The sequence below is a fragment of the Paraburkholderia sp. C35 genome (genome assembly GCF_003121405.1).
In the GTDB taxonomy this organism is placed as follows: domain Bacteria; phylum Pseudomonadota; class Gammaproteobacteria; order Burkholderiales; family Burkholderiaceae; genus Paraburkholderia.
Window position 1 is genome coordinate 1 of the sequence record NZ_QBUY01000002.1, and the last position, 56,903, is coordinate 56,903.

Annotated in this window: 58 protein-coding genes (1 of these 58 running past the window's edge); 20 read left to right on the forward strand and 38 right to left on the reverse strand. The window is 58.5% G+C overall.

Annotated elements, in window-relative coordinates; all coding sequences use genetic code 11:
• Positions 1-11: 11 nt before the first annotated feature.
• Positions 12-569: a histidinol dehydrogenase gene (locus DK391_RS01210; RefSeq protein WP_239482658.1), complete on the reverse strand. Its 558-nt coding sequence runs from the start codon at positions 567-569 to the stop codon at positions 12-14.
• Positions 570-712: 143 nt separating this feature from the next.
• On the opposite strand from DK391_RS01210, the gene DK391_RS01215 reads away from it, so the two are divergent.
• Positions 713-1,816 (forward strand): LacI family DNA-binding transcriptional regulator, encoded by a 1,104-nt coding sequence (locus tag DK391_RS01215; protein WP_239482659.1) that lies wholly within the window; start codon positions 713-715, stop codon positions 1,814-1,816.
• A 28-nt stretch (positions 1,817-1,844) separates the two neighbouring features.
• Here the strand turns inward: DK391_RS01215 and DK391_RS01220 are convergent, their stop codons facing one another.
• Positions 1,845-2,324, reverse strand: coding sequence for a TlpA disulfide reductase family protein (locus DK391_RS01220; RefSeq protein ID WP_239482678.1), 480 nt, complete (start codon positions 2,322-2,324; stop codon positions 1,845-1,847).
• 293 nt (positions 2,325-2,617) lie between these two features.
• On the opposite strand from DK391_RS01220, the gene DK391_RS01225 reads away from it, so the two are divergent.
• Positions 2,618-3,574: an NAD(P)-dependent oxidoreductase gene (locus tag DK391_RS01225; RefSeq protein ID WP_239482660.1), complete on the forward strand. Its 957-nt coding sequence runs from the start codon at positions 2,618-2,620 to the stop codon at positions 3,572-3,574.
• Positions 3,575-3,698: 124 nt separating this feature from the next.
• Here DK391_RS01225 and proX read toward each other — a convergent pair whose 3' ends face one another.
• The 9 genes from proX to DK391_RS01270 form a co-directional block, all read right to left on the reverse strand.
• A complete protein-coding gene (proX, locus tag DK391_RS01230; protein ID WP_109476166.1) occupies positions 3,699-4,727 on the reverse strand; it encodes a glycine betaine/L-proline ABC transporter substrate-binding protein ProX in 1,029 nt (342 codons plus the stop codon).
• A gap of 87 nt (positions 4,728-4,814) precedes the next feature.
• On the reverse strand, positions 4,815-5,765 hold the full coding sequence (locus tag DK391_RS01235; protein WP_109476167.1) for a proline/glycine betaine ABC transporter permease: 951 nt from the start codon (positions 5,763-5,765) through the stop codon (positions 4,815-4,817).
• Positions 5,758-6,942: a glycine betaine/L-proline ABC transporter ATP-binding protein gene (locus tag DK391_RS01240; protein ID WP_109476168.1), complete on the reverse strand. Its 1,185-nt coding sequence runs from the start codon at positions 6,940-6,942 to the stop codon at positions 5,758-5,760. The genes DK391_RS01235 and DK391_RS01240 overlap by 8 nt, the downstream gene beginning before the upstream one ends.
• Positions 6,939-7,304: an NIPSNAP family protein gene (locus tag DK391_RS01245; RefSeq protein WP_109476169.1), complete on the reverse strand. Its 366-nt coding sequence runs from the start codon at positions 7,302-7,304 to the stop codon at positions 6,939-6,941. The genes DK391_RS01240 and DK391_RS01245 overlap by 4 nt, the downstream gene beginning before the upstream one ends.
• Positions 7,301-8,182, reverse strand: coding sequence for an alpha/beta hydrolase (locus DK391_RS01250; protein ID WP_109476170.1), 882 nt, complete (start codon positions 8,180-8,182; stop codon positions 7,301-7,303). The genes DK391_RS01245 and DK391_RS01250 overlap by 4 nt, the downstream gene beginning before the upstream one ends.
• A gap of 3 nt (positions 8,183-8,185) precedes the next feature.
• Positions 8,186-9,328 carry an LLM class flavin-dependent oxidoreductase gene (locus DK391_RS01255; RefSeq protein WP_239482661.1) on the reverse strand — a complete coding sequence of 381 codons (1,143 nt, stop codon included), beginning with the start codon at positions 9,326-9,328 and terminating at the stop codon, positions 8,186-8,188.
• A 38-nt stretch (positions 9,329-9,366) separates the two neighbouring features.
• Positions 9,367-10,878: an aldehyde dehydrogenase gene (locus DK391_RS01260; RefSeq protein WP_109476171.1), complete on the reverse strand. Its 1,512-nt coding sequence runs from the start codon at positions 10,876-10,878 to the stop codon at positions 9,367-9,369.
• Between the two features lie 15 nt (positions 10,879-10,893).
• A complete protein-coding gene (locus DK391_RS01265) occupies positions 10,894-11,874 on the reverse strand; it encodes a flavin reductase (protein ID WP_109476368.1) in 981 nt (326 codons plus the stop codon).
• A 115-nt stretch (positions 11,875-11,989) separates the two neighbouring features.
• Positions 11,990-13,822, reverse strand: coding sequence for a helix-turn-helix domain-containing protein (locus DK391_RS01270; RefSeq protein ID WP_109476172.1), 1,833 nt, complete (start codon positions 13,820-13,822; stop codon positions 11,990-11,992).
• Positions 13,823-13,966: 144 nt separating this feature from the next.
• Between DK391_RS01270 and DK391_RS01275 the strand changes: the two genes are divergently transcribed.
• From DK391_RS01275 to DK391_RS01310, 8 genes are all read left to right on the forward strand, one after another.
• Positions 13,967-14,557: an amino acid synthesis family protein gene (locus tag DK391_RS01275; RefSeq protein WP_109476173.1), complete on the forward strand. Its 591-nt coding sequence runs from the start codon at positions 13,967-13,969 to the stop codon at positions 14,555-14,557.
• A gap of 16 nt (positions 14,558-14,573) precedes the next feature.
• Complete coding sequence (locus DK391_RS01280; RefSeq protein ID WP_109476174.1) at positions 14,574-15,518, forward strand: glyoxylate/hydroxypyruvate reductase A; 945 nt, start codon at positions 14,574-14,576, stop codon at positions 15,516-15,518.
• Positions 15,519-15,726: 208 nt separating this feature from the next.
• Positions 15,727-16,704 (forward strand): GlxA family transcriptional regulator, encoded by a 978-nt coding sequence (locus DK391_RS01285; protein ID WP_343225223.1) that lies wholly within the window; start codon positions 15,727-15,729, stop codon positions 16,702-16,704.
• 455 nt (positions 16,705-17,159) lie between these two features.
• Positions 17,160-17,933, forward strand: coding sequence for an SDR family oxidoreductase (locus DK391_RS01290; RefSeq protein ID WP_109476175.1), 774 nt, complete (start codon positions 17,160-17,162; stop codon positions 17,931-17,933).
• A gap of 109 nt (positions 17,934-18,042) precedes the next feature.
• Positions 18,043-18,387, forward strand: coding sequence for a carboxymuconolactone decarboxylase family protein (locus DK391_RS01295; RefSeq protein ID WP_109476176.1), 345 nt, complete (start codon positions 18,043-18,045; stop codon positions 18,385-18,387).
• Between the two features lie 43 nt (positions 18,388-18,430).
• Positions 18,431-19,099 (forward strand): cupin domain-containing protein, encoded by a 669-nt coding sequence (locus tag DK391_RS01300; protein ID WP_109476177.1) that lies wholly within the window; start codon positions 18,431-18,433, stop codon positions 19,097-19,099.
• A 2-nt stretch (positions 19,100-19,101) separates the two neighbouring features.
• The gene (locus tag DK391_RS01305) at positions 19,102-20,241 is read left to right on the forward strand and encodes an FAD-dependent oxidoreductase (protein WP_204117266.1); all 1,140 of its coding nucleotides are present in this window, start codon (positions 19,102-19,104) and stop codon (positions 20,239-20,241) included.
• A 368-nt stretch (positions 20,242-20,609) separates the two neighbouring features.
• Positions 20,610-22,019, forward strand: a complete 1,410-nt coding sequence (locus DK391_RS01310; protein ID WP_239482662.1) for an NAD-dependent succinate-semialdehyde dehydrogenase — start codon at positions 20,610-20,612, stop codon at positions 22,017-22,019.
• A gap of 154 nt (positions 22,020-22,173) precedes the next feature.
• Here the strand turns inward: DK391_RS01310 and DK391_RS01315 are convergent, their stop codons facing one another.
• Positions 22,174-23,349, reverse strand: coding sequence for a porin (locus DK391_RS01315; RefSeq protein WP_109476179.1), 1,176 nt, complete (start codon positions 23,347-23,349; stop codon positions 22,174-22,176).
• Positions 23,350-23,897: 548 nt separating this feature from the next.
• On the opposite strand from DK391_RS01315, the gene DK391_RS01320 reads away from it, so the two are divergent.
• The gene (locus tag DK391_RS01320; protein WP_109476371.1) at positions 23,898-25,292 is read left to right on the forward strand and encodes an aspartate aminotransferase family protein; all 1,395 of its coding nucleotides are present in this window, start codon (positions 23,898-23,900) and stop codon (positions 25,290-25,292) included.
• Between the two features lie 163 nt (positions 25,293-25,455).
• Here the strand turns inward: DK391_RS01320 and DK391_RS45175 are convergent, their stop codons facing one another.
• On the reverse strand, positions 25,456-25,692 hold the full coding sequence (locus tag DK391_RS45175; RefSeq protein ID WP_239482663.1) for a hypothetical protein: 237 nt from the start codon (positions 25,690-25,692) through the stop codon (positions 25,456-25,458).
• A 253-nt stretch (positions 25,693-25,945) separates the two neighbouring features.
• On the opposite strand from DK391_RS45175, the gene DK391_RS01330 reads away from it, so the two are divergent.
• Together DK391_RS01330 and DK391_RS01335 are read left to right on the forward strand one after the other, a co-directional pair.
• Positions 25,946-26,743, forward strand: coding sequence for an SDR family oxidoreductase (locus tag DK391_RS01330; RefSeq protein WP_109476181.1), 798 nt, complete (start codon positions 25,946-25,948; stop codon positions 26,741-26,743).
• A 109-nt stretch (positions 26,744-26,852) separates the two neighbouring features.
• Positions 26,853-27,647, forward strand: a complete 795-nt coding sequence (locus DK391_RS01335; RefSeq protein WP_109476182.1) for a type 1 glutamine amidotransferase domain-containing protein — start codon at positions 26,853-26,855, stop codon at positions 27,645-27,647.
• A gap of 126 nt (positions 27,648-27,773) precedes the next feature.
• Here the strand turns inward: DK391_RS01335 and DK391_RS01340 are convergent, their stop codons facing one another.
• The 6 genes from DK391_RS01340 to DK391_RS01370 form a co-directional block, all read right to left on the reverse strand.
• A complete protein-coding gene (locus DK391_RS01340) occupies positions 27,774-28,640 on the reverse strand; it encodes a type 1 glutamine amidotransferase domain-containing protein (protein WP_109476183.1) in 867 nt (288 codons plus the stop codon).
• Positions 28,641-28,671: 31 nt separating this feature from the next.
• Entirely contained in the window at positions 28,672-29,478 is an 807-nt protein-coding gene (locus tag DK391_RS01345) for an SDR family oxidoreductase (protein WP_109476184.1), read from the reverse strand.
• A 629-nt stretch (positions 29,479-30,107) separates the two neighbouring features.
• The gene (locus DK391_RS01350) at positions 30,108-31,079 is read right to left on the reverse strand and encodes a GlxA family transcriptional regulator (protein ID WP_109476185.1); all 972 of its coding nucleotides are present in this window, start codon (positions 31,077-31,079) and stop codon (positions 30,108-30,110) included.
• Between the two features lie 175 nt (positions 31,080-31,254).
• On the reverse strand, positions 31,255-32,079 hold the full coding sequence (locus DK391_RS01355) for an oxidoreductase (protein ID WP_109476186.1): 825 nt from the start codon (positions 32,077-32,079) through the stop codon (positions 31,255-31,257).
• 147 nt (positions 32,080-32,226) lie between these two features.
• Entirely contained in the window at positions 32,227-32,793 is a 567-nt protein-coding gene (locus DK391_RS01360) for a TetR/AcrR family transcriptional regulator (RefSeq protein WP_109476187.1), read from the reverse strand.
• 532 nt (positions 32,794-33,325) lie between these two features.
• The gene (locus DK391_RS01370) at positions 33,326-34,861 is read right to left on the reverse strand and encodes an MFS transporter (RefSeq protein ID WP_109476189.1); all 1,536 of its coding nucleotides are present in this window, start codon (positions 34,859-34,861) and stop codon (positions 33,326-33,328) included.
• Between the two features lie 232 nt (positions 34,862-35,093).
• Here DK391_RS01370 and DK391_RS01375 point away from each other — a divergent pair, with 232 nt between their 5' ends.
• Positions 35,094-35,480 (forward strand): MarR family winged helix-turn-helix transcriptional regulator, encoded by a 387-nt coding sequence (locus DK391_RS01375; RefSeq protein WP_239482665.1) that lies wholly within the window; start codon positions 35,094-35,096, stop codon positions 35,478-35,480.
• A 344-nt stretch (positions 35,481-35,824) separates the two neighbouring features.
• On the opposite strand, the gene DK391_RS01380 is transcribed toward DK391_RS01375, so the two are convergent.
• From DK391_RS01380 to DK391_RS01390, 3 genes are all read right to left on the reverse strand, one after another.
• Positions 35,825-37,489, reverse strand: a complete 1,665-nt coding sequence (locus DK391_RS01380; protein WP_109476190.1) for an MFS transporter — start codon at positions 37,487-37,489, stop codon at positions 35,825-35,827.
• A 33-nt stretch (positions 37,490-37,522) separates the two neighbouring features.
• Positions 37,523-37,960, reverse strand: coding sequence for a tautomerase family protein (locus tag DK391_RS01385; protein ID WP_109476191.1), 438 nt, complete (start codon positions 37,958-37,960; stop codon positions 37,523-37,525).
• A gap of 194 nt (positions 37,961-38,154) precedes the next feature.
• Positions 38,155-38,610: a MarR family winged helix-turn-helix transcriptional regulator gene (locus DK391_RS01390; RefSeq protein WP_109476192.1), complete on the reverse strand. Its 456-nt coding sequence runs from the start codon at positions 38,608-38,610 to the stop codon at positions 38,155-38,157.
• A gap of 487 nt (positions 38,611-39,097) precedes the next feature.
• Here DK391_RS01390 and DK391_RS01395 point away from each other — a divergent pair, with 487 nt between their 5' ends.
• On the forward strand, positions 39,098-39,331 hold the full coding sequence (locus tag DK391_RS01395; RefSeq protein ID WP_109476193.1) for a hypothetical protein: 234 nt from the start codon (positions 39,098-39,100) through the stop codon (positions 39,329-39,331).
• A gap of 157 nt (positions 39,332-39,488) precedes the next feature.
• On the forward strand, positions 39,489-39,755 hold the full coding sequence (locus tag DK391_RS01400; RefSeq protein ID WP_109476194.1) for a type II toxin-antitoxin system prevent-host-death family antitoxin: 267 nt from the start codon (positions 39,489-39,491) through the stop codon (positions 39,753-39,755).
• Between the two features lie 34 nt (positions 39,756-39,789).
• Here DK391_RS01400 and DK391_RS01405 read toward each other — a convergent pair whose 3' ends face one another.
• The 3 genes from DK391_RS01405 to DK391_RS01415 are packed head-to-tail and all read right to left on the reverse strand — an operon-like array spanning position 39,790 to position 41,827.
• Positions 39,790-40,404 carry a hypothetical protein gene (locus tag DK391_RS01405; RefSeq protein WP_109476195.1) on the reverse strand — a complete coding sequence of 205 codons (615 nt, stop codon included), beginning with the start codon at positions 40,402-40,404 and terminating at the stop codon, positions 39,790-39,792.
• Between the two features lie 53 nt (positions 40,405-40,457).
• Positions 40,458-41,231 carry a molybdopterin-dependent oxidoreductase gene (locus DK391_RS01410; protein ID WP_109476196.1) on the reverse strand — a complete coding sequence of 258 codons (774 nt, stop codon included), beginning with the start codon at positions 41,229-41,231 and terminating at the stop codon, positions 40,458-40,460.
• A 2-nt stretch (positions 41,232-41,233) separates the two neighbouring features.
• Positions 41,234-41,827 carry a cytochrome b/b6 domain-containing protein gene (locus DK391_RS01415; protein WP_109476197.1) on the reverse strand — a complete coding sequence of 198 codons (594 nt, stop codon included), beginning with the start codon at positions 41,825-41,827 and terminating at the stop codon, positions 41,234-41,236.
• A gap of 286 nt (positions 41,828-42,113) precedes the next feature.
• Between DK391_RS01415 and DK391_RS01420 the strand changes: the two genes are divergently transcribed.
• Positions 42,114-42,806, forward strand: coding sequence for a cation transporter (locus DK391_RS01420; RefSeq protein WP_204117267.1), 693 nt, complete (start codon positions 42,114-42,116; stop codon positions 42,804-42,806).
• Between the two features lie 110 nt (positions 42,807-42,916).
• Here the strand turns inward: DK391_RS01420 and DK391_RS01425 are convergent, their stop codons facing one another.
• The 9 genes from DK391_RS01425 to DK391_RS01465 form a co-directional block, all read right to left on the reverse strand.
• On the reverse strand, positions 42,917-43,792 hold the full coding sequence (locus DK391_RS01425; RefSeq protein ID WP_109476199.1) for an isocitrate lyase/PEP mutase family protein: 876 nt from the start codon (positions 43,790-43,792) through the stop codon (positions 42,917-42,919).
• 48 nt (positions 43,793-43,840) lie between these two features.
• Positions 43,841-44,464, reverse strand: coding sequence for a 3-isopropylmalate dehydratase small subunit (gene leuD / locus DK391_RS01430; protein WP_109476200.1), 624 nt, complete (start codon positions 44,462-44,464; stop codon positions 43,841-43,843).
• The gene (gene leuC, locus DK391_RS01435) at positions 44,464-45,870 is read right to left on the reverse strand and encodes a 3-isopropylmalate dehydratase large subunit (protein ID WP_109476201.1); all 1,407 of its coding nucleotides are present in this window, start codon (positions 45,868-45,870) and stop codon (positions 44,464-44,466) included. The genes leuD and leuC overlap by 1 nt, the downstream gene beginning before the upstream one ends.
• Positions 45,870-46,652: an ABC transporter permease gene (locus DK391_RS01440; RefSeq protein WP_109476202.1), complete on the reverse strand. Its 783-nt coding sequence runs from the start codon at positions 46,650-46,652 to the stop codon at positions 45,870-45,872. Before DK391_RS01440 ends, leuC begins: the two co-directional genes overlap by 1 nt.
• Positions 46,649-47,407 (reverse strand): ABC transporter permease subunit, encoded by a 759-nt coding sequence (locus DK391_RS01445; RefSeq protein ID WP_109476203.1) that lies wholly within the window; start codon positions 47,405-47,407, stop codon positions 46,649-46,651. The genes DK391_RS01440 and DK391_RS01445 overlap by 4 nt, the downstream gene beginning before the upstream one ends.
• Entirely contained in the window at positions 47,404-48,264 is an 861-nt protein-coding gene (locus tag DK391_RS01450; RefSeq protein WP_109476204.1) for an ABC transporter ATP-binding protein, read from the reverse strand. The genes DK391_RS01445 and DK391_RS01450 overlap by 4 nt, the downstream gene beginning before the upstream one ends.
• Positions 48,265-48,271: 7 nt before the next feature.
• A complete protein-coding gene (locus DK391_RS01455) occupies positions 48,272-49,222 on the reverse strand; it encodes an ABC transporter substrate-binding protein (protein ID WP_109476205.1) in 951 nt (316 codons plus the stop codon).
• 246 nt (positions 49,223-49,468) lie between these two features.
• Positions 49,469-50,134: a GntR family transcriptional regulator gene (locus DK391_RS01460; RefSeq protein ID WP_239482666.1), complete on the reverse strand. Its 666-nt coding sequence runs from the start codon at positions 50,132-50,134 to the stop codon at positions 49,469-49,471.
• Between the two features lie 51 nt (positions 50,135-50,185).
• Positions 50,186-51,073 carry a LysR family transcriptional regulator gene (locus tag DK391_RS01465; protein ID WP_109476207.1) on the reverse strand — a complete coding sequence of 296 codons (888 nt, stop codon included), beginning with the start codon at positions 51,071-51,073 and terminating at the stop codon, positions 50,186-50,188.
• 168 nt (positions 51,074-51,241) lie between these two features.
• Here DK391_RS01465 and DK391_RS01470 point away from each other — a divergent pair, with 168 nt between their 5' ends.
• Positions 51,242-52,030: a glutaredoxin domain-containing protein gene (locus DK391_RS01470; RefSeq protein WP_109476208.1), complete on the forward strand. Its 789-nt coding sequence runs from the start codon at positions 51,242-51,244 to the stop codon at positions 52,028-52,030.
• 128 nt (positions 52,031-52,158) lie between these two features.
• The gene (locus DK391_RS01475; RefSeq protein WP_239482667.1) at positions 52,159-52,854 is read left to right on the forward strand and encodes a GntR family transcriptional regulator; all 696 of its coding nucleotides are present in this window, start codon (positions 52,159-52,161) and stop codon (positions 52,852-52,854) included.
• A gap of 16 nt (positions 52,855-52,870) precedes the next feature.
• On the opposite strand, the gene DK391_RS01480 is transcribed toward DK391_RS01475, so the two are convergent.
• From DK391_RS01480 to DK391_RS01490, 3 genes are all read right to left on the reverse strand, one after another.
• Positions 52,871-53,749: an isocitrate lyase/PEP mutase family protein gene (locus DK391_RS01480; RefSeq protein ID WP_109476209.1), complete on the reverse strand. Its 879-nt coding sequence runs from the start codon at positions 53,747-53,749 to the stop codon at positions 52,871-52,873.
• Between the two features lie 25 nt (positions 53,750-53,774).
• The gene (locus tag DK391_RS01485) at positions 53,775-55,163 is read right to left on the reverse strand and encodes an MFS transporter (protein WP_109476210.1); all 1,389 of its coding nucleotides are present in this window, start codon (positions 55,161-55,163) and stop codon (positions 53,775-53,777) included.
• 72 nt (positions 55,164-55,235) lie between these two features.
• Complete coding sequence (locus DK391_RS01490; RefSeq protein ID WP_109476211.1) at positions 55,236-55,940, reverse strand: GntR family transcriptional regulator; 705 nt, start codon at positions 55,938-55,940, stop codon at positions 55,236-55,238.
• A gap of 184 nt (positions 55,941-56,124) precedes the next feature.
• On the opposite strand from DK391_RS01490, the gene DK391_RS01495 reads away from it, so the two are divergent.
• A complete protein-coding gene (locus DK391_RS01495; protein ID WP_109476212.1) occupies positions 56,125-56,409 on the forward strand; it encodes a hypothetical protein in 285 nt (94 codons plus the stop codon).
• A gap of 153 nt (positions 56,410-56,562) precedes the next feature.
• Here the strand turns inward: DK391_RS01495 and garD are convergent, their stop codons facing one another.
• Positions 56,563-56,903, reverse strand: partial view of a galactarate dehydratase gene (gene garD, locus DK391_RS01500; RefSeq protein ID WP_109476213.1) — the final stretch only. The gene runs 1,246 nt beyond the window's last position; only the last 341 of its 1,587 coding nucleotides appear in the window; its start codon lies beyond the right edge, outside the window — the gene reads right to left on this strand; it ends in the stop codon at positions 56,563-56,565.

Genomic DNA, 56,903 nt, shown 5'->3' on the forward strand with positions numbered 1-56,903 from the left:
AGCTCCTTCGCTTAGAGCGCCTGAACACGTACTATATTGTAGATCTCGTGGACGTAACCGAGATGCATCGCTGCAACCACGGCGGGATTCGGCTTGCCGCCGACGGGCGGCGATGCCGTGATGATGCGGGGAACCCCTGCAACCTTCGCCGTCACGACGCCCATGTGCGCGGAAGCGACCAGCGGAAACTTCCCGCCCGGCACATAGCACGCGACGCTATCGACAGGCATGTTCTTGTGGCCCAGGACCACGCCCGGCATCGTCTCAACTTCAACGTCACGAATGGATTCGCGCTGCGCCTGAGCAAAGTTGCGCACCTGCGCCTGGGCGAATTTGATGTCTTCAAGCTGGCCCTGCGACAGCGAGCGCACGCAGCTTGCGATCTCGTCTTCCGACAGCCGGAAACGCTCGGGCGACCAGTTGTCGAATTTCGCAGAAAGTTCAGCCACCGCCATGTCGCCACGCGAGGCAACATCAGCGAGGATGCCCGTGACAACATCACGAACCTTGGCGGCGTCTTGCGTGGAGTCCTCGACGCTACGGCCGTTCTTCAGATACTGGATTGCCATTTGCATTTCCTTTGTGCGGGTGACGGGAGCGGACTGCCTGACGTGGAGTGCTTGCCGCTTGGATGCAAATGTAGCGCAATTTTTTGTGCAAAATTTGCGCAAATGGTCCAGACTTACCCTAGACGCCGAGTTGGATCACCGGTTTGGAGCAAATCGGCTATGTTTTCAGTCACCACTTTCAATGCAAAATTATGCAAACCAATGTACCAGCGCGGGGACGCGCAAAAGCGTCAAAAGTGAGGCTCGAAGATGTCGCCGAGCGACTTGGGGTATCTGTGTCTACGGTGTCGCGATCTCTGGCCGGTCACCCGGCAATCAGCAGCGAGACACGTAGTGCCGTCCAGGCGGTCGCTGCTGAACTGGGCTACAGGATGCCGGCGCAAGGCAGATCGACGCGAAAGTCCGCGACCAAGCTCATTGGCGTGGTGGTCGGCGCGCTGCATAACCGCTTCATGACGCTGTTGCTGACACATCTTCACGACGCGCTGCAAGAGTTCGATTATCAGATCACCCTGATGATCGATTCGATGAACGATCCGGAAAATCTGCTGGCGTTTCGGCCATTGATCGACGGATACCTCGACGGGATGATCTTCGCGACTGCGACACTCGACTCGCCGGTCGTGGCGGAAATGCAGCGGAGAGGCATTCCACTGGTGCTCGTCGTGCGCTCCGTCGACGATGTCAAGGTGGACACCGTGGAGGTCGACAACGTCCACGCAGGCTCCATTGCTGCCGAACATCTTTATCAACTGGGGCATCGGCGAATCGGGCTTGTGATGGGTGCGCAGAACACGTCCACGAGCAGAGATCGCGTCAAGGGAGCGCTTCGGTGGCTGGAGGAAGCGGGGATACCGCGCGCGTCAGTGCCATTGGTGTACTGCGACTACACCAGCGAAGCGGGATATTCCAGCGCCATGGCGATGTTGAGTAACGACGACCGGGTCACGGGCATCATCGCCGGCAACGACACGATCGCGCTAGGTGTGCTCGAGGCAGCAAAGAGACAGGGCATCGCGGTGCCACAACAGCTGTCGGTGATCGGATTTGACGATATGCCTTTGGCGGGATCGCCTCTGGTCGCACTGACTTCAATCCGGCAGCCCGTTGAAACGATGGCGCGAACGGCCGCCCGGCGGCTTGTCGAGCGCATTCGAGCGGGAGGAATGGGCGCACCAGTCCACGATGTCTTGCCGATTCAACTGGTGCGTCGCGAAACAACGGGACCAGCACGCGACCAGGCGTAACCAGCGGGCCTTCCCTTGTAAGGCCGGTTCAACTGCTGGCGGAATCGTGCAAAGCCTGTGCGATGACATTGTCGAGTTGCCGGAAATCCGGCGGACCAACGTATCGCTTGAGAACCTTTCCGTGCTTGTCGACCACCAGGGTCGTCGGCGTGAGTTGAACATCGCCGAACGCATGTGCCAGGCTTCCGTCGTCGAGGGTGAGCATGAACGGAAGCTGACGGGTCCGCGCGTAGTTCACCGCGTAATCTCGCGGTGTATAGCTCATCGCGACTGAAACGAACTCCAGTCCTGCACTGTGGAATTCCTTGTATGTGTTCTCAAGGCTTGGCATTTCCGCGATGCAACTCGAACAGTTTGTATCCCAGAAGTTAACAAGGTAGACGCGACCCTTCAGATCGGAAGTCGTAGAAATCTTTTGCCCGGACAGCAACGTGAAAGTCGCATCCGGCACATCCGGCTTCGCTAGCAAAAGATGTCCAATGAGAAACGCCACAGCCGCACCGATCAACGCCGCCGGCAACCACCATCTTCTACCAATCAATTTCACTCTCCTTTAGCCATCTCTACAGTAGGTGATCCCGATCTGGCCGTCCATGTCGAATAGGCATGCTTTTCGGGCCATCGAACCCTGCCACGCCTCGATACCGCGCTTCGTATGCGAAAAGCTTACATATTCCGCATGAGAGTTGTGTCCCAAATCGTGGCGTATACGGCATTGCCGTCACCTGTACACCACGCCTAACATTCCCGGCATGGTATCGAGGCGTATCTCAACATGAAGTATCTCAGTCTGGACGGCCTGTGGTCGAAAGCCTGCATGCAATCATTTCATGGCAGACGCCGGCCTCCGGACCAATGAAATCTCGCAGTTCGACACGTGATAAATGGAACAACATCATGGCAAACGTTTCAGTTCTCGGATTAGGCGCAATGGGTTCGCGTATGGCGGCCAACCTCTTGAAGGCTGGCCACGCAGTCACCGTATGGAACCGGAATCCTGACGCCAGTTCGGCGCTGGTCAGCGCAGGGGCGAAGGCAGCACGAACACCGAAGGAAGCGGCTGCTGACGCGGACTTCGTAGTCGCCATGTTGCGCGACAACGAAGCTTCAAGGGAAGTATGGCTTGATCCGGAAAACGGCGCACTGAATGGCATGTCGCCGGGCGCAGTCGCTATCGAGAGCTCAACACTGACCGCGGATTGGATCGGCGAGTTGGGAGCCAGAATGGCGGAGCACAAAGTATCGCTGCTTGAAGCGCCGGTTGCGGGCAGCACTCCGCAAGCCGAGGCGGCTCAATTGATCTATCTGACGGGAGGCGACGCAGAGACTTTCGCGCGCACGGAACCTGTCCTCAAGGCGATGGGATCATCCATTGTTCATGTTGGTCCACTCGGGTCCGGCGCATTGGCGAAGCTGGCGACCAACACTTTGCTAGGCATTCATGTAACCGTACTGGCAGAACTGATCGGCATGCTGAAGCGCTCCAATGCCGATGTCGACCGTGTACTTGACGCGATCGCGAAGACCCCGGTGTGGAGTCCAGCGGCAGGACGTCTTTCCGCGCTTATGCTGACAGGTAATTTCACGCCGCAGTTTCCCGTAGAGTTGATCGAGAAGGACTTCGGCTACACGCTGCAAACTGCGGGCTCGGATGCGTCCGCGCCAACCATCGCCGCAGTCCGTGATGTGTTTCGAGCTGCGATCGAGCAAGGATTTGGCAAGGAAAACATGACGAGCGTAGTCAAGCTGTTCACGTAGACAACGCTATATCAACCGAGGTGTTGAATGGCGACATCGATCTGCTCGCCCGAATAGATCAACGCGCTGCCGAAGCTACCGTTAAGGTCTGTTCGGCAGCGACGTTTCTCACACGTTCAGATGCTCACTTTGCATTGCTGGCAGTTTGCACCCATTGATCGAGCACTGACTTGTTGCCTGTCATCCAGTCATTTGCCAGCATGTTGACCAATGCCTGTGAGCCCCCACTCTTGCTGATTTCGTATTCCCACGCAGACCACTGCGACTGCGGGAACTTCACCTGCTCAATGAGCGAGCGTACAGACGGATTTGCCGCCACGAAATCACGGTTCCCCACTGCGCCCCAGTTCCACGACGCCATCGCCATACGGCAAGGATCAGCGCCACCGGCACAACCCTTCACGCCGGGTACGAGCGCCGTGCCTTTATTCGGTACGTTCGGAGGAAGCGCATCCTCAGGTGTGGGCAGCCACACAACATCCTTACCAGGCACGACCGAGTTGACGGTCCAGGAAGGACTCCACGCATAGAAAAACGCCGGCTTTCCTTCCTTCACCTTTGCTATCGCGTCGACCATCAATGCTTCGTACTTGCCTCGAACCGCATGAATGTTGTTCTTCAATCCAAACTTGTTCAACTGGTAGTCGACCACGTCACCGCAGCTCCAGCCAGGATCACAGCTGATCAGTTCCGCCTTGCCGTCAGTGCCAAACAGTCCCGCGAGCTTTGGATCCTTCAACTGCGCGAGGCTTGTAATCTTGTACTGGTCGGCGGTCTTCTTGTCGATAAGATAACCGGTGATCCCACCTCCCGAAATCAACCCCGAGCCGATCATTTGCGCCTGTTTCTCGACGGCCCGGAAGCCGGGCTCACGCTGAGGGAAGTTGACATCGGTCGCAAGATCTTCGTCGCCCTGTGCGACAGCCTGAAAGAACAGCGTGGTGTTCATTGTGGTCAGCTTGACGTCATAGCCAAGGTTTTTCATCGCTTGCATGATGATCTGCGTCGCAACGTAGTTACCGCCAAAACTGTCACCCTGAGCATACTTGATCGTCTTGCCTTTCCCCGGTGCATTTTGTGCGTGGGCCGACCCGCCCGCCATCATCGCAATAGCCAGCGCAAATGCGCTACACGCCACTGTAAACGTCTTCATCAAGCCTCCAGCATCTGTTGGAATCAGTCGTGACACGACGACAATTGAATAACCCTGCCGATACTCCCGGCTCCCGAATGACAAACTTCAAGCTTCTCTTGGATCGTGGCGCTCGGACATCGATCCACCGTCGTCGGAACGACCGCCACGAAAAAGACGTGCAACAGCCCCGCGCAAAGCGCCTCCGCCTGCACCGCCTGGCCGTGCACGTGCGAGTTTCTGCGTAATACGATCAAGGATCATTGCCAGCAAGACGATCGCGATGCCACCAATCGCGGCCTGCCCGACATCCAGTCTCCCCAACCCCTGAAGAACGATCAGACCGAGACCTTCTGCCCCAATCATCGACACCACAACCGACATGACCATCGCAGTCAGAACGGTCTGGTTCAGTCCTCCGAGAATAGTCGGGACGGCGAGCGGTAACTGAACCTCCCACAGCAGTTGCCTGCGGTCGGCACCAAACGCAAGCCCAGCCTCGACAAGCTCATGCTCGACCATACGGATGCCGAGATTCGTAAAGCGGATAAGCGGAGGCATTGCCGCCGTGACAACCGCGACCTCTCCGGGCACTGTACCGACGCCAAACAACATCACGACGGGCACCAGATACACAAATGTCGGCGTTGTCTGCATGATGTCGAGGATAGGCTGTACCACGCGCCAGACGCGATCACTCCGTGCACAAGCAACGCCGATTGGAATTCCGAATATCGCGCAAAAGAAAATAGCCGTGGAAATCAGGGAAAGCGTGGTCATCGCATCCGACCAGACGCCGAGCGTCGCAATCACGACGAGTCCAACGAAGGTAAAGACTGCCACCGCTTTACCCGCGAATCGCCAGGCAATCAGCGCACATAACACGACGAACACCGGAAACGGTATCGCCTGTAACGCGTCGATGTTAAGTTCGAGCAGCTTTTGTACAGGCCATTTGATGACCAGAAAGACCGGCCTCAAATGCATGGCTATCCACTGCACGGCAGTCTGGATCCATTGCGCGACTGGCAGCACCGCAAGATCGTCGGCTTTAAACATGGCTTGCTCCATTGACAACATGACTGCCAATGCGTGCGAGAACCTGCCCCGCTTCCAGCCGACCAACGAGTCGGCCCATTTCATCTGTGACGCCTACCGTTTCAGCACGGGTAAATTGGGCCGCGACATCGATAAGACGTGTTTGAGCCGGTACACATGCGAATGCCGAAGAAAGCGCAGGAAGCGGTCCTCCATCACGCAATGCACCGACTTTTGTGGCGGGAAGAACACCGAGAACACGTTGCTCATCGTCAACAACAAACGCCGACCCTGCGGTGTCGTCTTCACAACCCAGCACCACGAATTCATTTCGCCTGATCAATGGCACAAGCGATGTCATCGACGATCCTGCGTTGAACAGACGGGCACGGTCGACGTCACGCGTGAACGCGGCAACGTAGTCGCTCCCTGGCTGAAGCACAATTGATTGTGGCGTTCCCTCGCGAACGAGTTTCCCTTCAGACATGATTGCAATACGGGTCCCCAACTTGAGCGCTTCCTGAAAGTCGTGCGTGATGAAGAGAATGGTCTTGTTCAGGGTCCGCTGCAGGCGCAGAAGTTCGTCTTGCATTTCCGCTCGAATCAGCGGATCAAGTGCACTGAATGCTTCGTCCATGATGAGTACGTCCGCATCAGTCGCAAGCGCTCGCGCGAGACCAACCCGTTGCCTCATGCCGCCACTCAACTCGTGCGGCATCTTCTGAGCCCAACGCGTAAGTCCCACCACCTCCAGCACCTGTTCGGCACGCTTGCGGCGGTTGGCAGAAGACATGCCGCGCAACTTCAAACCAAACTCGACGTTCTCGATCACACGCCGGTTTGGCAAAAGCGCGAAGTGTTGAAAGACCATTGAGATGCGATTGCGTCGGACATCGCGCAAGCCCGCTTCATCCAGCGTGCAGATGTCGGTCTCGTCGAGCAGAATCCGCCCTGCACTGGGCTCATTGAGGCGATTCACGCAACGTGCGAGCGTCGATTTCCCAGATCCGGATAAGCCCATGATCATGTACATCGCACCCGCTGGAACGGACAGCGATACGTCATCCAGACCGACGACCTGCCCCGTGTCGCGCAAAACGTCTGCCTTTGTCGCACCACGCTTCAGCATGTTCAACGCGGAATCAGGACGATCGGCAAATACCTTGTACAGATGCTCAATCTTCAGTCGGTCCGTCATGGTCGTGACTCCTTCGATGGGACGACAGCGGAAGCTACAGATGCGAAGTCACGTAGCGGCGAAAAGTCAGTCGGCAAAAGAATGCGATTCTCCGCCTGTTCGATATTCTCCGACAGACGAGGAATGAATGCCTGCCACCTTGGATCCTCCGCGAGCGTCTGACGACGACGCCGGCGATCTTCAAGATCGGCATAGGCCCACATATGCGTAACCTGCGACAGCGGTCCAATCTCAGTGGTGAAGTACCCGATCAACGCACCGAGAATCGATTGCTGTATCGCGAGACCTTCCTCCCGTACAAGCTTCAGATACCGCTGCATGCAGCCGTTGCGGATTCTGTATATTCGCTCTTCGACGATCATTTTGCGTATCCCCGGTAAGCGAGGTCCGAACAGGTCATACGCTGCGGAGCCTCTTCCAATAGAAAACCGCCGATCAGATCTGCGACTTCTTCCGGTGCCTCGGTCAGGATGGAATGGCGAAGCTTCGGCAATATATGGACGCGCGAATTAGGGATGCACTCGTGCATGAACAGAGACATTCTTGGATTCGATCCCTGATCTTCTTCGCCCGTAGCGATAAGCGTCGGCACCGCAATCTGATCAATGAGGCCGCCGAAATCGGTCTGCGCAAGCACGCGATACGCTGACGCATAACAGTCCGGATCGTTGCTGGCATTGCGCGAGCGCAATTCCGAAATCAGATTGGGATGGCGCGCCTGAAACTCCTCCGTGAGCCATCGTGAGAGCGAGGCATCGTAGTGCGAACCTCGATCACCGGCTTGCAAGGCAGCCAGGCGGGCCAGCACACGCGAACGCTCCTCAGCAGTGCGGCCGGCCACCGTCGACAGCAAGACGAGCCTTCTGAGCCGCTGCGGATGAGTCAATGCGAGCCGTTGAGCAATCAGGCCGCCGAGTGAAAACCCGGCAAGGTTAAAGCTGCCAAAGCCGACGTGGTCCGCCAGTGCCAGGGCGTCATCGACGAAGTCATCGATTTCGTAGCGACCTTTGACCAGCGACGATTGACCATGTCCGCGCAAATCAAAGGTGAGCACACGAAAGCCTGGCCCGAGCCGATTGATTGTGCCCTGCCATGCTTCAAGATACGAGCCGACTCCATGGATACAGACCAGTTCGTGCGGACCATCGCCTTGCAGCCGATAGTGCAACCGAACACCATCGCGCTCCAGATAACCGTCAATTGCCGACGCGGGTGCGCCTGGCATAGCGTCGTCGCTCATCGCTCAAGTCCTCGCCGCAGCCACGCTCGTCGTACGGGTTTCAGTCACGTAAGCACTGTGAGCCGATCTCGAAGCGCTGACGTTGTTCGGAAATGCATTCTGTTCTCGCCTCGCAAAATGAGGCATCACTTCATCGATAAAGAGACGAAGCGTACGCATCTGCAATTCGAACGGGAGATTGAACGAAAGTCCCAATGTGAAAAGATCGACCCCTTGTTCTTCATAGACCTGAAGTTTCTCGATCACTTCATCGGGCGTACCGAACATGAGATTGTTGCGTATCGCTTGCGGATCGTAGTTCGCACGATTTGCGACGACGTCATAGGGCACCGCCTCCGGAAAGCCGTTCTGGACCGTGCCAATGTTCTGCATCAGATTCTCGAACAACCGACCATAGTCGACGCTATGGCGCACCGCCAGTTCCCAATCTTCTGGCCGGTCGTAGACACATGTCCGGCGTTGCATCATAAAACGCGGACGTGGATGCTCAGGGTGATCCGCGACAGCTTTGCGAAACTTTTCACCCAGGACGACTACCTCCGAGGCCGGTGCGGCGAGCGGCGTCGACAGGATGTTTGCGCCGATACCTACTGCCCAGTCGAAGCTCGCGGGATCGCGTGTGGCAACCCATATCGGCGGATGCGGCTGCTGCAATGGTTTCGGCACGGATGTCGCAAGCGGGAACTTCCAGTAGTGCCCGTCGTGCGCATAGTCCCCTTTCCAGAGTTCTTTTACTGCCGGCACGAGTTCTTTCATATAGGCCACGCCTTCCTGCTGCGGCATGCCACCAGCCATCCGGTCGAACTCATACTGATACGCACCGCGGGCAATACCGAACTCGAGACGACCATCGGTCAGGTGATCGCACATCGCGGCTTCGCCAGCCAGACGAATCGGTGACCAATAGGGAGCCACAATCGTTGCCGTACCGAGGCGGATACGCTCGGTGTGCTGCGCCAACCAGGTTAGAACCGTGAACGGGTTGGGCGAGATCGTGCATTCGATCGTGTGATGCTCTGCTGTCCACAGCGTTTCGAAACCGCCCTCGTCGGCGAGACGGGCCAGCGCAAGCATCTGGTTGCGCGCCTGGGTCATCGAGTCGCCGGGAGCGAAGCGTTCCATACTAAGCGAAACTGCGAATTTCATAGGTGCCTCGTTTCTGATTGGTTTAGCACGCGTGCGGCTCAACGCAGGCGGATGACAAAGGGGTCTTGCATGGCGCCTGAATAATCGAGCACGACGTTCTTGATTTTCGAGAACTCGCGCATGACCTCGAAGCCCCCACGTCGTCCATATCCACTGTGTTTCGTACCACCGTTTGACGACATATACGCTGCAGAGCGATAAGTGTTGATCCAGACCGTGCCCGCCTCGATATCACGCGCAAATCGCATGGCGCGGTCAATATCGCGAGTCCAGATTCCCGATGCGAGACCGTATTCGGTGTCATTCGCCAGACTCATCAGTTCTTCCTCTGTATCGAACGGCACCACCCCGACCACAGGGCCAAATATCTCCTCCCGCATGAAACGCATCTGGTTCGTGGCGTTGATCATCACTGTCGGTTCGAAGTACCAGCCCTTTGCAAGCTCGGGACTGTCGGGCCGCTTTCCGCCCGCTGCTACTTTCGCCCCCTCTTCGATGCCCGACCCGACGTAATCCGTGACCTTGGCCAGTTGGGCAGCAAGCGCCAATGGACCGATGTCCGTGTCGTCATGCATCGGGTGACCAACGCGAACCCGCTTTGTGCGCTCGACAAGCGCTTCGACAAACTGGTCATAAACAGGACGTTCGACGAAGCAACGCGAACCCGCGACACACGTCTGTCCAGCTGCCGCAAAAATTCCCGAAACGACACCGTTGACGGCGCGTTCGACCTCTACATCGGAAAACACGACGTGAGGCGACTTACCGCCGAGTTCCATCTGACACGGCGCCAGATTCTGCGCGGCATTTCCCGCGATCTTTCGACCAGTAAATGTGCTGCCGGTGAATACGAATTTGGCAATGCCTGGATGACGCGTGAGCGCATCACCCGTATTTGCGCCATCGCCCGTTACAACGTTGAACACACCCGGCGGTATGCCCGCTTCTATCGCCAGTTCCGCGAGAGCCAGCGTCGATGCCGTTGCGTGCTCGGATGGTTTGACAACGACCGTATTGCCAATCGCGAGACACGGCGCAAGTGTTCCCGTCAACATCATCAAAGGCGAGTTCCAGGGAATGATCATCCCTACCACTCCGATCGGCTCGCGCAGGTTGAAGTTCAGCATGTCAAGCTTGTTGACGGGAATCGTGTCGCCTTGCAGCTTGTCCGCCATGCCGCCGAAATACAGATACGAATCGCGAATCGCCCGCATCTGTGCCCGCATTTCCTTGAGCAGCTTTCCGTTGTCGCGGCATTCGATCATCGCCAGCTCATCGGCGTTCGCCAGCACCAGTTCTCCGAGCTTGCGCACGAGCTTTCCGCGTTCGGTCTGAGTCATGCGGCGCCATGCCGGATTCTTCAGTGCAGCGCGCGCCGAGCGCACAGCGGCATCGACGTCTGCAGCATTACCCTGCGCGAACTCGTACCAGGGCTGTGCCGTCGTCGGGTCATAGCTCAGCGCGTACTCCCGGCTATTGGGCGCAACAAATTCGCCATCGATGAAATGTCCTGTTCGCGCACCTTCGAGACTCGCTACCGTGGTCTTCATGTTGTCCTCTGATTGTCAGGTTTGTGCGTGCCGGACCCAAGGCTGCGCCGCGCCCACCGTTGCAAGGCGCCCGCCGTCATGCGAGTCCATGTAGATTGAATAGCCACCGTGTTCGCTTTCACGCACGAATCGACGCAACATCGCGCGAACCTCAGTGGAAGCGATCTCGTCGTACGGAAGCTCCGAGGGTGCGAAAAAGCGGTATCCCGTCGGCAGTGCCAGTGCACCGCGAGGCTCCGCGAGCCGTGCGCGGTAAATCAGATAGCCGGAGTCATGGCCTGAAACGTCGAAGACGGAATAAAGGAATGTGTCGTCGGACATGAGCGACAGTTCACCGCCACCCGTAACCGGCAGGCGTCCGTTGACGAGCTTGCGCGGAGCCGTGGGCAACACCCATCCGCCTTTCCCGTCCGAGACCAGCAGCACTTGCCCTTGCGCTTCGATCAGGTAACCAATAATCATGTCGTTGGACGACAGCCAACCCGGCGGAAGCGGATCTTTGACCTGAGCGTATCGACCTCGGCAGAATCCGAGCGGCGCTGATGGGCTGGTACCGAATGCCTGAATTCGACCGATGAGAATTGCATGGTCTCCCGCATCGACGTGCTCATGCATCGTGCAATCAAACCAGGTCAGGCAGTCAGTGAGTACCGGGGCGCCCGTATGAACGACGTCATAACCAACGGACGCAAATTTGTCGGATGCTTTCGAAGCAAAGAGATTCGACACATCGATCTGCGAGTCGCGCAGAAGGTTGACGGCGAAGCGGTCGCTGCCCGTGAATGCGGGGTAGCTGGAGGCGCTCTTTCCGACACACACCAGCAGCAGTGGTGGGTCAAGCGAAACGGACGCAAACGAATTCGCCGTCATACCGCGCGGCTTGCCGTCTGAATCGACCGTGGTGATCACCGTCACGCCCGTGAGGAAGGTACCGAATGCCCGCCTGAGTGCGAGCGGGTCGATAACGGTCCGGGTGTCCTCTGCTGCCATTCCCATGTTGTTCACCTCAAACGTCTTTACGTTGAGATGAATGTATGCGGCGAAATTCAGCTTGCCTTCCAATGGAACAGAGGACTTCGACTGCTAATTCCCCCTCGGCTTCGAGGAACGATCACACTTGCGAATGCGCAGCTTGCTCTTCAGGCAGTCTGTTTTCGACAAGTTTGTGCAACTGGAGAGCAAGCTCTACTGCAAAGCGTCGCTCGGGAGTCTCGACATCGATGCCAAAAAGCTCGGAAATCCGCGCCAGCCGGTAGCGAAGCGTCGTGACATGCAGCCCCATCGCGTCCGCGCATGCCTGGCTACGGCAGCCATGACGGATATACGCAGAGAGCGTCTCCATGTAGGGCGTCCGATGATCCCGGTCGTATGCGATGAGTGGCCCAATCGTTCCGCTCATGAACGCCCGCACATCGGGCGAATCGGCGGCACCGATCAGCATCGGCAGCGGACCGAGGTCCGGGACAGATAGTGCTCCGCTCTTGCCCATGCCGCGGGCGATCCGGATCATTCTCCAGCAGCGTTCCCACTCCTTCGCCAATGCTTCGAGTCCAGAGAATGTGTCTCCAACAACCAGAATCGGCTCGCGCCCAAATAGCGTTCCTAACGCTGAACACAACCGTCGCCCGAATGCAGTCACCGGTGCGTCGCCACCCATTTCATCCGGGATTGCGTCACCGGGTAGCAGGCACACAAGCCCGCCGCCCACCGTGATGGTATGGATAGGCAGTTTGTGCTGCGCAGCGAGCATGGCAGAAATACGATGGCATTCTGCTGAACGATCCCCGACCGCCCGGTTGCAGTTGGGATAGTCGATCACGAGGATATGGTTGCGTGCAGTGAGCGATAGCCCAAGTCGGCGCGCGCGTTCCAGTACGTCCTGCTCGCCACGCCAACGACGCTCGACTATTTCGAAGAAGAGTTCTGTCAGCGTTCTGGTTTCCGCCCGGAACCGGATCACACTGCGCATCAATTGCACACTGACCGCAAACCTGGCGTTCTCGATTGCAAGCATCTGCAGGTCATCGGGAGAGCTGTCACCAAAGCTTAACAACGCGCCGACTACCTCACCATCAACCAGCAGCGGCTCGACGTTTGCCGTCAGCTTATTCCCCGGCGCAATCTCGAGTGTCAGTCGACGTTGGCCACGTCGCGTCGCCAGTTCGCGGGCGGTTTCACGAATTCGCATGCCCATCGCGCCATCGAGCACCTTCTGCCATGTGTCTGCGTCGTAGAGAGAAGCATCAGGTGATCGGGATGAAAAGATAGCTCCGCCATCGAAGTCGATCACGAGAACCGGGACATCGAGCAAGTCCGCAAGCATCTCGATCAGCGTTTCCATCGCGCCGCCGGCCAGGACTTCCTCAAGCATGGCACTTTGAACGCCTAGCACTCGCCGCAATTGGGTAGAGGCCGAAAGTTGCGCTTGCTGCTGATGTGCACGATCAATTGCAATCGCACCAAGGTGCACGATCATGCCCATAAAGACCAGATCGTCAGGGGCAACATCAACGATCCTGCGGGCAGAGACCGACATGACCATCGGCCTGTTTTCCAGATCGCGACAGGCCATTGGGAGAACAACGACCGTCCGATACCCTCGCACTTGTGCTTCTCGACGATACCCGAGGAACTCAGTGGTCTCGCGGGCGTCGCGGATGTACACCGGCTCGTTTCGTTGCAACGCAACAAGCGCGGGACTGGTAGCGAGTTCCCAGCGATCCTCCAACCTCTGATTGCCGCTCAGCAATGAAGGATCACGACGGGCAATGACCAACGCATCGCCATGTGCGACGTCGACGCTCATGATCGCCCCGAGATCCCAGGGACCGTGCCGGCAAGCCTGTTCTAAAAGGCTATGCAGTAGAGATTCAACATCGGTGTCCGTGAGAATCTGGCTTGCGACATCCCGTAACGACGACATGCGCGAGAGCTGATCTGGCATGATTTTGTCCCCCCTTGACTGCCACTATACGACTTATCGCAGGGCCAAAAAAAACATGCTTCCGTCGGAACGTAGGAAGACGCATGCATTGCTGCTACCTAGCATGTAATCCATTCAGACAGCTTCGACAGATTGGGGGAATCGATGGAAACCGGCGTGAGAAAAATTTCGACGTTTATCGAGGAAATTCATATTGAAGGCGGCAAGCCAGCCGAGAAGCCGATCACGATGGTCGTGGTCGCGGCGGTGTTGAAAAACCCGTGGGCCGGTCAAGGCTTCGTCGAGGATCTGCGCCCCGAGATCCTGCGGCTTGCGCCCGTGCTCGGCGAGCAGATGGGCCAGCGGCTGACGGCGATCATGCCGTCCGAGCGCGTCGAAGCGTACGGCAAGGCAGCAATGGTCGGAGTAAATGGCGAGATCGAGCATGCATCCGCATTGATACACACATTGCGGTTCGGGAATATGTACCGCGAGGCTGTTGGGGGCACAACCTTTCTGAGTTTCACCAACTCACGCGTTGGACCGGGCGCTCTCGTCTCGCTGCCGATGATTCATAAGACGAAGACGGGACATCGCTCGCACTTCCTCACCGCTACGTTCCAGATCGCAGATGCCCCCGGCCCTGACGAACTGATGATCGCGATAGGCGCAGCGGACGGCGGGCGGGCGCATCCCCGTATCGGTGATCGCTTCATCGATATGGCCGAGATGGATAGCGAAAAGGCGACGGCCTAAGTGCATTGAGGCGAGCATGTCAGACATCATCACGCTCGTCAGCCAGCTTTCTGACGACCAGGAAGCCGCGTATCTCGGCGCGCTACGAAAATCGCTACCGGGCGAGGTGCTGTTGCCTCTGCGCGAGACCAGTGCGCAGCAACGGGCACAAAGCTCGATTGCCATTGTCGCCAATCCCAGGCCCGCCGACGTCGCGAGACTGCCGAATCTGGCCTGGGTTCACAGCCTTTGGGCGGGCGTCGAGCAACTCGTCGCTGCATGGCCCAAGGACGGACCACCGATCGTCAGACTGGTTGATCCCGAGATGTCGCGGACGATGGCCGAAGCGGTGCTCGCATGGACCTACTATCTGCAGCGCGACATGCCAACGTACCGGTTACAGCAAACCGATCGCCAATGGTGCCAGCGCGTGTATCGCAAACCATCTTCGATGGAGATCGGAATCGTTGGCCTTGGCACACTCGGTACGTGTGCAGCAGAGCGTCTGGTCCGCGCCGGCTTCAGGGTGAATGGTTGGAGCAGGACGGCGAAAAATGTCGATGGTGTGCATGTCTATCACGGCGACACCGGTTTGAACGACATGCTCACAACGGCCGATATCGTTATCTGTCTGATGCCGCTGACGTCCGATACGCGGGGCTTGATCGACGGAGCGCGCATCGCGCAGATGAAGCGGGGCGCCGCCCTGATCAACTTCGCGCGCGGACCCATCATTGTGGAAGCCGAATTGCTCGACGCGCTTGATCGCGGTCTGCTTTCGCATGCAGTGCTCGACGTGTTCGATATCGAGCCCCTGCCATTGCAGTCGCGGCTTTGGGAACATCCACGCGTGACGATCTTGCCGCACATCTCTGCGCCGACCGATGTTCACACTGCCGCATCGGTTATCGCGGCGAACGTATCTGAGTACCGGAAAACAGGAAAGCTGCCAGCGAGCGTCGATCTGACTCGCGGCTATTGAATGGCATTAAGCACTGTGCCCTCTACGAGGGTACAGACTGGATTTACCCGTCAGGTGTTGCGCTGATTTACAAACGGCAGCCCGTCTATCAACCAGCCGCGCTAAGGGACGCTTGATCAAATCTGGCGCGAGCGCGTTGGCTTGGCGTAAGGCTCCTGAAACAGGCGTCGAAACGCAACGTGCTATCGCGGTAGATCGACAAGGGAGCATGACCATGCGTGACGTCGCGTTTGTTATGTACCCGGACTATTCGACCACGACGCTGACTGTCGTCATGGCTTTCGAAGCCGCCAATTCCGTGACTGAGGCACCGCCCTACGAACTCCATTTCGTTTCGGAGACCGGCGGACAAATCAGAACCTGCTCTGGCATGATGGTGGAGAGCGAACCGTTTGCACAAACACCTTTTCACACGCTCTTTGTCGGTGGCGCGGCAAATCCTACGGCATCAACGCCGGGGCTGATTGACTACATCAGGAACGCGCCCCGACTGCATCGACGGATTGTCGCGATCTCGACCGGCGCCTTCGTGCTGGCCGAAGCGGGGCTTCTGGACGGACGTAATGCCACCACCCACTGGATGCACGCGCCGCGTCTTCAGGCGCAGTACCCGGCGGTCAAGCTTGCGCAGAACTGCATCTTCACCCGCGACGGTCCAATCTGGACGGCGGCGGGCGGGGCCGCGGGTCTCGATCTCAGTCTGGCGATAATCGAGAGTGACCTTGGTGCGGGCGTTGCGAAAGCAGTGGCTCGTGAACTCGTCATCTATCATCGCCGGACGGGTAGTCAGTCGCAGATCTCCACGCTGCTGGAGCTTGCGCCGAAAACCGATCGAATTCATGCGGCCCTGACCTATGCGCGGGACAACCTGCACAAGCCCCTGTCTGTCGCCGATCTTGCCGAGGCAGCCCACTTAAGCTCGCGCCAGTTCAGCCGGGCGTTCCTGGCGGAGACGGGACATTCGCCGGCCAAGGCGATTGAAATACTCCGGGTCGAAGGGGCGCGCAATCTCATGGAGCAGAGCCGTCATTCCATCGAAGTGGTCGCACGCCTGACAGGCTTCAGCGACCGTGACCAGATGCGACGCGCGTTCCTGAGAGCATTTGGACAACCGCCACAGGCTCTGCGGCGCATGGCACGGCTTGAAGCGACGGATTCTGTCGAGACATCTGTAGCCATCGACTGAGACACACGGCCCGGAAGCAATCTTGACGTCGCGGGACGTTTAGCCGATCGCCTCAAAAGTACAACAAGCATCCGACGGCGCCATCGACGCGAGATCCGTAGATCCCACGAATATCAGCATTGCCGCTCGATCCTCATGGCGCGCAGGCGCCTCTCATCAAGAAAAAGATTTTCTATTAATCAAGGACACTTTTTCTGGTTTGTCGGCGAATGGGAAGAGGAGAAGAATCGCACTTGAATCGGCGGTAACACATCTGACCAGCGATGGTATCTGTCCCTGATGCTTATGGATTCGATAGTTTTTCTGTCAGTAGATGTTGGTGCCGATGACGGTCATAGCCAACGCGAGAAGGTCGCAGCCCGTCGCAGGGGACTACCTGCGCGTGCCGCGTGACTCGTCCGGGCTTTTCTTCCATCAAGACCTGTCCTCCGGCAGGCGCACAACGAACTTTCGATATGAGCAATAAATTCCAAGGCAAAAAGATGCTGGTCGTCGGCGGCACCAGCGGGATGGGCATGCAATCGGCACGCATGGTGCTGGCCGAAGGCGGGAGCGTGGTGATCGTTGGCCACCGGCCAGACAAGACCGAGCAGGCGCGCAAGGAACTGGCTGCGCTGGGCGAGGTCTGGGCGTTGACGGCGGACGTATCCAGCGACGAGGGACTCGCCGCGCTGCTCAAGAGCATTGATGAGCAGCATGCCGACATCGACCTGCTGGTCAATGCGGCCGGCGTATTTTTCCCCAAGCCCTTCCTGGAGCACTCGGACGCGGACTACGAGCAGTACATGAAGCTGAATAAGGCGTTCTTCTTCATCACGCAGAAGGTCGCAACCAATCTGGTCGTCAAGGGACGTCCCGGCGCGATCGTCAATATCGGTTCGATGTGGGCCAAACAGGCCATTGCAGCCACGCCTTCGTCAGCCTACTCGATGGCCAAGGCCGGCCTTCACTCGCTGACCCAGCATCTGGCGATGGAGTTGGCACCCAAGCACATCCGTGTCAACGCGGTGTCACCGGCCGTAGTGCAGACCCCCATCTACGAGGGCTTCATTCCGAAGGCTGAAGTCCAAAGCGCGCTGCAAGGCTTCAACGGCTTCCATCCGATCGGCCGTGTCGGCACCCCGCAGGACGTCGCTGAGGTCGTTGTCTTCTTGCTCTCGGACCAGGCGGGTTGGGTTACCGGCGCGATCTGGGACGTCGATGGCGGCGTGATGGCCGGCCGCAACTGAAGCACAGCGTGCAGGCGCGCGACGCGCGTGACTATCACGTTGCGTAAGTCTCCATTGTTGTGCGTGATGTTGGCGCCCGACATCCCAACTCCGAACAGGAACAAAAACCATGATGCAAGATTGGAATGCCTACCGTGAATCCCTTCTGGAGCGCGTAGGCGATTACGCGAAGCAAACCCCCGACGTGATGCGCGGACTGATGACGATCGAGAACGCCGCTGTCAAGACGGGCCATCTCGACTCGAAGATACACGAATTGATTGCTCTGGCCGTGGCTGTGACCACACGCTGCGACGGTTGCATTTCCGTGCATACCAAGAAGGCCGTCGAGGCAGGCGCCACGCTGGAGGAAATCTCCGAGGCATTGGGCGTTGCCATTGCCTTGAACGCCGGCGCTGCTCTGACCTACTCGGCGCGCGTCATCGAGACCTACCAGCAGTTGCCCAACAAGTAAGTCGCACCAATAGGCGCTCGCCGCCACGTCTGGAAATACGTCCATGCTCATTAACGCCGATTTCACGCGCCGCGCCATCGTGGCGTCCCACGAATACCAATGGGTCGCCTCGCCTCAGAGCGGCGTCGAACGCGTGATGCTGGACCGTATAGGCGCCGAGAAGGCACGCTCAACCAGCATCGTGCGGTACGCACCCGGTTCCCACTTTCCTCGCCACCTTCACCCTGGCGGCGAAGAAATCCTTGTACTGGCCGGCATGCTCTCCGAAGGGGACGAGCACTACCCGGTGGGCTGGTATCTGCGCAATCCGCCTGACTCGAGCCACCAACCGTCCAGTGTCGAGGGCGCCGTCATCTTCGTCAAACTCCAGCAGATGCAGGCCCACGAGCAGCATCGCGTGCGCATCAACACCCGCGATCCTGCCGCGTGGCACCGCCAAAGTGGTCGCGAGGTCTGCCCGTTATTCTCAAACGAGGCGGAACAGGTCTGTCTGCAACGACTTGCCCCGAATGAACTTCTGCTTGCCGAACCTGTGGAAGGCGCCGAGCTGCTCGTGCTGGCTGGCGACGTGGTGGCAGGTGGGCAGTCCTATGGGCACGGCAGCTGGATGCGCGTGCCCGTTGGCGAGTCCCTCGATATCGCCGCTGGCGCGCATGGCGCCACCGTCTATCTCAAGACCGGTCACCTGGCTGGCATGGCGATGGAGGCATAGCCATGCAAACTGCACGCATTGCGATTGTTGGTGCTGGGTTAAGCGGTCTGTATGCCGCTTATCTCCTGGAGCGTCGAGGCATCAGGGAGTACGTGCTGCTGGAAGCAAGGAACACACTCGGCGGCCGGATCGCGTCCGTCAGTGCGTCGGAGCAGGCTATGGCTGACTCCACCAGCACCAGCGACCGGTTCGACCTGGGGCCGGCCTGGTTTTGGCCCGATTACCAGCGCGAATTGGACCGCCTGGTCCATGACCTGGGACTGGAACGTTTCAAGCAATTCGAAACGGGCGATATGGTGGTGGAACGCTCACGCGACGAGCCGCCCGTGCGCGTTCGTGGTTACGTCAACTCGCCGGCCTCGGTCCGTCTGACGGGCGGCATGGGCGCACTGATCGACGCTTTGCGCAGCAGGCTCGATCCGGCACGGATCGTTACCGGCCAGGCAGTGCGCCGCCTGCGCAACATGGAAGCACATCTCGAGCTGGAGAGCGAAAACGGTGATGGCCACCTCACGGTCTGGCGCGCTGAGCATGTGTTGCTGGCGCTGCCTCCGCGCCTGGTCGAGAACACCATCGCGTTCGAGCCTGCGTTGCCGCAAGCACTGGCTCAGCAGTGGCGCGCAACAGCAACGTGGATGGCGTCCCACGCTAAATACGTTGCTATCTACGACAGCCCGTTCTGGCGCGAGCATGGACTGTCCGGCGAGGCCCGCAGTGCACATGGGCCGCTGAGCGAAATCCACGATGCCTCCATGCCCGGCGGCAGCGCGGCGCTGTTTGGGTTCTTCGGCGTGCCGCCGCACGTGCGCAAGAACGTCTCCGAAGACGTTTTGCGCACACAGTGCCGTGCGCAACTCGCGCGTCTGTTTGGGCCGCAAGCATCGACGCCTCGCGCCGAGGTCATCAAGGACTGGGCGCGAGAGCCCTATACAGCCACTGCCGCCGATCTGGACGCGACGGGACATCACGCTGAAGCACCTCCCAGCACAGCCGCGTCCGGCCCCTGGCGCGGACGTTTAACCGGCATCGCCAGCGAATGGTCATTGCATTTTCCGGGCTATGTAGCTGGTGCCATTGAGGCTGCACGGGTAGCAGTCCAGGCGTTGCCCTCGTTTTCGCTTATCCCGACGCCATTCCGTTAAGAGCAGTGGCTGCGGGTCAGTACTGGAAGACGAACCGCCGGATTTACGTCGTCGTCTGGTGGCACAGTACCCGGCGGTCAACCTAGAGCGCGGCTTAAATCTCCGTTTATTTGGCATTCAAGACACCGCGAGAGTGGCTTACCGTTAACAGACGGACGGATCAGGAGGAGTTCGACTCTCGAGACCCGTTTCGTGCGGCCGGATCGCCGGTCTCAACGTAGAAGGTTCGGGTCTACAACGCAAATCGTTGCTGCTTTTCATCGCGTTCCTATCTCGCGAGGAACAGGCACGCCAGTGGACTGTCAACGAAGATCCGGATCGATCAAGCCAAACCAGCCATCGCCCTTCACCCGATGAGCGGCGCATGGATGCTGACTACCCTCTATCAGAAGGAAGCCGTCATGGCATATCAAACGATCAACCCGACGACCAACGAACTGATCAAGACCTACCCCAATCTCACCGACGCCGACATCGAGGCAGCACTGGCGGCTGCTCACAAGCTCTATAAATCGAGTTGGGCGCAGGGCCCAATCCAATCTCGCTTGCAGGTCCTCGAACGCCTCGCCGATCTCATCGATGCCCGCGCCGAGGAACTCGCCAGGATTTGCGTCCAGGAAATGGGGAAGCTGATCTCCGACGCTCGCGACGAGGTGTGGATCATCGCCGAGATCGCCCGCTTCTATGCTCGCAAGGCCGAAGGCTTCCTGGCACCAGTCAAGATTGATTCCGCGCTTGGCGAAGCCTGGATTCAACATCATCCGCTTGGCGTCATGATGGTCGTCGAGCCGTGGAACTTTCCCTATTATCAATTGATGCGGGTGCTCGCGCCGAACTTCGCCGCCGGCAATCCCGTTATCTCCAAGCACGCGAGCATCGTCCCCCACTGCGCGACTATATTCGAAGAGCTGGTAAACAAAGCTGGCGCGCCAAAGGGCGCGTGGGCAAACCTGTTTATCACGTCGAGCCAGGTCGCCAACATCATCGCCGATGACCGGATCGTCGGTGCCGCCATGACCGGGTCCGAAGGCGCCGGCGCTGCCATCGCCACGCAAGCCGCCAAGCACCTGAAGAAATCGACTCTCGAGATGGGCGGCAATGACGTCTTCGTTGTCCTTGAGGACGCGGATATGGACAAGGCCATCGACGCCGGCGTATTTTCCCGCTTGCACATCTCTGGCCAGGAGTGCATTTGCGCGAAGCGCTTCGTGCTCCATGAAAAGATCGCCGATGAATTCCTCGAACGCTTCACCCATGCCATGGCGAAGGTAAAGATCGGCGATCCGATGGAAGAAGACACCAGGCTGGGACCGCTTTCCTCGGCAGAGGCCAGCGTGGGTCTTGCCAAACAGGTCCAACGCGCCGTGGACGCCGGCGCGACACTGCATCTTGGCGGCAAGCCGGTGGACCGTCCGGGTAACTTCTTCGAGCCTACAATCCTGACCAACGTGACACGCGACAACCCGGCCTATTTCGAAGAGTTCTTCGGCCCGGTTGCACAAATCTACGTCGTCAAGAACGACGATGAGGCTGTGGACCTCGCCAACGATTCTCGCTTCGGCCTCGCGGGTGTGGTGTTCTCCAGGGACATCCAACGTGCGAAAGCCTTGGCCTCGCGCATCGAGACAGGCGCCATCTGGATCAACACCTTCGCGTCGACAGCGCCTGAGCTTCCCTTTGGCGGTGTCAAGCGTTCGGGCTACGGCCGCGAGTTGTCAGAGCTCGGGATCAAGGAATTCGTCAACCAGAAGCTCGTCCTTGTCAGCAACGCCGCGTGATATCAAGCCGTCGAGGGCCGCGCCGGATGCAGCCCTTGACCAGGCACATCGAGAACGGATGCATAACGCTCAAACACCCACATTACACTTCGGCAACCGGAGTGCCGAAGTGTAGATATCCGCATATTACGATTTCAGATCGATCTTCACGCATTCAGAACTTGTGTCTAATACCAACAAGACCGATGAGCTGACGATCCGAAGTCGAGGCAGACGCAAACGCGAGTTGGGCAACCGCACTATGTCCCGTCGAATCGTGACCGCTCGCCTTTTGGAAGAAAGCGAGTGCATACAGGTCAGTGCGCTTCGACAGGAAGTAATTGGCACCCAGATCGACCTGGTTGTACTTTGCACCGCTTTGCCCGGCGAGGCTGGAACCCTGAGTGTAGGCATACGCTGCGGCCACTTGCAGTGTCGGTGTCAAGTAGTACTTTGCGCTCGTTTCATAAATGTTAAACACTGCAGAGCCTCGAGTCAGCGGCGCGGCTCCGCCCGCAATCGCAGTCGACCCAAGCTTGCCGTACACCGTGTTGCTATATGCGGCGGATATCGAGCCAGCACCGATCTTGTAACTCGCCCCCACTGCCGCAATCTGTTGGGTCGCCGCCGAAGCAAATCCGCTGATCACCGGACCCGACATATTTGAACCAGTGGCGCTGTCATTGGTACGGGTGCCAAAGACCGAGAAATTTGGATTTTTCGCGTACGTGAAGGCGGCACCGATCGTCACTGGGCCTGCGTTATAGCCCGTTCCGAGAGAGTAGATCTCATTTCGCGTAAAGTTTCCTGCGACACCACCGACGCTGTACTGGGCGCCAAAAGAGAAACCCGCGTATGACGGAGATCTGTATTTGACGGAGTTATTAAACCGATAAGTGCCGTCCAGATTGTCGAGGTCCGCGGGATGCGCACCAAATCCAGCGCCAGACGCCGCCCAGTCGCCACCTGCCGTCAGCGGCCCGACGTAGTCGTACTCGGTTGGATACTGTCGTCCTAGTGTTGCCGTGCCCCATGTGGGAGAAGTGAAGCCAACATAAACCTGGCGTCCAAAGAACGTCCCATTCTGGCCAAGCGAACCAGTCGATCCATTGAAGCCACTCTCAAGAACGAATATCGCGCTGAGATTGCCGCCAAGATCTTCTGAACCCCGGACACCCCAGCGGCTTCCCGATACATTGCCGCTTGTCAAAGCATACTGGCGATGGCCGCCTGCATTTGTGTTGACAAGAAGTCCTTCGTCAATAATCCCATATAGCGTTACGCTGCTCTGCGCGTAAGCGTTAAACGCGATCCCTGTCAGCGCAGAAAACGCGATTATCATTTTCTTCATCTGCATTCCTTGGAAATTTTCGCTAGTCGGTCTCAAGCTGCGGTGTGGCACCACAAGGCACTTGCATCAGGCAGCACCTGGAAGAATTCTTGGTGGCCAATTTGACTGGCTCTATGTACGAAAGGTAGGAAATGCGCAGTTCGCTTTCATATGGAACGATGCGTAGGCCCTTGAGGCATTTCCTTCGGTACAAGACGTGCTCGGCGTGCTTCCCTCAATGCTGGTTCTTTGCAACGATTGCGTTGCAAAATCTACCTCGTGATGGCCAACGTGTTTGGTCAAGGCCTCGACGTGCTGCTCGACGAGCATTGCTCTCGAATGCGGATATTTAAATCAAGTTTTGCTCGGCCCTGGAGGAAGACCGACGATTTAGGAATAGATAACGTTTGATCCAGACGTCTGTCTGTTCAAATCAAGCTTCCTCCCGATCTCGTGCCTCAGTTGCTTGATTGCCAGATTTGCTGCGGTAGCTCGCGGCAGAAGGCAAACGGATGGATGAGCAGTCGACGACTGCAGTGCCAATCCTTCTCTTGCAGCGAGGTAACTTAATGAATAAGGACGCCCTGATTCAGGCGGACCGCCAACATCTCATTCATCCTGTCATTGGATACCGGGCACATGAGACTCGTGGCGTGACGATTCTCGATTCCGGACAAGGAGTCTGGCTGACAGATGTAGACGGTCATCGTCTACTCGACGCGTTCGCGGGGTTATGGTGTGTCAACACGGGCTATGGTCAGCAGAGCATCGTTGAGGCTGCGGCCCGACAGATGACAAAGCTCCCGTATGCGACCGGATATTTCCACTTCGGATCGGAACCTGCGATTGAACTCGCAGACAGGTTGACTTCTCTCGCGCCGGACGCACTCACCCGCGTGTACTTTTCGCTCGGAGGGTCGGACGCGGTTGACTCAGCCGCAAGGTTCATCACGCACTACTACAACGCGCTCGGTAAGCCTCATAAAAAGCATTTTGTCGCCCTCGAGCGCGGCTATCACGGTTCGTCCTCCTTTGGCTCGGGATTGACTGCCCTGCCTGTTTTTCATCGCAACTTTGATCTTCCCCTGGCTACACAACACCATATCCCGTCGCCGTATCCGTATCGCAGCGCGACGCCCGACGACGCACAAGCCATTATCGAGGCCTCGGTCAGGGCACTGGAAGCGAAAGTCCATGAGCTCGGCGCGCACAATGTCGCTGCATTTTTTTGTGAACCCGTGCAGGGATCCGGTGGCGTGATCGTGCCGCCTCGCGGCTGGCTCAGGGCAATGCGCGACGCGTGTACGCGGCTCGACATTCTGTTCGTGGCAGACGAAGTCATTACGGGATTCGGCCGGACGGGACCACTGTTTGCCTGTCAGGCCGAAGACGTTCAACCCGATCTGATGACCGTCGCCAAAGGCCTCACGGCCGGCTACGCTCCAATGGGCGCGGTGCTGATGGCGGAGCACGTGTACCAGGCAATCGCGACAGGCGCAGCCCCAGACGTACCGATCGGCCATGGCCAGACTTATTCTGCACACCCGGTTAGCGCGGCCATTGGGCTTGAGGTGCTACGCCTGTATCACGAGGGTGGGCTGCTCGCCAATGGGCAAGCACGGGCATCACAGTTCGAGGCCGGGCTCGAGGCTCTTGTGGATCACCCACTTGTGGGTAACGCACGATATCGCGGATTGCTTGGCGCACTGGAACTCGTCAGTGACAAGTCGACACGAGCGCCGTTCGATGCATCCCTTAAGTTACCCGCACGCCTGTTCGAAGCGGCTTATCGCAACGGAATCATCTTCCGTGCGTTCGGCGATAACGTTCTCGGGTTCGCTCCTGCGCTGTGTCTGACCAGCGACGAGTGTGAAGAAATGTTCGCTCGCGTAAAGGCCACGCTTGATGACATGCTGGAATTCAAGGACGTTCGTTCGGCTTTGCGCGGCGGGGCACTCGTCTGAGATGACAGAATCTTGCAGGCATTGCCGGTTCATTGTTTTCGACGACGCAGACATCGACGCATCTGTTTCGGCGTTGATCGACGCAAGGTTCGGAAATGTCGGAGATAGATGCAGTTTCCCAGATCATATTTACGTGCAGTCAAATATCTACGATGAATTTTCCTTACGTCTTGTTGAGCGTGTAAGTACGCTTCGCGTAGGTCCCGCTACAGATCGACTCGCACACATTGGGCCGATGATTAATGCGGAAGCCGTCGCGAAGATCGCGCAGCACGTTGGCGATGCTATCGAGCGTGGCGCCAATTTGCTTACGGGAGGCAAACGCCTTGAAGCGCCAGGTTCGAACTTTTATGCTCCCACCGTACTTTCCGACGTTCAGCGGGACATGCGGCTCTTTCACGAGGCGACATCTGCGTTATTGATGCCGCTCATCCGCTTTGAAGATGAACAGGAGATAGTCGAACTCGCGAATTCCACATCCTAAGCGAAGGAAGCCAAATTCGAGTAGCCAACATACAGGAAAAAAACGACGCCAGGCAACACTTAAAGTCAACGTCCTAAATCTCCGCGTAAACGGCATTTGTGAGTTCGGGCTGCAAGCGTAGTTTATGTTCACTGGCTCAATGAAGAGTCAGTGGAGACGGAGAACCACGATGAGCAGTTCCTCCCCAAAAGGTGTCGCCGTGATCACAGGCGCATCCGCCGGAATTGGCGCGATTTACGCCGACCGGCTCGCCAAACGCGGTTATGACCTGTTCCTTGTCGCTCGCAATGAGCAGCGACTGAAAGCCTCTGCCGAGCACCTGCACGCTACAACGGGGGTTCAGGTGACACCGCTGGCGGCCGACCTGAATGACAAGGTTGGACTGGCCCGGATAGAAAAGATACTCCGCGAAGACTCGCGCATTACCATGCTGGTCAACAATGCAGGCATCGGCTCGGTCGCGTCGCTTCTGCAGGCCGATGTCGACAAGATGCAAGCGATGATCGAACTGAACATCACTGCGCTGACCCGCCTCACCTATGCTGTCGCCCCTGCTTTCGTGGCGCGCGGGAACGGCACTATCATCAATATCTCGTCGGTCGTGGGCATAGCTGTCGAGAACCTCAATGGCGTTTACAGCGCGTCGAAGTCCTATGTTTTGAGCTTTGGCCATTCGTTGCAGAAAGACCTGGCCAGCAAGGGCGTGCGCATCCAGACGGTGCTACCCGGCGCCACGGCCGCCGAGTTCTGGGACGTGGCAGGATACGCTCCCCAGAAGACTTCCGATATCACCATGCGGGCGGAGGATCTCGTCGACGCGGCGCTGAACGGTCTCGACGCAGGAGAGCTGGTGACTATTCCTGGTCTGCACGAAGCCGAGGCATGGACTCGCTGGGAGCAAGACCGTCGCGAGATGTCCGCAAAATTCCTGAACCCGAAACCCGCCCCGCGCTATCACATCGCGTGACGCGTTGCTTAAGGGCTGCGTGATCTGCAGCGACTTTCTCCCGAGTAATCCCATTTATTTTCAAGCGACCAACGATCCGTTGGCGTTCGCTCCATAAAAGGTGATCCTTATGTCCAAAGGTAAAGTTCTCGTGATCATGTCGAGCGCCAATACGCTCGATCTGAAGGATGGTAAAACCTATTCGACCGGGTACTATCTGAACGAGTTTGTTGTGCCGTACCGCAAGCTGCTCGAGGCCGGGTATGAGCCGGTGATTGCCAACCCGAAAGGCGACCGTCCGGTGATGGATGCCAACTCCAACAACGCCATGTTCTTCGGCGGTGACGACTCGGCTCGGGCAGATGCACTCAGGTTCGCGGAGGATCTGGCGCTACTCGATCGGCCGAAAACCTTGGCGGCGATGCTTGAAGAAGGTACTGACAGTTATGTTGGACTATTCATCCCGGGTGGCCACGCGCCGATGGCGGATCTGCTGAAGGACAAGAACCTCGGCAAGATATTGACCAGCTTCCACGATACAGCGCGTCCGACCGGTATTATCTGCCACGGCCCGATTGTGCTTCTTTCCGCCCTGCCGGATCCCGACGCGTTCATCGCCTCAATGATCGCGGGTGACGGCAAGGCCAGTTCTCTCAACGCGGGCTGGCCTTACGCGGGCTACCGCTTGACAGTCTTCGCGACAGGCGAGGAGCAGGCTCTCGAGGGCCCCAGCGGACTGGGCGGGAACGTTCAATACTACCCTGTCAACGCTTTGGCCGAAGCCGGAGCCCGTGTCGAGACCATCGCAAACTGGCACCCTAACGTGGTGGTTGATCGCGAACTGATTACTGGCCAACAGCCAATGTCTGCCGCGGCGTTTGGCGACGCTCTCGTAGCAAAACTCAGAGAGCAGGTCGGGCACTAAACCACGTCGATTCCTAACTGTGCAATTCCGTGATCTGTTCACTCAAGAACAAGCACGGTTGAAGGCTTAAGCAACAAAATCGACGACCCTGGAGAGTTTCCAGGGTCGTCGTTATGGGCTACAAAATCAGTGCGTGCGAGCGTTCAGCTTCGCGACCAGCACGTCGCCGAACTCCGGTGCCGACATAGGTTGCTGACCCGTAATCAGTTCACGGTCAACAACGACGTTGCTATGCCAATTCGCGACACTTTCGACGTGAGCACCCGCTTCTGCCAGCGCATTAACCGGGTAGAACTGCACATTGCCGCCCAAGCCATTCGGCCCTTCCAGTTGCTGCTCTTCGCCGGTCGAGAAGACTGTCAGGTGATAGCCGGCATAAGGCCAACCCTTCGAAAGCGAATTTGCCTTGCCGTCATTCGCGATGAGCGATGCAACGAACGCGTCCGGATCCTGAAGCGTGGACAACAGGACAATCGGACCATGGCAGATGATGCCCGTCGGACGTCCCGACTCATGGAAGCTCGTGAGAATCTTGCCAAGGTTCTTGTCTTTCTGCAGATCTACCATCGGAGCGTGACCACCAGGAATGAACAGGCCGACATAACCGTTCGTCCCTTCCGCTACGACGGAGGCGAGCGTCTTGGGATGCTTCAGTTGCTGGATGCCTTTCGAGTAAGTCAGTGCATCGGCGCGCGCCTTATCATCGCCACCGAAGAACAGCTTGTTATTCGAGTTTGCATCCATCACAGGCATATCGCCGTTCGGATTGGCAATGACGGGTTCATAGCCGGCTTCGACGAGCTTGCGATACGGTACGACGAACTCGTTCAGATAGTAGCCCGTTGCGTACTTCTTGCCATCGCGCAGATCGAGTTCGTGCGCGCTGGACATGACGACAAGTACTTTACCTTTCGATTGCGCGGATGCGCTGACTGGAAGAGCGAAGGTCGTGGCGAGTGCGAGGACGGCAGCGCCCAGTTTGAAGATGTTCACAGAAATACTCCAGGAATGACTTGTTGATGATTTATACGCCCGCCTTGGGCGAGGCATAACGGGGCGCCGGCTTGGCATTGGCGAATTGAGGAGTCATCGCTCTGCGATCGGCTTCCCAACGTTCCCAGACGGTTCCATCCTGAAGCGTCGGGATCGTGACCAGTTCACCCTGATCGAGACCGACCAGTGCGGAGTCGACGAGATCATCAGCCGTCATCGTCGTCGGTGCTTCCTTTTGCGGTGCATACCCGGCCACATCCCAGAACTCAGTGGCAGTCGCCGCCGGCAGCACGGTTTGAATCCGCACGCCCTTATCGGCCAGATCACGCTGGAGCGCATGGCCAAAACTGATGACATACGATTTCGATGCGCTGTAGACGCCGTTCAGCAGTTCAACCGCAATGCCGACCACCGAGCCGATATTGATGATGGTCCCAGCGCCCTTTTCAACGAATGACGGCGCTACTGCGTACGTCAAACGCGTGAGCGCGGTGATGTTCAGATTGATCATCGCTTCCATGTCAGCGACGTCGCCCTTGAGAACCGAAGCAACCGAACCGATCCCTGCGTTATTCACAAGCATCGTGATGCTCTTGTCCTGCTGGAGGATCGACTCGATTGATGCCAGAGCCGCCTTGTCGTTGAGGTCGGCTATCACCGCTTTCACCGAGCGGCCGGTCTCCGCTGTTAGACGTGTTGCCAGATCGTTCAGACGCGCCGCATTACGAGCAACCAGAATAAGGTCATAGCCTCGCTTTGCCAGACGGTCTGCATAGATGGCACCAATACCAGCCGATGCGCCGGTGATGACGGCAGTGCCCTTTGAAGGATTTGTCATTTCGCTCTCACTTTGAATGTTGATCCGACACACCGTCGGGTTCGGAAGCTATTGTCATTCGCTCGAGCGACATCCTCAATGTCGTATATCCAACCATTCCTGCCATTGATGTCCGGCGTTCCCGAGAGGAACTGATACGTGTCTTGAGAAGAAACACACAGTTAGCGAGAACTGCTGAGTGCCCTTTACCGGGAAACGGATCTTCGCCAAGTCATGGCTAACATTTCAGTCGATGCGAATATGTAGCGGTGATGTCGCTGTATTGACACTGTCGACTGCATCCTCGCCATGGAATGTTTAATTGAGGGCAACGGATGTATGTTCGGATCTCAAGTAGAAAGGGCATTGAGGAAATGCACCGCTTTCTGCAAAGCACGAGAGTAGTTCGCCTTCGACAACCGACATGGCACTACCACCTGTCTTCGCGAGTCCAAGCCCCTTTAGCAATGCATTCAGAAAGGTAGCTGGCGCGTTGCTCTGCAAAGCAGTCGCAAGAGAATTGCAGTGCGACAAGACTGGATTGTGCATACGCTGCAGCGAGCGAGATCGCTGGTTGCCAACAGAAGCTGACTAAGGCGTGCGGCGCACTGACAGTCTCAAGCTTGAGTTGAACTCTGAGCACGTGCGGCTCAGTCTATGACTACGGATGCCTCGGTAGAATCCGTCGCCTCAAGCCGAGCAGTACGCCGGAGTGTCTGCGGTGGCTGTCCAACGACTCTCAAGAACGCGCGTCGCATCTGGTCACGGTCGCTGAAACCAGTCTGGCGAGCGATCACTTCGATCGGTTGCCGGCTCTGCTCCATGAGATTGCGCGCCCCTTCTACCCGGAGTATTTCAATCGCCTTGGCCGGCGAATGTCCCGTCTCCGCCAGGAACGCGCGGCTGAACTGGCGAGAACTTAAATGCGCCGCCTCGGCGAGATCAGAGCCGGTAAGGGGCTTGTGCAGGTTGTCACGGGCATAGGTCAATGCCGCCTGGATTCGATCCGTTTTCGGCGCAAGCTCCAGCAGCGTGGAGATCTGCGACTGACTGCCCGTACGGCGATGATAGATGACAAGTTCACGCGCCACCGCCTTCGCGACGCCCGCGCCAAGATCATTCTCGATTATTGCCAGACTGAGATCGAGACCCGCAGCTCCGCCTGCTGCCGTCCAGATTGGACCGTCGTGGGTGAAGATGCAGTTCTGCGCGAGCTTGACCGCCGGGTACTGTGCCTGAAGACGGGGCGCGTGCATCCAGTGGGTGGTGGCATTACGTCCGTCCAGAAGCCCCGCTTCGGCCAGCACGAAAGCGCCGGTGGAAATCGCGACGATCCGGCGATGCAGTCTGGGCGCGTTCCTGATGTAGTCGATCAGCCCCGGCGATGATGTCGTTGGACTTGCCGCGCCACCGACGAAGAGTGTGTGAAAGGGTGTTTGTGCAAACGGCTTGCTCTCCACCAACATGCCAGAGGAAGTTCTGATCTTTCCGCCGGTCTCCGAAACGAAATGGAGTGCATAGGGCGGTGTTTCAGTCACAGAATTGGCGACTTCGAAAGCCATGACGACGGTCAGTGTCGTGGTCGAATAGTCCGGGTACATAACAAACGCGATGTCACGCATGGTTACGCTCCAATATCGGTCTACCGCGATACCAGGTTATGTCCGACGCTCGCTTCATTCGGAAAAGCGGCTGCCGGCTCGCGCCGCCGCCACCAAGCGACGATGTCTATCCAGCCGCATCCACGGCTGACCACGAGAGTCGGAGGCTCGACCAATCAATCCCTTGCGAACTCGATCACCACCCTTTGGAAGCTCGGGTTACAAGACGATCAAACATGCGATCGGACAAGTGCCGTCGCAGGAAAAGCAACGGGGCAGCCAGATGACCGCCGTTGTAGCGAGGCTTCGGATGCTTCGCCCTGAGTGCTTTCACGACGAGATCGCTAATCACTTTCGCATGGGGATATTTGAGTCGCCCCTGCATCTTGCGAAAGCTCCTCACGAGGCCCCCATAGGCACCTTCAGCGGAATAGCGCGTGGCCTCCTCAGTGGCGATCTCTGACCACTCGGATTCAACTCCCCCCGGTTCGATCACGACAACGTCAATGCCGAAAGGACGTACCTCGTTCCGCAATGAATCAGAGAGCCCCTCCAGTGCAAACTTCGAGGCGTGGTACCAGCCGCCGAGCGGCATCGCCAACTTCCCGCCGATTGACGAGATGTTGATGATCCGACCACTGCCCTGCGCCCGCATGTATGGCAGGCATAGCTGCGTGAGGCGCGCCACACCGATCAGGTTGGTCTCGATCTGTCGACGTCCTTCAACGATCGGCACATCTTCCAACGCGCCAAACTGCCCGTATCCTGCGTTGTTGATCAGCACGTCGATACGTCTCTGCTCGGCGATGATGCGGGCCACGGCGTCTACCATCGATTGATCGTCAGTGACGTCCAGCCGCAAGACCCGTCCTCCTGCTACCTCGATCTCCTTCATACGGTCTACCCGGCGGGCAGCACCATAAACCGTGTACCCTTCCTTGAGCAGGCGTAGCGCGAAATCCTTGCCCATTCCCGACGACGCTCCCGTGACAAGCGCGACCGGTCTTTCTCTCGTATTCATGCTGTGCCGCTCCAATGCTGTTGCTGTGATGTGTGCTTAAGCTTCTCTTACTGCTGCTTCCTCAAACTCGAAGAGGAAATGACGTCAGGTTGCTCTAATGATTTGCGCTCATTAATTTCTGTCTAGTCAGTCATTTATTAGCAAAAATTATGTCACCGCGCGCCACACTGCCTCAAAAGCCGCTAGCGAGCGGCTCTCAGCGTTGGCTGGATCCGTCATGATGTATTCAATAGCCGCCTCCGCCATCGAATTGATGAGGGCACCAACGAACATCAGCGGCTCATTGCGCATAGGACCATTCATCCGACATCGTTCGATGTATGCGGCCATGCCGGCCGTCAGCTGAAGCCCAGTTTCGCGGGTCTGACTTGTGAGATCCTTCGAGACGCTTAGAAGCTGTAGCGCTTTGCGCTTCTCCGGTGACGACATTGCCCAATGAAGCCAGTTTCGCCACAGTTGGAGCATTTGAGTGCGGATGTCAGAATCGACGGGCACGCCTGCTAGCGCGACAGAACCCAGCTCGCCCTTGAGCTCGAGGTAAAGCGCATTCAGTAGATCCGCCTTGGTCGCAAAATAGGTGAAAAGCGAGCCATTCGAGGTGCCCGCCTCTTTCGCAATCGCTGCAGTCGGCGCACCAAGTCCTTGAGATGCAATAACACGGGTCGCAGCAGCTAAAATTGCGTCTCGTCGCTCTTCACTTCGGGGTCTAGCCACACTATTTCTCCTTGCAGCAAAGATTAATAGAGAGTGGCTAGTCAGTCAAGTAGTCGTTATATCGCTATCATGCTGTTGACGCTCTCATTACGGCCGCCGACGTTCGAGCAAGACACCATGAATCTGTGAGACCACTGCCACACCCTCTCCCACACCCGTCGCGACTCGCTTTGCCGAGACGGATCGCACGTCACCTATTGTAAAAACGCCGGGGACGCTCCACCGCTCCTGTCGATTCTCAACAGACTGGCTGCCTCGCTCTGCCGTCAAAGGGCGACGCGATCCTCCGCGGCGCCAATGACTGCTCGTGAGCAATCAGCGGGAGCGAACGATCATTTGAATCGCTCATGGCGGCTCATCAGAAGCCTAACCGGCTATGCCTCGGACTCGACCGAGTATCGATCGTGACAAACGCTGCGCCTCCATCGGTTGCTTTCTCAGATAGAGCCAAATCTGCCACGCGGCCTGCTCGATACCTCACCAATGCATCCGAAAAGGCTCAATCCGGATTGCCCTGGTGCTCAAATCAACTTTAATCCAGCAAAGTATTCACGGAGTTCACTGCGACCGCCGATTGTGGCGCTGTATCCCGGGCATCCGTCAGCCACCATGTCAAGGCGGCGGCTACGATAGCCAATGCAGCGGCAACAATCATGAGCGTCTGATAGCCTCGAGCGAGACTTCCAATCAGCACCGCGATAACGACTTTCTGACCGACCAGCACTTGCGCCGCGGCGTCGAAATTTCCGTTCGCGGTCAGTCGCGTCATCTGCGCCTGGTCTTGCAAACTGGCCAGCGGAAAATGCATCGCTATACTGCCGTCAACGCTGGTGAACAAGACCGCGCCCAACGCCGCAAACCCAAGCACCAGACCACTGAAACGCACGGTTCCTGCGATCCCCGATGCCATTCCTGCCCGGTCAACCGGGATCACGGTCATGCTGACCTTTGGCACCTGGCCATTCAAGATCCCCGCACCCAATGACGCGACGAACATTGGTGCCAGCACCTCAAGATAACTCAATCGATCGATCACAAGCGACGTCATCATCAGACCTGCCGAAACGAGACACAAGCCAATTGATAACAATGCACGTCCCGACAAGCGATGATCCAGATGCGCCGACACGATGCGTGGCATGACAAAAAGCGGCGCCGCGAGCGGCAGCATCATCAGGCCGGCGACGAGTGGCGTTCGATGAAGTGCGCTCTGAAAGAAAAACGGAAGATATGTGAGCATCGTCAGAAACGTTACCGGATAGGCGACTCCTGCGATATTCGCACCAAGGAAGGTGCGCACCTTGAAGTAAGACAGATCGACCATTGGTCGTGATTCACGTCGCTCGACAAACACAAATCCAACCAATAGTGACATGGCTGCGCCCATACGCCACAAGATCCAGTGATTGGTCCACCCTTCTCGATTTCCCGAGATCAGAGCCCAAGTCAGAAATCCGAGGAATCCGCTAAACAGCACCACGCCCATCAGATCGATGTGACTGGCGGCGGGGTCTCTCGATTCTTCTACGACGAATAACGTGAGCCCGATCATCACGACGCCGATTGGCAAGTTCACGTAGAACGCCCATTGCCAGCCCAATGATTGCGTGATGACGCCACCTGCGACAGGTCCAAGCATCACCGCGATACCAATCACGGAACCCCAGAACGCGAATGCTTTGGCGCGCTCTTTGCCGTGGAATGAATGCGAGAGTACGGCCAACGCACCGCTCAACAGTAGCGCGGCCCCGATGCCTTGGACAGCGCGCGCGACGTTCAACAACGCGACCGATCTGGCAGCGCCACAAAAGAACGACGCAACGGTAAAGATCGCGAGTCCGAGTACGAGAATACGTTTTCGCCCGAAACGATCCGCCAATGCGCCCGCGGGCATCAGGAGGCTCGCAAACGCGAGTACATAGGCCGAAATAACCCATTCAATCGACGCAAAATCGGCATGCAGTGATCCCGCAATCGAACTAAGCGACACCGCGACGATGTTCGCGTCAAGGTTGATCATGAACGACGGGACTGAAACGCATAGCAGGAGCAGCAACTTTCTGTTCATAAGATTCACTTTGTTCCGTCGTCAACGTAGCGGTATGCCTGGGGCAACAGTGGCATATACCACTTTATGATTTATGCACGCACTCGCAAGCGAGATTCTTCATGGTATCAGTTAACTGGCATATGCCATAATATAGAAAATTCAGTGAGGTATGCCGATGCATCGACACGTCGAAAGTGCGCTGACGTCCAGCGCGTGTAGCTATGGCGCGCTTCGTCGCGCCATGCGAAGCATGGGACAGATTTACGATCAGGCGCTCGCACCAACGGGAATTAATGCAGCGCAGTTCAACCTTCTGCGCACGGTTGAAAGGCTCGGAAAGCCGACCCAGAGCGAACTGGCAGGCGATATGGTGATGGATCTCTCTGCGTTGGGGCATACGCTCAAACCGCTGATTCGCGAAGGCTTCCTGAGCCTGGAGAAAGACGCCAATGATGCTCGACGTCGAATCGTCACACTGACCAACGATGGTCGGAATAAACTGAAAGAAGCAGCGTCGCACTGGAAGCCGATTCAACGCCGCTTCGAATCGACGGTAGGTGCAGCGGCAAGCAGCCAGTTGCTTGCACTGTTAGACCACCTCGCTTCGCCCGTCTTTCGCGAAACATTTCCAGAATAAAGGCAGCAACGCTTTCCGCGTCTAAACCTCGTGATAAGCAACGGCCAATGTTAGTGGACATTGGAGATGCTGCTTCACCACAGATCCACGTCGATAGGCGGTGCGCGATAGTGGTCGTGCAGGTTGGCCCTCTGATGTCATACGCACAGGATTGGCCGCATCGTAAAGCCCTTGCCGATCGTGTGGATCCGACCCGCCCGCAGGGGCTTCACGGCGTCTTATGATCGCATGAAGCCCCTAACATCGCGCAGTACAATGCGACGCTGGTTGAGTCAGCTAGCGGTCCGTCAGTGCCTGAGTATCAGATACGCAAAGCCCATCCGGCCGCCCATTCAAGAGGTCTTTCACGCTTCGATGTTTCGATTCTTCGTTTCCGGCAGAAATACAAGGCCTACGACGAATGAAACTGCAGCAATCACCACTGGATACCAGACGCCCGCGTATATATTCCCGGTCGCAGCAACAAGGGCGAATGCTGTCGTTGGCAAGAATCCGCCGAACCACCCGTTTCCAATATGGTAAGGAAGCGACATCGCCGTGTATCGGATTCGCGTCGGAAACAGTTCCACCAACGAAGCAGCGATAGGTCCGTACACCATCGCCACAAGGAACACGAGGCAGACGAGCATCAGCATTACCATCGGGTAATTCAACCGTTTCAGGTCGGCTGTCTTGGGGTACCCAACGGCATCGATTTGCCTGCCCAGTTCGGTGTTGAATTCCTTGAGTTTGGCAGCGCGCTGAGCTGCGCTCAAGCCCGCGCCCTCAAAACTGGGAATCTCGCGCTCACCTACACGAACGGTCGCGACAGTACCTGCGGGCGCCTCGACATTCGTATAGTTCACGGAAGCTTTCGCAAGGAACGACTTCGCGATATCGCAAGATCTGACGAACTGAGAAGTACCCACGGGATTGAACTGGAAGGAGCATGCCTTCGGATCGGCGACGACCGTCACGGGTGCCCGCTCCTGCGCTTCCACCAGAACCGGATTGGCGTACCGTGCAAGCCCATGGAAGATCGGGAAGTAGAAAACAACGGCCAGAAAGAATCCAGCAAGCATGATTGGCTTTCGTCCAATCCGGTCAGATAGCGCTCCAAAAAAGACGATCATCGGGGTACCGATCAACAGTGCGACTGCGATCAGGAGGTTGGCCGTCACAGCCTCTACTTTCAATGTCTGAGTGAGAAAGAACAGGGCATAGAACTGTCCTGCATACCAGATGACCGATTGACCGGCGACAAGACCAAACAAAGCTACGAGCACTAATCTCACGTTTTTCCATTCACCGAATGCTTCCTTGATAGGTGCTTTCGACGTCGCGTTTTCGGCCTTCATCTTGAGGAAAACCGGAGACTCATGCAGGCTCAGCCGTATCCATACCGACAGGGAGACCAGCACGATGGAAAACACGAATGGAATTCGCCACCCCCAATCAGCGAACTTTTCTTCGCCTACTGTTAAACGAGAACCCAAAACGATAAGAAGTGACAAGAAGAAACCCAGCGTCGCCGTGGTTTGGATCCAGGCGGTGAATGCCCCACGCTTTCCCGCTGGCGAATGTTCCGCCACATAGGTCGCCGCACCGCCATACTCGCCACCGAGTGCCAGGCCTTGAATCAATCGAAGCAAGATTAGAAGTACTGGCGCAGCAATACCGATTGACGCGTACGATGGTAGAACGCCGACGACGAAAGTCGATGCGCCCATCAACAATATGGTGATCAGAAAGGTGTATTTGCGGCCTACCAGATCGCCGAGGCGACCGAACACTAGCGCTCCGAAAGGCCGCACAGCGAAACCCGCAGCAAACGCAAGCAGAGCGAAGATGAAGCCCGCTGTCTCATTGACGCCGGAAAAAAACTGCTTGCCCACTATCGCGGCGAGCGATCCGTAAAGATAGAAGTCGTACCATTCGAAAACGGCGCCCAGAGAAGACGCAAAGACGATTTTCCGCTCGTCGCGCGTCATTCCTCTCTGTTTTTGGACAGCGTAAGTAGATGTATTCATGGGTTCTCTATCACTCCGTGGTCAGCCCGAGTCTCAACCAATGCTCAACAGGTAGTCGCGATCTTCGGATGCCATGGATTGCAGCCATTGCGACTCGGTACCCGGCTCGGGAAGTACTTGGCCGAATTCGACCATTTGGGAGTGCGCGATGTCGGAAAGGTACACCCAGATATAGCGCTTCTTTGTTTCGGCAACCTCCTCGACAACCTTAACGATGGCACTCAGGAGCTGCTTTTTTTGTTCTACGGTGCGCCCGGCTCGAATGTGTCCAGACACAAATATCTGGTCCGACTGTAGCGGTGCCCCACCAAGGAAATGATCTCCTTCAGGAATCTCCCGGAAAATCACCTGCGCAAAAAATCCTTGTGCTCCCGTTGCTTCGCTGTGAGCGCGGGTTATGCCGGCTGCAATCCGCTGTTTCATATCCTTGCTCAGGCGGCCAGCAGCCGCTTCCACGGTGTAGGTAGGCATTTCAGTCTCCTTGAATTAAAGATGCATGTACATCTATATGAGTGAAACTTCAGCCGCAAAAGGCCGTTGCTCGTGGCTGTTCACCACTGACGCCAAGCGGATATTAGATGTACCTGCATCTTATTTGATCCCGTGCCCCACTCATAGGGCACGTAAACCCGCAACGAAAGCCGTCTTTGCTAATCCGGCAGACGTTATTTCCGTGTCGTCGCCGTATCCGGTGCGGAAGAACCAACAGTCTGTAAGCTTTCAAGCGCCCCGAGTAGCTTCTGATTTGCCGGCCCTTTCATGAAGCGCTGGACCTCCCGCTCGACTCTTGCCTGCGCCAATTGCCAGTACGGCTCTGCGCTACGCAGTTTCTGGACGCCCTCCTTGCTGAGACTGGCAACCTTGAATCGAGCGTCAGATGTTGCTTCGGTCACTACCCACCCTGCGTTGATCAAGATGTTCACGTTCCGAGAGATCGTCGTCTTATCCAATGCCGCCTCGGCAGCGATCTCATTGAACGTCGCCTTGCCCAAGCGTTCAAGCGCCCGCAACAGCGAAAACTGCGTAATCTTCAGACCAACGGGACGCAAGGCGTCATCGTAAATGCCGGTGAGCGCATTCGCAGATCGTCGAAACTGGGTGCAATAGCAGTCTGTAAACATTGGTCGCTAACTCGGGCGGAATATTCGGCACACGCGGATGTAGATACATCTAAAATACTCCCACGGCGACACGTGGTCAACCGGCAACGCGATTTGACCAATGGCGTGCCTGCCGCCCGGCGTTCGCCGCGAATGGCCCGGATACAGCAGGCCACCATCAGCACTTGCTAGCCGCTTGTTCTCAGCGTCGGCGCCCTGATCAATCCATGCGATTCGATCGCACCATCGGTACGAGCGCACAATTCCGTTAGCCGGGAGCGCGCCAAGTCCGAATGCCCGCCCGATAATGCGGCCCATGAAGGCTTCTCCAGTCGGCTCAACATCGAACTGTCTTATCCGGCTTAGATGGTGAGCTACGTCATCAGTCGCAGGAAGATATCCGACTGGACTGCGAAGAATTCATACTGTGCTCGGGGCCACGTGAGCGATCGGGATATCGTCTCGACCGGACTGCGCTGTAGTCACAGTTAATCGACTGGCTTCCTGAATGCTCTCGCAAAGATTAGGAACGCCAGGAGATTGGCGCGCCACACTCGCAAAGCTGCTGGGAATTCACGTCACTGCACTTGCGGAGTTGATCGGGATGTTGAAGCGTTCGAGTGCTGACGTTGCGCGCGTGCTGGAAGCAGTCCCTGCACGCGAGATATTTGAAGCCGCGATCGGGCACCGATTCGCGAAGGACAACATGACCAATGTTGCGAAGCTCTTCACCTGGTTATAACTCAAGGAAACAAGTCCGGCATTTCCATAACTTCGGGAAAATTTTACACACCACCCCGCGACAATCGGTAGAAATTTTTCAGAAGAAACTTCGTGTCAAGTTCAGGCGATTCGTGCCGTTAAATAGCGACGACGCAGTACCAAGTCCTGGACGATAGATGAAAAAACACAGCATGTTTTCGGTTGCGCATCTGAAAGTGCACGCAGATGCCTTGATCGACGCAGTCAACGGCAGCAATGAGGTGGTGGTGATCTCACGCAATGGTGCCGCGAAGGCCGTTTTGCAGGACGTTGAGTCGTTTGAATCACTGCGGCGAGCCGTCAGTCTCCTCGAAGAACTGGCGAGCCGCCACAGCGACGTTCTGGAAGGCGCGCGAAGCGAGATTGATTCGGTGCTCAGCCGCCTGGGCAAGGTGTCTTCATAGAGGCGCACGTACCCCTTCCAGAAACGGCACACCTTTACATCGGCGGCGCTACGCCGTCCTTCTCGACCACGACGAATTGCGCACCATAGGCGCCGCCGTTGGCGGGCGCCGCCACCACGAACACTTTCTTTCCGGCGATCAGATCGGCACGCGTGGCGGGAGCAAGCGTCACGACGGGCACATTGGCGGGCACCGTGATGGAATTGCTGCCGCCCTTGTACGAGAGCTTCAGATCGCGACCGCTCGTGCTCTCGACAACCGTGTCCACGTTCGCGTTGGTCATCGAACTGTTGGCGCCGAGATCCCATGCATAGTGACCTTCGCCCGTGCCGCGTGCGGCTTCGGGGAAGACCAGCACTTCTTTCGCGGTCAGCTTGCCGTCGGGGCCGGGCGTGGCCGCCGCACCGACGTACGAACCCGGTTTGATATCGGCAAGCTGGATCGGCTTCACTGCGCTGACTTGCGATTTATCGCTCATGGCGATCGTCACGGTTTCGCCGCTGCGACGATGCACCGTCAGCGTATTGCCGGAGAACGACACGATGTCGCCACGAATGCGCTCCGGCTTCGCCGCCGGAGTTTGAGCGAACGATGTGCCGGCGATCGTCAGCGCGACGAGGGAAGCAGCGAACTTGAAACGATTGAACATAGGTACTCCGTCGATGTGATGTGATGTGATTGAAAACGTCAGCAGCGTGCGGCTCACGATCCGCCGAACCAGTTGTAGCCCTGGTTTTCCCAGTAGCCGCCGGGAAATTCGTTCGTCACCGTGATGGCGACGATATGTTTGGGATTCTTGTAGCCGAGCTTGGTGGGGATGCGCAGTTTCATCGGGAAGCCATACTTCGCCGGCAGAATGGCGCCGTCATAGGTCAGCGTGAGCAGCGTCTGCGGATGCAACGCTGTCGGCATGTCGATGCTTGTCCAGTAGTTGTCGGCGCAATGCAGCGCGACGTATTTCGCCGTCGTGTCCGCGCCGGCCAGCAGCAGGAAGTCGGAGAAACGCACGCCGCCCCATTTGCCGATCGCGCTCCAGCCTTCGATGCAGATATGCCGCGTCACCTGGCTGCGTTGCGGCAATGCCCTCAGATCAGCAAGCGTCCACGTGCGCCGGCCTTTGACCAGACCCGCGAGTTGCAGCCGGTACGTCTGTGCATCGACGTCCGGCACCTGATCGATATCGTAGAAAGCGTTGAACGGAAACGGCCGCGTCATCATCGATTCCGGATACGTCGGCGCGAGTTTGCTGCGATCGAAGAGCAGTGCCTGCGCATCGTCGTTGAACGAGGACATCGTGCGCAGCAGGTTGTTGACCGTTTTGTCGTTGGTCAGATCGCAGCCCGACAAAAGCGCCAGCCCGCCCAGCGTCAGGATTCGTTTGCCAAACAGACGGCGCGACGACGAACCCAGTTCCTTTTGCGCGTCCTTGATGATGGATGCAGCGTCGAGCGTCTGCACGTCTTTACGTGAAGTCATGATTAGCGGCCCCGGATCATGGTGAGTAGCGACCGCGGCACGAGCGCGACCATCGCAACATGGATCGCGAAGAATCCAGCAAGCACGCTCATTGCGACAAAATGAACGACGCGTGCGTTATCGAAGCCGCCCATCAATGTCCGCAGAAGCGGAAACTGCACCGGCTTCCAGATCGTCAGGCCGGACACGATCACCAGCGCAATATCGACGATGACGACGAGGTATGCCAGCTTCTGTACACCGTTGTATGTGCTGAGGTCGTGATGGCTCAGCTTGCCGCGCAGCGCGGCGATGAAGTCGGTAGCACCCGCGCGAAGCGTGACGGAGAAGATGTTTTTGCGCAGTCGTCCGGTGAAAATGCCCAGTGCCAGATACGCGACGAAATTGGCAACCAGCACCCACATGACCGCGAAGTGCCACAGCAGCGCCCCGCCCAGCCAGCCGCCGAGCGTAATAGCCGAGGGGAAGCGCACTGCACTGAAGATCGGCGACGCTTCATACACCTGCCAGCCGCTCATGCACATAAGGATCACCGCTACAGCATTGATCCAGTGAAACGCGCGCACCCACATGGGGTGAATCGTGGCGTGATTCAAGGAAACCTCGTTGTCGATGAAATGGGGCGCACATGGCGATCTGCGACGCAGGGCTGCGCGTCATGCGCGCACCATGGTTCACGCGGCAAAGCTGTCACTGCGTTCGCGCAGTGGATGCCGGTTGGCTTGAAGAGAAGGATCGCAGTTGGGCGGAGGCGGGGGTATCGGTCAAATGACCGATGTGTGTCAGAGCGGGATATTCAGGCGTGCGGCTTCCTGTGGGCCGTCATCAACTCGCAATCTGCCGCATATACGGTACCGGGACAAGAACTCACGCCCCCACCCAATGCAACCCGTCACCCCGGATTGTGACCGGGCGCCGCTGCGCGCCGCGTATATCGGCGTCCTTGCAAGCGTCCTGTTGATGGCGTTACAGCTATTGATCGGCTGGCTTGCCGGTTCAAGTGCGATCGTCGCTGACGGCACGCATACGCTCGTCGATCTGCTCGTCGACGCCTTGTTGTTCTCCGCGCTCCATCCTCGTGGAAAGTTGATACTGGCGATTGCGAACGCGCATCCGGCAAGGACGCCCGCCGCGCTGTGCGCCACGCTTTCGGCGGTAGTCGGCGCGGGTTTTCTTCTGCAGGGGTTAGCAAGCCAGTTCGATCACGCTGAATCGATAGCGGCTGGCGGCACGGCGGCAGCGCCAGGCTGGGCTATTCTGATGGCGCTGCTCGTGCTGGTCATTCGCGAGTCCACCGCGCGGCGGCTCGACGGCGCAGCGAACGCTGTTGCCACCAGCGACTCGGGCGCCGCCGGCGTGCTGGCCGCCGGCGCGTGGCACGCACGGATTGATGCGCTGTCGGCCTGTGTTGCAGCCGTGGGCGCGGCCGGTGTAGCGGCTGGTTTTGGTGGCCTCGACCATATCGCGAGCGCCCTGATCGGCCTCATCATGGTCGCCACGGCAGTCTTTCAGCAGAACGGGCCGATCCGCGAAGGCTTTACCCACCTCAGGACGCGGTTTTCACGACTGCGCTGAACAACAATTTGTCGTGCATACAACCGTTTCTGTTTGCGCCTGTACAAAACGAAGCGGCTAAATAAAAACGGCCCCGTCATCACTGACGGGACCGTCGAGGAAACGCGTTCTCACACGCTGCCCGCAAAACGCTTCTCTGTCGCAACCGCCTCATCCAGTCCAACGAAGCGGTTGTAGTCACCAAACGTGCTCATCTGATCCGCAATCGCATCGGTCGAGCCTTCGCGCAGGAACGTGGCGAAAACGTCCTTCACTGCCTTGTGCATGGTCAGCAACGATTCGATCGGAGCAAGCGTGTAGGCGAATCCCATCGCGTAGGCGTCTTGCATCGACACGAAAGGACTTTTTCCAGTGCGCGCCTGGTTAAAGAGAATCGGCTTGCCGAGCGGTGCGAGGCGTCGTGTCAGTTCGCGCATGTGATCGAGGCTTTCGGGCGCATCTGCATAAAGGCCGTCCGCGCCCGCTTCCGCATAGGCCTGAAGGCGTGCAATTGCATCCTCGATGCCCGTGACCGCGATCGCGTCCGTACGCGCGACGATAAAGAAATCCGGATCGGTGCGCGCTTCGATCATCGCGCGCAGCTTGAGCACCATCTCTTCTTTCGATACGAGTTGCTTGCCCGCGTAATGCCCGCATTTCTTCGGCAACGCCTGATCCTCGAGATGCAGCACCGACGCGCCCGCTTCTTCCCACAGACGTATCGTGCGCTGCACGTCGAGAATGCCGCCATAGCCCGTATCGGCATCCGCAAAAACAGGCAGCGAGGTTGCGCGGCAAATGCGGCGAATGTGCTCGAACATTTCCGTCTGTGAGAGCACGCCGATATCGGCTTCGCCGGCGATCACGCCAGACGCGACAAATCCCGAGACATAGAGCGCCTTGGCGCCTGCCTCTTCGGCCAGTTTGGCCGTAATGGCGTCGTGTGCGCCCAGGCAACAGAATGGTCCTTGCTGAAACAACTGGCGAAAGCGTGCGGAGCGGGTCAAGGTCGATCTCCCGAAAGCGTGGTCGAATTCACAGGTTGAGGTTCGGCGTCAGATGCGCTCGAGGTACGCCCAGGAGCGTGCCATGCGGTCAGTCGCGCGAAAGCGGTCGATAGCTTCACGCAGGCGCAGTGTCTGATCGATGTCGTCGAGACCCGCCAGCAACACCTCGCGCTGCGCGTCGTCGAAATCGAAGGTGATCGTTGCAAGTCCTGGCGCGCGAATCTCACGCGTCCGCAAATCGACTGCCACGCTCGCGCCGTCGCTCGCAGCGGCTGCGATCTGGGCGATGTGATCAGCGTCGAGGCGCAAAGGCAGCAAGCCGTTTTGCAAACAGTTGTTGTAGAAGATGTCGCCGAACGAAGGCGCGATCACGCAGCGAATGCCCGCTTCTTCCAGTGCCCACACGGCCATCTCACGCGAGCTTCCGCAGCCGAAATTCTTGCCGCCGAGAACCGTGCATGCATGACGGAGCGCTGGCCGGTTAAGGATGAAATCATCGCGCTCGCCGCTTTGCGGTCCATCGCCTTTATAGCGCAGCGTTTCGAACAGATATGGCCCAAGCTGGCCTCGCACGAGTTGCGAAATGCGCTCGATACGGATGATGAGATCGGTATCGACGTTATCGCGCAGCAAGGGCGCCGCCGGGCCTTCAATGAGCGTGACGGCTTTCATCATGCGGCTCCTGCATCGTGCGGCGCGGCGATGTGTCCAGCCAGCGCACTCGCCGCTGCGACAGCAGGACTCGCCAGATGCGTACGCGCGCCCGGCCCTTGCCTGCCGATGAAATTGCGATTCGACGTCGACACGCACCGCTCGCCGCGCCCAACCACATCGCCGTTTGCACCGACGCACATCGAGCAGCCCGGCTCGCGCCATTCGAAGCCCGCGGCGCGAAAGATGTCGTCGAGTCCTTCTTCATGGGCCTGGCGCGCGACCGTCAGCGATCCAGGCACGACCCACGCCTTCACGTTGCGCGCAACATGCTGCCCATCGACAACACGCGCCGCTGCGCGCAAATCCTCGATACGGCTGTTCGTGCACGAGCCGATGAACACGCGGTCCACGGCCAGTTCGCTCAAGTGTTGTCCCGCGCGCACACCCATGTAATCGATCGCGTTCTGCGCGGCGTTGCGACGCGACTCGTCGCCGAACATCGCAGGGTCGGGAATCGCTTCATCGAGCGCGATCACATGCTCAGGACTGGTGCCCCACGTCACCTGCACGCGAATATCGGATGCAACGATGTCCACCTCGACATCGAAACGCGCGTGCGGATCCGAAGCGAGCGCTTTCCAGTCGGCAACTGCCTCGTCGAATGCGGCGCCTTTCGGTGCATATGGTTTGTCGCGCAAGTAAGCGAAGGTGACGTCATCCGGTGCGACGAGGCCGAACTTCGCGCCCAGTTCGATGCTGAGATTGCACAGCGTCAAGCGCCCTTCCATCGACAGCGCTTCGACTGCTTCGCCCGCGTATTCCACCGCGAAGCCCGTGCCGCCCGCCGCGCCGATCCTGCCGATCAGATACAGGATCATGTCCTTCGCCGTGACGCCCTCGCGCACGCGGCCATTGAAGCGAACGCGCATCGTCTTCGGCCGCTTCTGGCGAATCGTTTGCGTCGCCAGTACATGCACGACTTCCGTCGAGCCGATGCCGAAAGCGAGCGCGCCCATCGCGCCATGCGTGCAGGTGTGGCTATCCGCGCACACAATCGACGTGCCCGGCAACGACAGCCCCAGTTCCGGCCCGATCACATGGACAATGCCCTGCTGCCCTTCGCTGCCCAGATCGAAGATCGGTATGGAAAGCTGCGACATCTGCGAGCGCATCGTATCGACCATCGCGGTGCTCCACGCGGCATCGCCAGCGCGACGTCCTGGTGCCGTCGAGATGACGTGATCGAGCGTGGCAAACGTGAGCGCCGGACTGTCGACATTCAAGCCGCGCCGCTCGAGCACGCGCACGGCTTCCACGCCCGTGAGTTCGTGCATCAGATGCCGGTCGACCTGAAGCAGATCGACGCCATCCGCGAGATGGGCAATCGTGTGGCTGTCCCACAGCTTGTCGAATAGCGTTGTCATCACCGTTCTCCGCCATGCGTGAGATGCCGCAGCCACGCAAGAAACAGCAGATTGACGAGCGTTGCGAACACGAACAGCATCAAGGCAATCGCCATGATCATGCTGGTTTCGTTGCGATTCATCGCGATCATCAGCAAGCGCCCAATGCCGCTCTGCGATGCAAACATCTCGCCGATCAGCGTGCCGAGCAGCGTGAGCGAAAAGCCGATGCGCAGGCCCGCGACCACTTCCGGCACACACGCGGGCAGCAGAACGTGTCGCGCGAATTCGACTGGCCGCATACGGTACGTACGCGCTGCGCGGCCATAAATGGGCGGCATGTTGCGAACTGCATTCATCGTGAACAGCGTGATCGGGACGATGCCGTGCATCACGCCGAACACGATCTTCGCCCACAAGCCGAGGCCGCACGCGAGCAGCACGACGGGATAGAGCGTGACCTTGGGTATCGAGTAGAAGCCCATCATCAGCGGCTCCATCACTTCGCCCGCCATTCTGCGCACACCGAGCACCAGGCCAAGACATACGCCCACGACAGCAGAGATCACGAACGCCGAGGCGAATGCGAGCGATGTCACATAAAGACTCGTCGGAAAGTCTGGGTCGCTGACGATATGAATGGCACGCCGTATCGTGGCGACGGGCGTGGTGAGCACGTTGGGTCCGAGCAGCTCGCTCAGACCTTGCCACAGCGCGGCCAGCACGATGATCAACACCAGCGAATCCATCCAGCGCCGCGTGTGACGCGGCCTCGCTGTATGCACCGCGATAACTGTGCTCATGCCGCCTCCCTTCTGATGCGCCGGTAAAGGCGTCTTTCTGCCATGCGCAGCATCGCATTCAAGGTACCGATGAACACGAGCATCAACAGCATCAGGCCGTACATGGTCGGATTGTCGAAGGCGTTATAGGCAAACGCGATCTGGTATCCAAAGCCAGAGCCCGACAGCACGAACTCGCCCGCCCCCACTGCAATGAACGCGTAGACGACTGTGAGCTTGATGCCCGTGAACACAAAGGGAAGACTGGCGGGCAAGGTGATCAGGCGGATTTCATCGAATGCGCTCATCCGGCAGACGCGCGCCGTGCGCAACATCACGCGCGGCACGCGTTCGAGTCCGTTCAGCGTGTTGACCGCCATCGCCACGACTGCGAACAGAAAGCCGATGCCGATCAACGGCCAGCGATTCAATCCGAAGATGACGATCAGAATCGGATACAGCACGAAAACAGGCACCGCGTAATACGACAGCAGAAGCGGATCGAGCACACGCCGCACACGCGGCAGCTTGAACAGCAGCACGCCGCCGATAAAACCCACCACGACTGCCAGTACCACGGCAACCAGCGCACTGCTGAGCGTCTGCACGATATCGATGGTGTATTGTCCCGACGTGAGAATGGTCCATGCGCTCATTGCCATGCTCGATGGCGGAATGAACGACACCGGGTTGATCCACGAGAGCCGCGTCGCGATTTCGAGCAACACGATGAGCGCCAACACCAGCCCGATGCGCCAGCGCGCGGCGACATTCATGACTGGCTCCCGAGCGCTTTCAGTGCTTCGTCGCGCAACAGGCCCCACACTTGCGCGGTCAATTCGCCGAAACGCGGATCGAGCGCGATCTTGCTGTCGCGCAGACGCGACCAGCCTGTTTCGATGGTTTCGATGAATCGCCCTGGACACGCGGACATGACGCCAATGCGATCGGACAGCAGCACCGCTTCGTCGATCGAGTGCGTGATGAGCAATACCGTTGCGCCTGTATCGCGCCAGAGTTTCAGCGTCTCGTCGCCCATCAGCAGACGTGTCTGCTGATCGAGCGCGCCGAACGGCTCGTCGAGCAGCATCAGACGCGGACGCACGACCATCGCACGCGCAATACAGACGCGCTGACGCATGCCGCCCGACAACTGCGCCGGATAAGCGCGCGCGAACGCTTTGAGTCCCATGAACGACAGCGCATGATCCACGCGCTCGCGCACTTCGTTCTCCTGCACCCCGGCGCGGCGCGCGGCGAACGCTGCGTTGTCGAAAACGTTGAGCCAGGGAAAGCTCGCGTCCTCCTGAAACACGACAGCGACACCATCGGGCACTTCACGCCCGACGGGACGCCCTTCGAATTCCACCGTGCCGCCGCTCGCGGGATTCAGTCCCGCGAGCACATCCAGCAAGGTCGATTTGCCGCAGCCCGAAGGCCCCACCACGGAGAAGAACTCGCCCGCTTTCAGCTCCAGACTGACCGGCCCGAGCGCGTGAAACGGCGGCTTGTCCGCGCTGCCAGGATAGATGCGGGTGACATCCTTCAGACGCGCCTGCACGCGAGGCGCATCCGGCAGCGCGCTATCCCGCGATACGACGGAGATGCTGGGACGACGGGGCAACACGCTCATCGCGGCCTCACTTCTTCGTTTGAAGATCGGCCGGAAGCAACGACTGGTCGACGATCTTCGACCAGTCAAACGGGCCGTCGGGAATGGCCTTGACGAGTATCAGGCCCTTGAGCACTTCATCCATGCTCTTGCGGTCGAAGCTGCCTTCGCTCCAGTACTTCGGATCGGCATTGAGCACGTTATTGATGGCCGACGCGGCCACGGCAGGATCCATCTTGTACTGCTTCGCGAGTATCTGCGCGGATTCTTCGCGATGCGCGGCGATATATTGCACCGCCTTGCGTCGCGCGTTAATGATGCCCTTGATCACATCGGGATGCGCCTTCAGGTAATCCGTGCGCACGATGCCGACCGTCTGCGTTTCATTCGGCACGATGTCCGATGAACGGAACGCAATGCGCAACTGATCTTTCTTCTCGCTGAACGAAGGCTCGGTCATATAAGCCACATCCACTGCGCCCTGCTGTAGCGAAGTCAGCATGCCGCTCGAACTGCCCACGGGTTTGCGTTGCACCTGACCCGTGAGCCCCGCACGATCGAGCGCGATGGTCACGATCGTATCGGTGGTCGATTTCGGGCTGCTGTAGCCGATGGTCTTGCCTTTCATCTGCTGGATGTTGGTGATCGTGCCGTTCTTCTGTTCGACCCACACGAGGTCGGCGAGACTCTGTACGCCGCCATGCACAATCGTCAGATCGACGCCCTGCTTGACCGCGGAAATCGCGGCAGGCAAGGCGACTTCACCATAAGGAATCTCTGAAGCCATCGCATTGCGCACCGTCGTGCCGCCGCCTTCCGATGTGATGAAGCCGGTCACGTCTACGCCTGCTTCCTTGAAGAAGCCCTTGTCGAGTGCAACGGCGAACGGCACGCCGTACATGCCGTCTCCCCAGTGCGTAACGGTGAGTGGCGCGGCACGCGCGCCCGTGCCGCAAGCGAGCGTTGCGGCGAAGGACATCAGAACGACACTGCGTGCGAATCTCCGTATGCCAGACATGAGGGCGTCTCCAGGAGCGGCGGTCTCGCATCGTGCAGGGCGCATGCGGCCGCACTGTGTTTTGGACCTTCTTCTTTAGCGCTTTCAAACCGACACGGCACATCGACACCGCAAGCAACATCGATTAACCGTGTAAGTTAATGTATGCATTAATTCGCGCGAAGTCCAAGCCTTTGAAGTGCGTACTTACCCGTGTATGGCGGAAATTCAGGCTTGCTGGATGCCGTATTGCTGCAGCACATCAGTCTGGTCGCGCCACCCGCGTTCGCGGTGCGCGCGGTACAAATCGCTGGCTTTCGCTGCGTCGCCGCAGCGCATCGCGTCGATGATCGCGCGATGCTCGTCGATCGATTCGAGCGGTTGCGGGTGCGCCTTGACCATCTGCGTAAAGCGTCGCACGCGATGCACCTGATCGCGGCAATTCATGACGACGCGCGCAAGCCGCGCGTTGCCGCTCAGTGCGACGAGCGTTTCGTGGAAGACTTCGTCTTCGGCGGCCCAGGTGAGCATGTCGCCGCGCTCGAAGGCGGCGCTCATGTTGTCGCACGCCTGCGTAAGTGGCGCGAGATCGATGTCAGCGCGCGAGGCTACGAGGCCCGCCGCCGTCGACTCGAGACTGATCAATACCTGATAGATGTTCCTGATGTCGGAGATCGACGTGGGCACGATGCGAATGCCATGACGCGGCACGATCTGCACGAGACCTTCACCTTGCAGCCGGATAGCGGCTTCGCGGATCGGCGTGCGCGAAAAGCCGAGCATCAAACCAAGCTCCTGCTCCAGAAAATGTGAGCCGGGCGTCAGCTCGCTCTCGATGATTCTGCGGCGCAGTTCGCGGTAAGCGAGTTCGGTGGTGTTGGCCTTCGTGCTCATGATGGAGGCTCCTGGCTGCGTCATGCGTTTTGCGCCGATGGTAGCACCGCTTCATTCATCGACAAGATGTGCCACGAGTTTTCTGCACGCTTCGGGCAAGGCATCGAGCGAGCGCACGCCGATCAGCAGTTCGCGCCCGGCCCACGCATTCGTCAGCGCGACTATATTCAATTCGGCTGAGCGCGCGTGTTGTTGCGCGACGGCAAGCGGCATCACGCCGAGGCCGAGGTTCGCTTCGATCATCAGGCATTGCGCGTCGTAACCCGTCACCTGGATGCGCACCCGCACCGCGCGCCCGAGTTCGTTGGCGGCCCGCGTGAGGCATTGGCTGATCGCCGTATCGGCGGGCAAGGCGACGAATTCGTGATCGAGTGCGTCGGCGAATGCGATGGATTGCCGCTGCGACAACGCGTGATCGCGCGGCGTGACGAGAACGAGATTGTCGGTGTGATAAGGCAGCGTCTGGATTGCGTAGCCATGCGGCAGCGAAGTAAAGACACCGATATCCGCAGCGTTCTCGGCCACTGCGCGCACGACTTGCGCGCTCGGCTTTTCGTCGAGTTCGATACGCACGTGAGGATGGCTCGCCGCAAACGCCTGAATATCGCGCGGCAGAAACTGCACGATCGACGAGATGTTGGCGGCCACTCGCACGATGCCGCTCGTACCCGCCGCGAAGTCACGCATCTGGATTGCGATATCGTCGAATTGATGCAACGCACGATGCGCCAGCGCCGCAAGCCGTTTGCCCGCTTCCGTCGGCACGACGCCCTTATTGGTGCGACGCAAAAGCTCGACGCCGACGTACGCTTCAAGCTCGCTGATACGTCTGCTCACCGCCGCCGCCGCAATGTGCTCGCTCTCTGCTGCAGCGGCAATGGTGCCGGCTTCGGCAACCGCGAGGAACAGTTTCAGCGAGAGCGGATCGAGTGATGGCATGCGCGTATGGGCTGGGATGAGTGCTAAAGCATGGCGCGAGCCGACAGTGTACTGACCCGCTTCGTGATCTGCCTTGTCATCGTTAACTGCGATGGCGGCATGATGAATGAGTGCTTTCCCTTGCGTCGCGCGGCTTCCACAATGAATCGACCATAAAAGGAGCGAGACATGGACGTTCACGCACCCACGCAAACCGCGACACGTATCCGGGTTTTCTGGCAACCCGGTTGTTCCTCATGTCTGCGCACCAAGGAATTCCTGACGCGCCAGGGCATCGAATTCGAATCGATCGATGTCCACAACGACCCTGAAGGACTCGCCGCGCTGACGGCGTTAGGTGCGCGCAGCGTGCCCGTCGTCGCGCTGGGCCAGAAATACACGCTGTGCCAGTCGATCAACGACGTCATCCGTTTTCTCGATCTGAAGACCGCGCCGACGCCGCCGTTGCCGCCGGAAGAACTCGTCAGGAAGCTGGCGCACGTGCTCGAAGCCAATGCACGCTACACACGGCAGTTCGGCACGGACTATTTTCGTCAGCCCTTTCGCGATCGCAATCGCACGCCTGCAGGGCTGACGTTCCATGTGTTTCGCGTGGCCGAAATGGGCGTGCAGGCCGCGCATCAGATCGAACTGCGCTTCGAAGGCTTCGACGAGACGCCGTCCGACGACTGGCAGGCGGAGGACATCGCGCAATGGGGCGAAAGCGTGCGGGAGAAACTGCTCGCGTGGTGGGACAAGGAAAGCAGGCAAGGCGACCCTTCCCTTTCCTACGATGTACCGACCTACTACGGCCGCCGCTCGATGCATGAAGTGCTCGAACGCACCGCGTGGCATAGCGCGCAACATACGCGGCAAGTCATGCTGATGCTCGAAAGCGATGGCGTGCCCGTGGATCGGCCTTTGACGCGGGAAGACCTCGCAGGCCTGCCCTTGCCCGAAGAAGTCTGGGACAGGTAAGCGCGTGCAGGTGGCTTAAAACTGACGAATCTGAACCCGCTAACGTATACATTGAGCGATACGGCGTTTGCATTCTCATATAATGAAGGCGTTCCTACCCAGACGGTCAAGTCTCTGGAATGCCCAGCATGGCACACGCCCCTACCGCCGACGCGATCACCCGGCCTCGCGAGAAATCGACCGAAGCGGTTTACCAGAAGATCCGTGAAATGATCTTGAGCAATGCGTTGCGGCCCGGCACGCAGATGCTCGAACAGGAACTCGTGCAGATGTTCGGCGTGAGCCGCACGCCCGTGCGCGAGGCGCTGATCCGTTTGCAAAGCGAACATCTGGTGCAGATCGTGCCGCGACACGGCGTACGCGTGCGCAACGTGTCGCTGGCCGATCTCGAAGAGGTATTTCAGGTGCAGACCAGCCTTGAGGCGACAGCCGCGTTGGTGGTTGCAGCACGCAAGCCGGGCGCAAGAGAACTCAAGCCGCTTGAAAGATCATGCTCCGACATGGAACGCGCCTTCGATAAGGACGATCGGGAAGCGTGGGCCGCGGCCTGCGAATCGTTCTATCTGCATCTCGTTACGTTGAGCGGCAATCCGCGCCTTGTGCAGGTAGTGAGTGAATGCGTCGGTCAGGTGCGGCGCGTTCGTGAACTCACGCTGAAACTCATTGCCATCCCCGACTCGCAAGCGCAAACGCTGCGCGACATCATCGACGCTTTGCGAAGCGGCGACGGCGCGACAGCCGAGACGCTGTGCCGGCAGCACCGCGCGGCCAATCTGGACAGTCAGATTGAAGCCTTGCGGCGCTTCCGCATTCTCGACGTGTGACTGTGCCTCTCAGCGCTCAGCCAGCGTGCGCGCGATCGAATGCCCACACTTCCGGGAAGCCCATCAACTCGCACATGTCGGAAAACGGGAACATGTTGCCGGTGGCATGCTGCGTTCCGGCGCCCGCAAGAATCTCGCCGTACACGCCTTTGAGTGCCTTCGCGACCGACAGAAATCCCGAAGCCGGATAGATCGCCAGCGAAAACCCGAACTCCTGCAATTGCGCCGGCGGCACTTGCGGCGTGCGCCCGCCTTCCACCACATTCACGAGCAGCGGCATGTCGAAGGTGCGCCCGATCTTCTCCAGTTCATCGACACTCTCGGGCGATTCGATGAACAGCACGTCTGCGCCCGCTTTCGCATACGCTTCGCCACGCCGCAGCGCTTCATCAAGGCCGAGCGACGTGCGTGCGTCCGTGCGCGCGATGATCTGAAAGTTGCTGTCGCTCCGGCTCTCGACGGCAACCTTGATCTTCGCGACCATATCGTCGAGCGGAATCACGCGGCGTCCGGGCGTGTGTCCGCACTTCTTCGGAAACTCCTGGTCTTCGAGTTGAATGCCCGCTGCACCCGCGTGTTCGTAGCCGCGCACGGTATGCGCGACGTTCAGCAGACCGCCATAACCCGTATCGGCGTCGCAGATGATCGGCGTGTTCGTGCCGCTGCAAAACGCCGCCACGCGATTGACCATGTCCGTGTAGGTTGCAAGGCCCGCATCCGGCAGGCCTAGATACGACGCCACCGTCCCGAAGCCTGTCATGTACAGACACTCGAAGCCCATCGAATCCGCCATTTTTGCGGAGATCATGTCGAAGATGCCCGGCGCGGTCACGATCTCCTTGCGCGCGAAGCGTGCCTTCAGTGTCTTGCGTTTATCGTGGTGTGCAATGCTCATGGCGTGTCCTGTAACGGTGAGATGGTCAACGGTGCGATTCCTGCGAAAGCGATGACGCGGCGGCGAACGCATCGCTGGTTTCGGGCGCGATGTCTTCGAGCGAACGGCGATTGGTTTCGATGCCGAACAACGCAAGCACGCCGACGAGCACCGCGCACGTGCCGGCGATCATCGACAGCACGTCCTTGATGCCGCCCACTGCATACATCGCGACAACGAGCTGCGGCGCGAGAATCCCCGTCACGCGGCCGGCGCATCCGGCGATGCCGTTGGCGCGCATACGGTTCTCGGTCGCGAACAGTTCGGGGATATACGTCGCGACGCCGAGCGCGACCATCAGATAGGTGAGCGTGAAGAGGCAAAAGCCCAGCAGCGTTGCCATCTCGACGCTGGTCGAATGCCCGTACAACCAGCCGATCAGTGCCGCAAGCGCGGCAACCGCGAGCAATCCGTTCTTGCGCCCCACGCGATCCGCGATGAGCACGCCGATAAGCGCACCCGCCGGTCCACCGAGCGACATCAGCGTGCTGTAGCCGAGCGATGACGCCATGCCGAGACCCTGTTTGATCAGGAACGTCGGCACCCAGACGATGAACCCGTAGATCACCATGTTCACAGCAATCTGCACGACAATCGACACGAAGGTTCGCCTCAGTTGCGGCGGCACGAAGAGATCGAGAATCGTGGTGCGGGACGCGGTGGTACGCGGCGTTTCCACGACAGGCGGCAAGGTGCCATCGCGCGACGATTCTTCTTCGGCTGCACGCAATATCGCTTCGGCTTCCGCGTAGCGGCCTTTCGATTCGAGCCAGCGTGGCGACTCAGGCGTGCGTTTGCGAATGACCCACACGACCATTGCGCCGATACCGACGATGGCGAACATCGCGCGCCAGCCTATCGTCGGAATGATCAGATAACCCAGCAGGCTCGAAAAGAACAGCGCCGAATTCGTGATCAGCGAGAGATACGCAGACCACTTGCCGCGCACGGCAGGCGGCATGAATTCACCAATCGATCCATAGCCGACCACGATCTCCGCACCTAGCCCCAATCCCATGAAAAAGCGGCACACGATGAGCCATGTCATCGACGGCGCGAATGCTCCCGCGATCGACGCCAGTCCGAACACGGCAAGATTGAACTGATAGGTGAACTTGCGTCCTTTCGCGTCGCCGAGCACGCCCGCCGTGAACGCGCCGAGCAACATGCCGATAAAGGTCGATGAGAGAAACGCCGCATTGAGTAGCAGCGTCGACCAGCCGCTTTTCGCCAGCGCGCCGAGCACACTGCCCGCGAGGTAGATGTCGAACGAATCGAGAAACATGCCCGCGCCGATCAGCCAGAGCACGCGTTTGTGGAAGCCGGAAATCGGCAAGCGGTCGAGGCGCGGACCCGCGGTCACTGTACTCAGCACGTCGTGTCTCCTTTGCCGTCGTAGCGGCAATATGTGTCAACGCGCCACGCGCGTTCGATAACCGGCTCTCTTTCAGCTGTTCGGACTTTCCCTGTTGTAGCGGTCGATCACTGCTTTCTCGGCAGCGAGGATGTGGCAGCGCATGATGGCTTCCACCCACGCGGCATTGCGTTGTTCGAGCGCCGAGACGATCTCGACGTGTTGACGCGCGCTGCGCACGCGATCGTCGTCCTCGTAAGTATCGAAGGTCCACTTGATGAGTGGCGTTTCCTTCATCGATCTGAGCGAGCGATCCAGACGCGCGTTGTTTGCGGCGGCCGTCACGATCGCGTGAAACTCGCCGTTGGCCGCGAACCATGCTTCGCTGGACGATGTGGTGGACGGCTCCTGCGTGATGTCGAGCATCGCAGTGGCAAGCGCCTTGAGCCGTTCGATGTCGGATGCCGTGATGTGCAATGCGGCGCGTGAGGCGAGATAAGGCTCGATCAGGAGGCGCGCTTCGAAAATCTCGCGAACGTCCTGCAGGGTCCACGCCTTGACGCGCACGCCGTAATTCGGCCGCGTCTCGACCCAGCCTTCTGCATCGAGTCGACGCAATGCCTCGCGCACGGGCGTACGGCTTACGCCAAGGCTTTTCGCCAGTTGTTCTTCGCGCAGATATTGCCCGGCGCTGTAGCGGCCGGTCGCCAGCGCGTCCTTGATCGCCAGATAGACGTCGTCGCCGGAGCGTGACGCTTCGGGCAGCGTTGTATGCAATATTGCCTCTGACACTGCCATTTCCGTCCAAATTGGCCGTTTGACGAATTTATTGTATGCAATGTGGGCGATTTGAGATGTGGGGATTTCCCTGGACCTTGTCGCCCCCGTGGGGCCTTGGCGATTTCCAGAGGAACCAGTTGCTACGCGGCGAGATACTGTATATATTCACAGTACTGTGTTTACATACAGCACTGGAGCCGTCATGGAGCATCTGGTCAGGGTGTACAACGAGCAAGATCGTCAAACGCTTGAGTGGCTGCGCAAGCATGTCGGCGACGCGACGATCGCAGCCGCCGCCAAACGGTGTGCGGGAGGCAAGCCATTTCTGTCATCGGTGTGCCGGCAGATCGGCGTGCGGCCGCCTCGCTTTGCGGAGCCGAGCCGCCCGGCTCCGACGGCGACAGGAGAGCAAGCGCTGGCAACGCTCCGGGGGATTCTCGCCACGCACGCCGGGCGAACCAGCGGCGGCATTGCACGGACACACTGAGTCGCAGCCGGTTTAGGGCGCGGCCACTCCGAATGAAGCCATGCCTGGGTCATGGCGCAGGAGAGCACGTGGCCCAAAGACTCGAAAGGCGACGGGCTTCCGTCGCCTTTTGACATCGCGTGAATGATTCGGGCCGTCGAGGCCCACAGGCAATCAGGTCACCGGCGCGGGATTGAAAAGCACCAGTGCGTTGTGCAGTTTGAGCGCTTCAGCGCAGGTCTGCTTCCGTCCACTCGCAACTTCCAGCATCAGGCGGAACAGTTCCCAGCCCACGTCTTCGATCGTTGCGTCGCCCGTCGCGATCGTGCCGGCGTTGATGTCCATCAGATCGAACCAGCGGCGCGCCAGATCCGAGCGTGTGGCCACCTTGATAACGGGCACTTCCGCGAGGCTATACGGCGTGCCGCGGCCCGTCGTGAACACGTGCAGGTTGATGCCCGCTGCCACCTGCAGCGTGCCGCAAATGAAATCGCTCGCCGGTGTCGCCGCGTAGA

Excerpts from the sequence above, each read along its gene's own strand:
- DK391_RS01210 (WP_239482658.1), bottom strand. The coding sequence starts at position 569 with ATGGCAATCCAGTATCTGAAGAACGGCCGTAGCGTCGAGGACTCCACG.
- proX (WP_109476166.1), bottom strand. The coding sequence starts at position 4,727 with ATGAAGACGTTTACAGTGGCGTGTAGCGCATTTGCGCTGGCTATTGCG.
- DK391_RS01235 (WP_109476167.1), bottom strand. The coding sequence starts at position 5,765 with ATGTTTAAAGCCGACGATCTTGCGGTGCTGCCAGTCGCGCAATGGATC.
- DK391_RS01240 (WP_109476168.1), bottom strand. The coding sequence starts at position 6,942 with ATGACGGACCGACTGAAGATTGAGCATCTGTACAAGGTATTTGCCGAT.
- DK391_RS01245 (WP_109476169.1), bottom strand. The coding sequence starts at position 7,304 with ATGATCGTCGAAGAGCGAATATACAGAATCCGCAACGGCTGCATGCAG.
- DK391_RS01250 (WP_109476170.1), bottom strand. The coding sequence starts at position 8,182 with ATGAGCGACGACGCTATGCCAGGCGCACCCGCGTCGGCAATTGACGGT.
- DK391_RS01255 (WP_239482661.1), bottom strand. The coding sequence starts at position 9,328 with ATGAAATTCGCAGTTTCGCTTAGTATGGAACGCTTCGCTCCCGGCGAC.
- DK391_RS01260 (WP_109476171.1), bottom strand. The coding sequence starts at position 10,878 with ATGAAGACCACGGTAGCGAGTCTCGAAGGTGCGCGAACAGGACATTTC.
- DK391_RS01265 (WP_109476368.1), bottom strand. The coding sequence starts at position 11,874 with ATGGGAATGGCAGCAGAGGACACCCGGACCGTTATCGACCCGCTCGCA.
- DK391_RS01270 (WP_109476172.1), bottom strand. The coding sequence starts at position 13,822 with ATGCCAGATCAGCTCTCGCGCATGTCGTCGTTACGGGATGTCGCAAGC.
- DK391_RS01275 (WP_109476173.1), top strand. The coding sequence starts at position 13,967 with ATGGAAACCGGCGTGAGAAAAATTTCGACGTTTATCGAGGAAATTCAT.
- DK391_RS01280 (WP_109476174.1), top strand. The coding sequence starts at position 14,574 with ATGTCAGACATCATCACGCTCGTCAGCCAGCTTTCTGACGACCAGGAA.
- DK391_RS01285 (WP_343225223.1), top strand. The coding sequence starts at position 15,727 with ATGACCATGCGTGACGTCGCGTTTGTTATGTACCCGGACTATTCGACC.
- DK391_RS01290 (WP_109476175.1), top strand. The coding sequence starts at position 17,160 with ATGAGCAATAAATTCCAAGGCAAAAAGATGCTGGTCGTCGGCGGCACC.
- DK391_RS01295 (WP_109476176.1), top strand. The coding sequence starts at position 18,043 with ATGATGCAAGATTGGAATGCCTACCGTGAATCCCTTCTGGAGCGCGTA.
- DK391_RS01300 (WP_109476177.1), top strand. The coding sequence starts at position 18,431 with ATGCTCATTAACGCCGATTTCACGCGCCGCGCCATCGTGGCGTCCCAC.
- DK391_RS01305 (WP_204117266.1), top strand. The coding sequence starts at position 19,102 with ATGCAAACTGCACGCATTGCGATTGTTGGTGCTGGGTTAAGCGGTCTG.
- DK391_RS01310 (WP_239482662.1), top strand. The coding sequence starts at position 20,610 with ATGCTGACTACCCTCTATCAGAAGGAAGCCGTCATGGCATATCAAACG.
- DK391_RS01315 (WP_109476179.1), bottom strand. The coding sequence starts at position 23,349 with ATGAAGAAAATGATAATCGCGTTTTCTGCGCTGACAGGGATCGCGTTT.
- DK391_RS01320 (WP_109476371.1), top strand. The coding sequence starts at position 23,898 with ATGAATAAGGACGCCCTGATTCAGGCGGACCGCCAACATCTCATTCAT.
- DK391_RS01330 (WP_109476181.1), top strand. The coding sequence starts at position 25,946 with ATGAGCAGTTCCTCCCCAAAAGGTGTCGCCGTGATCACAGGCGCATCC.
- DK391_RS01335 (WP_109476182.1), top strand. The coding sequence starts at position 26,853 with ATGTCCAAAGGTAAAGTTCTCGTGATCATGTCGAGCGCCAATACGCTC.
- DK391_RS01345 (WP_109476184.1), bottom strand. The coding sequence starts at position 29,478 with ATGACAAATCCTTCAAAGGGCACTGCCGTCATCACCGGCGCATCGGCT.
- DK391_RS01350 (WP_109476185.1), bottom strand. The coding sequence starts at position 31,079 with ATGCGTGACATCGCGTTTGTTATGTACCCGGACTATTCGACCACGACA.
- DK391_RS01355 (WP_109476186.1), bottom strand. The coding sequence starts at position 32,079 with ATGAATACGAGAGAAAGACCGGTCGCGCTTGTCACGGGAGCGTCGTCG.
- DK391_RS01370 (WP_109476189.1), bottom strand. The coding sequence starts at position 34,861 with ATGAACAGAAAGTTGCTGCTCCTGCTATGCGTTTCAGTCCCGTCGTTC.
- DK391_RS01375 (WP_239482665.1), top strand. The coding sequence starts at position 35,094 with ATGGGACAGATTTACGATCAGGCGCTCGCACCAACGGGAATTAATGCA.
- DK391_RS01380 (WP_109476190.1), bottom strand. The coding sequence starts at position 37,489 with ATGAATACATCTACTTACGCTGTCCAAAAACAGAGAGGAATGACGCGC.
- DK391_RS01385 (WP_109476191.1), bottom strand. The coding sequence starts at position 37,960 with ATGCCTACCTACACCGTGGAAGCGGCTGCTGGCCGCCTGAGCAAGGAT.
- DK391_RS01390 (WP_109476192.1), bottom strand. The coding sequence starts at position 38,610 with ATGTTTACAGACTGCTATTGCACCCAGTTTCGACGATCTGCGAATGCG.
- DK391_RS01395 (WP_109476193.1), top strand. The coding sequence starts at position 39,098 with ATGCTCTCGCAAAGATTAGGAACGCCAGGAGATTGGCGCGCCACACTC.
- DK391_RS01400 (WP_109476194.1), top strand. The coding sequence starts at position 39,489 with ATGAAAAAACACAGCATGTTTTCGGTTGCGCATCTGAAAGTGCACGCA.
- DK391_RS01405 (WP_109476195.1), bottom strand. The coding sequence starts at position 40,404 with ATGTTCAATCGTTTCAAGTTCGCTGCTTCCCTCGTCGCGCTGACGATC.
- DK391_RS01410 (WP_109476196.1), bottom strand. The coding sequence starts at position 41,231 with ATGACTTCACGTAAAGACGTGCAGACGCTCGACGCTGCATCCATCATC.
- DK391_RS01420 (WP_204117267.1), top strand. The coding sequence starts at position 42,114 with ATGCAACCCGTCACCCCGGATTGTGACCGGGCGCCGCTGCGCGCCGCG.
- leuD (WP_109476200.1), bottom strand. The coding sequence starts at position 44,464 with ATGAAAGCCGTCACGCTCATTGAAGGCCCGGCGGCGCCCTTGCTGCGC.
- leuC (WP_109476201.1), bottom strand. The coding sequence starts at position 45,870 with ATGACAACGCTATTCGACAAGCTGTGGGACAGCCACACGATTGCCCAT.
- DK391_RS01440 (WP_109476202.1), bottom strand. The coding sequence starts at position 46,652 with ATGAGCACAGTTATCGCGGTGCATACAGCGAGGCCGCGTCACACGCGG.
- DK391_RS01445 (WP_109476203.1), bottom strand. The coding sequence starts at position 47,407 with ATGAATGTCGCCGCGCGCTGGCGCATCGGGCTGGTGTTGGCGCTCATC.
- DK391_RS01450 (WP_109476204.1), bottom strand. The coding sequence starts at position 48,264 with ATGAGCGTGTTGCCCCGTCGTCCCAGCATCTCCGTCGTATCGCGGGAT.
- DK391_RS01455 (WP_109476205.1), bottom strand. The coding sequence starts at position 49,222 with ATGTCCTTCGCCGCAACGCTCGCTTGCGGCACGGGCGCGCGTGCCGCG.
- DK391_RS01460 (WP_239482666.1), bottom strand. The coding sequence starts at position 50,134 with ATGAGCACGAAGGCCAACACCACCGAACTCGCTTACCGCGAACTGCGC.
- DK391_RS01465 (WP_109476207.1), bottom strand. The coding sequence starts at position 51,073 with ATGCCATCACTCGATCCGCTCTCGCTGAAACTGTTCCTCGCGGTTGCC.
- DK391_RS01470 (WP_109476208.1), top strand. The coding sequence starts at position 51,242 with ATGGACGTTCACGCACCCACGCAAACCGCGACACGTATCCGGGTTTTC.
- DK391_RS01475 (WP_239482667.1), top strand. The coding sequence starts at position 52,159 with ATGGCACACGCCCCTACCGCCGACGCGATCACCCGGCCTCGCGAGAAA.
- DK391_RS01480 (WP_109476209.1), bottom strand. The coding sequence starts at position 53,749 with ATGAGCATTGCACACCACGATAAACGCAAGACACTGAAGGCACGCTTC.
- DK391_RS01490 (WP_109476211.1), bottom strand. The coding sequence starts at position 55,940 with ATGGCAGTGTCAGAGGCAATATTGCATACAACGCTGCCCGAAGCGTCA.
- DK391_RS01495 (WP_109476212.1), top strand. The coding sequence starts at position 56,125 with ATGGAGCATCTGGTCAGGGTGTACAACGAGCAAGATCGTCAAACGCTT.